The 57,505-nt window shown below is 71.4% G+C and carries 50 protein-coding genes and 1 riboswitch (2 of these 51 running past the window's edge); of the genes, 18 read left to right on the top strand and 32 right to left on the bottom strand.

All coding sequences use genetic code 11. The features are described 5' to 3' along the window. Positions 1-473, top strand: partial view of a Stk1 family PASTA domain-containing Ser/Thr kinase gene (gene pknB / locus ABZZ04_RS12865; RefSeq protein ID WP_356932231.1) — the final stretch only. Its footprint begins 1,444 nt before the window's first position; only the last 473 of its 1,917 coding nucleotides appear in the window; its start codon lies off the left edge, out of view; it ends in the stop codon at positions 471-473. A 7-nt stretch (positions 474-480) separates the two neighbouring features. Further along, positions 481-1,338 (top strand): deoxyribonuclease IV, encoded by an 858-nt coding sequence (locus ABZZ04_RS12860; RefSeq protein ID WP_356932230.1) that lies wholly within the window; start codon positions 481-483, stop codon positions 1,336-1,338. A 99-nt stretch (positions 1,339-1,437) separates the two neighbouring features. Here ABZZ04_RS12860 and ABZZ04_RS12855 read toward each other — a convergent pair whose 3' ends face one another. After that, a complete protein-coding gene (locus ABZZ04_RS12855; RefSeq protein WP_356932229.1) occupies positions 1,438-2,070 on the bottom strand; it encodes a sulfite oxidase-like oxidoreductase in 633 nt (210 codons plus the stop codon). A gap of 155 nt (positions 2,071-2,225) precedes the next feature. Between ABZZ04_RS12855 and bfr the strand changes: the two genes are divergently transcribed. Further along, entirely contained in the window at positions 2,226-2,705 is a 480-nt protein-coding gene (bfr, locus tag ABZZ04_RS12850; RefSeq protein WP_356932228.1) for a bacterioferritin, read from the top strand. A 14-nt stretch (positions 2,706-2,719) separates the two neighbouring features. On the opposite strand, the gene ABZZ04_RS12845 is transcribed toward bfr, so the two are convergent. Together ABZZ04_RS12845 and ABZZ04_RS12840 are read right to left on the bottom strand one after the other, a co-directional pair. Next, on the bottom strand, positions 2,720-3,043 hold the full coding sequence (locus ABZZ04_RS12845; RefSeq protein WP_356932227.1) for a (2Fe-2S)-binding protein: 324 nt from the start codon (positions 3,041-3,043) through the stop codon (positions 2,720-2,722). A gap of 170 nt (positions 3,044-3,213) precedes the next feature. Then, the gene (locus tag ABZZ04_RS12840) at positions 3,214-4,560 is read right to left on the bottom strand and encodes a class II 3-deoxy-7-phosphoheptulonate synthase (RefSeq protein WP_356932226.1); all 1,347 of its coding nucleotides are present in this window, start codon (positions 4,558-4,560) and stop codon (positions 3,214-3,216) included. A gap of 105 nt (positions 4,561-4,665) precedes the next feature. Between ABZZ04_RS12840 and ABZZ04_RS12835 the strand changes: the two genes are divergently transcribed. Together ABZZ04_RS12835 and ABZZ04_RS12830 are read left to right on the top strand one after the other, a co-directional pair. Next, positions 4,666-4,722, top strand: coding sequence for a trp operon leader peptide (locus ABZZ04_RS12835; protein ID WP_148835614.1), 57 nt, complete (start codon positions 4,666-4,668; stop codon positions 4,720-4,722). 91 nt (positions 4,723-4,813) lie between these two features. Further along, on the top strand, positions 4,814-6,742 hold the full coding sequence (locus ABZZ04_RS12830) for an anthranilate synthase family protein (RefSeq protein ID WP_356932225.1): 1,929 nt from the start codon (positions 4,814-4,816) through the stop codon (positions 6,740-6,742). 87 nt (positions 6,743-6,829) lie between these two features. Here ABZZ04_RS12830 and ABZZ04_RS12825 read toward each other — a convergent pair whose 3' ends face one another. The 4 genes from ABZZ04_RS12825 to ABZZ04_RS12810 all read right to left on the bottom strand — a co-directional run bounded on the left by ABZZ04_RS12825 (position 6,830) and on the right by ABZZ04_RS12810 (position 10,677). Continuing rightward, entirely contained in the window at positions 6,830-7,834 is a 1,005-nt protein-coding gene (locus tag ABZZ04_RS12825) for a 2-hydroxyacid dehydrogenase (RefSeq protein WP_356932224.1), read from the bottom strand. A gap of 117 nt (positions 7,835-7,951) precedes the next feature. Beyond that, the gene (locus tag ABZZ04_RS12820) at positions 7,952-8,644 is read right to left on the bottom strand and encodes a response regulator transcription factor (protein ID WP_356932223.1); all 693 of its coding nucleotides are present in this window, start codon (positions 8,642-8,644) and stop codon (positions 7,952-7,954) included. Beyond that, positions 8,641-9,864 carry a DUF5931 domain-containing protein gene (locus tag ABZZ04_RS12815; RefSeq protein ID WP_356932222.1) on the bottom strand — a complete coding sequence of 408 codons (1,224 nt, stop codon included), beginning with the start codon at positions 9,862-9,864 and terminating at the stop codon, positions 8,641-8,643. Before ABZZ04_RS12815 ends, ABZZ04_RS12820 begins: the two co-directional genes overlap by 4 nt. Before the next feature lie 51 nt (positions 9,865-9,915). Further along, entirely contained in the window at positions 9,916-10,677 is a 762-nt protein-coding gene (locus ABZZ04_RS12810; protein WP_356932221.1) for a lysophospholipid acyltransferase family protein, read from the bottom strand. A 211-nt stretch (positions 10,678-10,888) separates the two neighbouring features. Between ABZZ04_RS12810 and ABZZ04_RS12805 the strand changes: the two genes are divergently transcribed. Both ABZZ04_RS12805 and ABZZ04_RS12800 read left to right on the top strand, forming a co-directional pair. After that, positions 10,889-11,668, top strand: coding sequence for an alpha/beta fold hydrolase (locus tag ABZZ04_RS12805; RefSeq protein ID WP_356932220.1), 780 nt, complete (start codon positions 10,889-10,891; stop codon positions 11,666-11,668). Next, positions 11,661-12,398 carry a hypothetical protein gene (locus ABZZ04_RS12800; protein WP_356932219.1) on the top strand — a complete coding sequence of 246 codons (738 nt, stop codon included), beginning with the start codon at positions 11,661-11,663 and terminating at the stop codon, positions 12,396-12,398. The genes ABZZ04_RS12805 and ABZZ04_RS12800 overlap by 8 nt, the downstream gene beginning before the upstream one ends. A 50-nt stretch (positions 12,399-12,448) precedes the next feature. Here the strand turns inward: ABZZ04_RS12800 and ABZZ04_RS12795 are convergent, their stop codons facing one another. The 6 genes from ABZZ04_RS12795 to ABZZ04_RS12770 form a co-directional block, all read right to left on the bottom strand. After that, the gene (locus ABZZ04_RS12795; protein ID WP_356932218.1) at positions 12,449-13,231 is read right to left on the bottom strand and encodes an endonuclease/exonuclease/phosphatase family protein; all 783 of its coding nucleotides are present in this window, start codon (positions 13,229-13,231) and stop codon (positions 12,449-12,451) included. A 79-nt stretch (positions 13,232-13,310) separates the two neighbouring features. Beyond that, positions 13,311-14,252 (bottom strand): ROK family glucokinase, encoded by a 942-nt coding sequence (locus tag ABZZ04_RS12790; RefSeq protein WP_356932217.1) that lies wholly within the window; start codon positions 14,250-14,252, stop codon positions 13,311-13,313. A gap of 75 nt (positions 14,253-14,327) precedes the next feature. Next, positions 14,328-14,786 carry a DUF5304 domain-containing protein gene (locus ABZZ04_RS12785; protein ID WP_356932216.1) on the bottom strand — a complete coding sequence of 153 codons (459 nt, stop codon included), beginning with the start codon at positions 14,784-14,786 and terminating at the stop codon, positions 14,328-14,330. Between the two features lie 146 nt (positions 14,787-14,932). Next, positions 14,933-16,207, bottom strand: a complete 1,275-nt coding sequence (locus ABZZ04_RS12780) for an ArsA-related P-loop ATPase (protein WP_356932215.1) — start codon at positions 16,205-16,207, stop codon at positions 14,933-14,935. 5 nt (positions 16,208-16,212) lie between these two features. Next, positions 16,213-16,659, bottom strand: coding sequence for an SRPBCC family protein (locus ABZZ04_RS12775; protein ID WP_356932214.1), 447 nt, complete (start codon positions 16,657-16,659; stop codon positions 16,213-16,215). A gap of 106 nt (positions 16,660-16,765) precedes the next feature. Then, the gene (locus tag ABZZ04_RS12770; protein ID WP_356932213.1) at positions 16,766-17,572 is read right to left on the bottom strand and encodes a metallophosphoesterase; all 807 of its coding nucleotides are present in this window, start codon (positions 17,570-17,572) and stop codon (positions 16,766-16,768) included. A gap of 279 nt (positions 17,573-17,851) precedes the next feature. Here ABZZ04_RS12770 and ABZZ04_RS12765 point away from each other — a divergent pair, with 279 nt between their 5' ends. Next, positions 17,852-19,651, top strand: a complete 1,800-nt coding sequence (locus tag ABZZ04_RS12765) for an AMP-dependent synthetase/ligase (protein ID WP_356932212.1) — start codon at positions 17,852-17,854, stop codon at positions 19,649-19,651. Positions 19,652-19,751: 100 nt separating this feature from the next. On the opposite strand, the gene ABZZ04_RS12760 is transcribed toward ABZZ04_RS12765, so the two are convergent. Next, positions 19,752-20,894 (bottom strand): glycosyltransferase family 4 protein, encoded by a 1,143-nt coding sequence (locus ABZZ04_RS12760; protein ID WP_356932211.1) that lies wholly within the window; start codon positions 20,892-20,894, stop codon positions 19,752-19,754. A gap of 127 nt (positions 20,895-21,021) precedes the next feature. Here ABZZ04_RS12760 and ABZZ04_RS12755 point away from each other — a divergent pair, with 127 nt between their 5' ends. After that, positions 21,022-22,272 carry a glycosyltransferase family 87 protein gene (locus ABZZ04_RS12755; RefSeq protein ID WP_356932210.1) on the top strand — a complete coding sequence of 417 codons (1,251 nt, stop codon included), beginning with the start codon at positions 21,022-21,024 and terminating at the stop codon, positions 22,270-22,272. 42 nt (positions 22,273-22,314) lie between these two features. Here ABZZ04_RS12755 and ABZZ04_RS12750 read toward each other — a convergent pair whose 3' ends face one another. The 5 genes from ABZZ04_RS12750 to ABZZ04_RS12730 all read right to left on the bottom strand — a co-directional run bounded on the left by ABZZ04_RS12750 (position 22,315) and on the right by ABZZ04_RS12730 (position 27,821). Then, complete coding sequence (locus ABZZ04_RS12750) at positions 22,315-23,574, bottom strand: hypothetical protein (RefSeq protein WP_356932209.1); 1,260 nt, start codon at positions 23,572-23,574, stop codon at positions 22,315-22,317. A 16-nt stretch (positions 23,575-23,590) separates the two neighbouring features. Further along, positions 23,591-24,631 carry an NlpC/P60 family protein gene (locus tag ABZZ04_RS12745; protein WP_356932208.1) on the bottom strand — a complete coding sequence of 347 codons (1,041 nt, stop codon included), beginning with the start codon at positions 24,629-24,631 and terminating at the stop codon, positions 23,591-23,593. A 235-nt stretch (positions 24,632-24,866) separates the two neighbouring features. Beyond that, positions 24,867-25,895, bottom strand: coding sequence for an NlpC/P60 family protein (locus ABZZ04_RS12740; RefSeq protein WP_356932207.1), 1,029 nt, complete (start codon positions 25,893-25,895; stop codon positions 24,867-24,869). 284 nt (positions 25,896-26,179) lie between these two features. Further along, positions 26,180-27,541, bottom strand: a complete 1,362-nt coding sequence (locus tag ABZZ04_RS12735) for an NYN domain-containing protein (protein ID WP_356932206.1) — start codon at positions 27,539-27,541, stop codon at positions 26,180-26,182. A 37-nt stretch (positions 27,542-27,578) separates the two neighbouring features. Then, complete coding sequence (locus ABZZ04_RS12730) at positions 27,579-27,821, bottom strand: hypothetical protein (RefSeq protein WP_136328374.1); 243 nt, start codon at positions 27,819-27,821, stop codon at positions 27,579-27,581. 161 nt (positions 27,822-27,982) lie between these two features. On the opposite strand from ABZZ04_RS12730, the gene ABZZ04_RS12725 reads away from it, so the two are divergent. Together ABZZ04_RS12725 and ABZZ04_RS12720 are read left to right on the top strand one after the other, a co-directional pair. Next, the gene (locus tag ABZZ04_RS12725) at positions 27,983-28,735 is read left to right on the top strand and encodes a rhomboid family intramembrane serine protease (RefSeq protein WP_356932205.1); all 753 of its coding nucleotides are present in this window, start codon (positions 27,983-27,985) and stop codon (positions 28,733-28,735) included. Beyond that, entirely contained in the window at positions 28,732-29,013 is a 282-nt protein-coding gene (locus ABZZ04_RS12720) for an Lrp/AsnC ligand binding domain-containing protein (RefSeq protein ID WP_356932204.1), read from the top strand. The genes ABZZ04_RS12725 and ABZZ04_RS12720 overlap by 4 nt, the downstream gene beginning before the upstream one ends. 79 nt (positions 29,014-29,092) lie before the next feature. Here the strand turns inward: ABZZ04_RS12720 and ABZZ04_RS12715 are convergent, their stop codons facing one another. The 6 genes from ABZZ04_RS12715 to ABZZ04_RS12690 form a co-directional block, all read right to left on the bottom strand. Beyond that, entirely contained in the window at positions 29,093-30,469 is a 1,377-nt protein-coding gene (locus tag ABZZ04_RS12715) for an aminotransferase class V-fold PLP-dependent enzyme (protein WP_356932203.1), read from the bottom strand. Positions 30,470-30,644: 175 nt separating this feature from the next. Beyond that, positions 30,645-30,762: riboswitch (SAM riboswitch) on the bottom strand. Positions 30,763-30,889: 127 nt separating this feature from the next. After that, positions 30,890-31,954, bottom strand: a complete 1,065-nt coding sequence (gene trpD / locus ABZZ04_RS12710) for an anthranilate phosphoribosyltransferase (RefSeq protein ID WP_356932202.1) — start codon at positions 31,952-31,954, stop codon at positions 30,890-30,892. 124 nt (positions 31,955-32,078) lie between these two features. Beyond that, the gene (locus ABZZ04_RS12705; protein ID WP_356932201.1) at positions 32,079-33,704 is read right to left on the bottom strand and encodes a cytochrome bc complex cytochrome b subunit; all 1,626 of its coding nucleotides are present in this window, start codon (positions 33,702-33,704) and stop codon (positions 32,079-32,081) included. Positions 33,705-33,709: 5 nt separating this feature from the next. Further along, positions 33,710-34,762 (bottom strand): Rieske 2Fe-2S domain-containing protein, encoded by a 1,053-nt coding sequence (locus ABZZ04_RS12700; protein ID WP_356932200.1) that lies wholly within the window; start codon positions 34,760-34,762, stop codon positions 33,710-33,712. Further along, a complete protein-coding gene (locus tag ABZZ04_RS12695; RefSeq protein WP_356932199.1) occupies positions 34,759-35,568 on the bottom strand; it encodes a c-type cytochrome in 810 nt (269 codons plus the stop codon). The genes ABZZ04_RS12700 and ABZZ04_RS12695 overlap by 4 nt, the downstream gene beginning before the upstream one ends. 94 nt (positions 35,569-35,662) lie before the next feature. Next, positions 35,663-36,283, bottom strand: coding sequence for a heme-copper oxidase subunit III (locus ABZZ04_RS12690; RefSeq protein ID WP_148834517.1), 621 nt, complete (start codon positions 36,281-36,283; stop codon positions 35,663-35,665). Between the two features lie 187 nt (positions 36,284-36,470). Between ABZZ04_RS12690 and ABZZ04_RS12685 the strand changes: the two genes are divergently transcribed. Then, positions 36,471-36,872, top strand: a complete 402-nt coding sequence (locus ABZZ04_RS12685; protein WP_356932198.1) for a hypothetical protein — start codon at positions 36,471-36,473, stop codon at positions 36,870-36,872. A gap of 80 nt (positions 36,873-36,952) precedes the next feature. Here the strand turns inward: ABZZ04_RS12685 and ABZZ04_RS12680 are convergent, their stop codons facing one another. From ABZZ04_RS12680 to coxB, 4 genes are all read right to left on the bottom strand, one after another. Beyond that, complete coding sequence (locus tag ABZZ04_RS12680) at positions 36,953-38,206, bottom strand: Ig-like domain-containing protein (RefSeq protein WP_356932197.1); 1,254 nt, start codon at positions 38,204-38,206, stop codon at positions 36,953-36,955. Positions 38,207-38,324: 118 nt separating this feature from the next. Beyond that, positions 38,325-38,723 (bottom strand): cytochrome c oxidase subunit 4, encoded by a 399-nt coding sequence (locus tag ABZZ04_RS12675; protein WP_356932196.1) that lies wholly within the window; start codon positions 38,721-38,723, stop codon positions 38,325-38,327. Beyond that, entirely contained in the window at positions 38,720-40,456 is a 1,737-nt protein-coding gene (ctaD, locus tag ABZZ04_RS12670) for a cytochrome c oxidase subunit I (protein ID WP_356932195.1), read from the bottom strand. The genes ABZZ04_RS12675 and ctaD overlap by 4 nt, the downstream gene beginning before the upstream one ends. Beyond that, positions 40,453-41,415 carry a cytochrome c oxidase subunit II gene (gene coxB, locus ABZZ04_RS12665; RefSeq protein WP_356932194.1) on the bottom strand — a complete coding sequence of 321 codons (963 nt, stop codon included), beginning with the start codon at positions 41,413-41,415 and terminating at the stop codon, positions 40,453-40,455. Before coxB ends, ctaD begins: the two co-directional genes overlap by 4 nt. A gap of 268 nt (positions 41,416-41,683) precedes the next feature. Here coxB and ABZZ04_RS12660 point away from each other — a divergent pair, with 268 nt between their 5' ends. Continuing rightward, on the top strand, positions 41,684-43,066 hold the full coding sequence (locus tag ABZZ04_RS12660) for an aminotransferase class V-fold PLP-dependent enzyme (RefSeq protein WP_356932193.1): 1,383 nt from the start codon (positions 41,684-41,686) through the stop codon (positions 43,064-43,066). Between the two features lie 65 nt (positions 43,067-43,131). Here ABZZ04_RS12660 and ABZZ04_RS12655 read toward each other — a convergent pair whose 3' ends face one another. Next, positions 43,132-44,106, bottom strand: coding sequence for a carbohydrate kinase family protein (locus tag ABZZ04_RS12655; RefSeq protein WP_356932192.1), 975 nt, complete (start codon positions 44,104-44,106; stop codon positions 43,132-43,134). Positions 44,107-44,265: 159 nt separating this feature from the next. Here ABZZ04_RS12655 and ABZZ04_RS12650 point away from each other — a divergent pair, with 159 nt between their 5' ends. Then, positions 44,266-44,463: a hypothetical protein gene (locus ABZZ04_RS12650; RefSeq protein WP_356932191.1), complete on the top strand. Its 198-nt coding sequence runs from the start codon at positions 44,266-44,268 to the stop codon at positions 44,461-44,463. 165 nt (positions 44,464-44,628) lie between these two features. Further along, entirely contained in the window at positions 44,629-46,119 is a 1,491-nt protein-coding gene (locus ABZZ04_RS12645; RefSeq protein WP_356932190.1) for a hypothetical protein, read from the top strand. 120 nt (positions 46,120-46,239) lie between these two features. On the opposite strand, the gene erpA is transcribed toward ABZZ04_RS12645, so the two are convergent. After that, complete coding sequence (erpA, locus tag ABZZ04_RS12640; protein ID WP_189540679.1) at positions 46,240-46,596, bottom strand: iron-sulfur cluster insertion protein ErpA; 357 nt, start codon at positions 46,594-46,596, stop codon at positions 46,240-46,242. 243 nt (positions 46,597-46,839) lie between these two features. Here erpA and nadA point away from each other — a divergent pair, with 243 nt between their 5' ends. The 3 genes from nadA (at position 46,840) to ABZZ04_RS12625 (ending at position 54,697) form a co-directional block, all read left to right on the top strand. Then, on the top strand, positions 46,840-48,039 hold the full coding sequence (nadA, locus tag ABZZ04_RS12635) for a quinolinate synthase NadA (RefSeq protein WP_356932189.1): 1,200 nt from the start codon (positions 46,840-46,842) through the stop codon (positions 48,037-48,039). 162 nt (positions 48,040-48,201) lie between these two features. Continuing rightward, positions 48,202-49,608 carry a hypothetical protein gene (locus tag ABZZ04_RS12630; protein ID WP_356932188.1) on the top strand — a complete coding sequence of 469 codons (1,407 nt, stop codon included), beginning with the start codon at positions 48,202-48,204 and terminating at the stop codon, positions 49,606-49,608. Positions 49,609-49,666: 58 nt separating this feature from the next. Then, positions 49,667-54,697, top strand: coding sequence for a tetratricopeptide repeat protein (locus ABZZ04_RS12625; RefSeq protein ID WP_356932187.1), 5,031 nt, complete (start codon positions 49,667-49,669; stop codon positions 54,695-54,697). Between the two features lie 105 nt (positions 54,698-54,802). Here ABZZ04_RS12625 and ABZZ04_RS12620 read toward each other — a convergent pair whose 3' ends face one another. Then, on the bottom strand, positions 54,803-57,505 hold the 3' portion of the coding sequence (locus ABZZ04_RS12620; RefSeq protein ID WP_356932186.1) for an efflux RND transporter permease subunit. It continues 456 nt past the right edge of the window; only the last 2,703 of its 3,159 coding nucleotides appear in the window; its start codon lies beyond the right edge, outside the window; its stop codon occupies positions 54,803-54,805.

The raw sequence follows: 57,505 nt of genomic DNA, 5'->3' as shown, positions 1-57,505 counted from the left end.
TGATCCGCACGGACCCCGGCGCGAACACCGGGCGCCACCCGGACTCGGCGGTCGCCCTCGTCGTCAGCAAGGGCGCCCCGGTCGACGTCCCCGACGTCACCGGGCTGTCCGTCGAGGACGCCACCGCGGCCCTGGAGGAGGAGGGCCTGAAGGCCGAGGTGCTCCCCGACCGGGTGAACTCCCCCGAGGTCGCGGGCGACATCGCCCGCCAGTCGCCGGGCCAGGGCTCGGAGGCGGCCGAGGGCGACACCATCAAGCTCACGGTCTCGAAGGGCCCCCGGATGATCGACGTCCCGGACGTCACCGGGAAGGACGTCGACGAGGCCACGGCCGAACTGGAGGACGCGGGCTTCGAGGTCAAGGTCGACCGCCCGTTCCTCTCGTTCAGCGACACCATCGCGAGCCAGTCCGTCGACGGGGGCGACCAGGCCCCCGAGGGCAGCACCATCACCATCAAGACCAAGGGACTCTGAGATTCACATGCGCAACCCGGTCGGCGGCCATGTTCCGGTGGCCGGCGGCCTCGCCAAGGTCGGCCTCCCCTACGCCCGGGAGATGGAGGCGGAGGCCGTCCAGGTCTTCGTCGCCAACCCGCGCGGCTGGGCGACCCCCGTCGGCGACCCGGTCCAGGACGAACGGTTCCGGGAGGAGTGCGCCGCGCGGTCCGTACCGGCGTACGTCCATGCCCCGTACCTGATCAACTTCGGGTCGCACACGGAGGCGACGGTCGAGAAGTCCGTCCTGTCGCTGCGCCACTCGCTGCGCCGGGCGCGGGAGATCGGCGCCCTGGGCGTCGTGGTGCACACCGGGTCGGCGACCGGCGGCCGGCCGCGCGAGCAGGCCCTGGCCCAGGTCCGTACCCACATGCGACCGCTGCTGGACGAGCTGACGCACGACGACGACCCGTACCTGCTGCTGGAGTCGACCGCCGGGCAGGGGTTCTCGCTCTGCTCCCGGACCTGGGACTTCGGGCCGTACTTCGAGGCGCTCGACGCCCACCCCCGGCTCGGCGTCTGCCTCGACACCTGTCACATCTACGCGGCGGGCCACGACCTGGCGGGTCCCGCGGGCATGCGGCAGACCCTGGACCTGCTGGTGGAGACGGTCGGCGAAGGACGGCTGAAACTGATCCACGCCAACGACTCCAAGGACGTGGTCGGGGCCCACAAGGACCGGCACGAGAACATCGGCTCCGGCCACATCGGCGAGGAGCCCTTCCGCGAGCTGTTCCGCCACCCGGCGACCGCCGGTGTGCCCCTGATCATCGAGACACCCGGCGGCAAGGAGGGCCACGCGGCGGACGTGGCCCGGCTGAAGGGACTGCGCGACACCGACTGAGCAGGTCCTCCCGGGTCACGGACCCGACCCGCGACCGCCGGGCCGGAGCGCGACCGCCGGGTCAGAGCTCGGGGCCGTCGGTCCGCTCGGGCCGCCGGGTCAGAGCTCGGGGCCGTCCCCGGGCTCCTCCTGGTAGGAGTACCGCTGCTCGCGCCAGGGGTCACCGATGTTGTGGTAGCCGCGCTCCTCCCAGAAGCCGCGGCGGTCGGCCGTCATGTACTCGACGCCCCGGACCCACTTGGGCCCCTTCCAGGCGTAGAGGTGCGGCACGACGAGGCGGAGCGGGAAACCGTGCTCCGCGGTGAGCAGTTCTCCGCCTTTGTGGGTGGCGAAAAGTGTTCGGTCCGAGGCGAAGTCGGCGAGCCTCAGGTTCGAGCTGAAGCCGTACTCGGCCCACACCATCACATGGGTGACGTTCGGTGCCGGCGGCGCGAGTTCCAGGATCGTACGGGCCGGGACCCCGCCCCATTCGGCGCCCAGCATGCTGAATTTGGTGACGCAGTGCAGGTCGGCGACGACCGAGGCGAACGGCAGCTCCGAGAACTCCTGATGGTTCCAGCAGTGCTTCTCGCCGTCCGCCGTGGCCCCGAAGACCCGGAACTCCCAGCGCTCGGGCCGGAACTTGGGAACGGGCCCGTAATGGGTGACCGGCCAGCCTCGCTGGAGTCGTTGTCCCGGCGGAAGCTCGGACTGCTCTGACGCGCGGTGTTCCCGGCTTTCCGGCTGACCCATGCCTCCATGGTGACAGACAGGCAGGGGTGGTCCCGACCAAGGAGGGGGCGATTCAGACAACTCATAGTAAGTCTGCACTTACTGGACGGTTACGGGACGCAATGCGAAGATGCGGCCAACTTGCCCGTTTTCACCGGTTGGAAGGAGCCTCTGCGATGCAGGGCGACCCCGAGGTCCTCGAGTTCCTGAACGAGCAGCTGACCGCAGAGCTGACCGCCATCAATCAGTACTTCCTGCACGCGAAGATGCAGGACAACTTCGGCTGGACGAAGCTCGCGAAGTACACCCGCTCGGAGTCGTTCGACGAGATGAAGCATGCGGAGATCCTCACGGACCGCATCCTCTTCCTCGACGGGCTGCCCAACTACCAGCGACTGTTCCACGTGCGGGTGGGTCAGACCGTCACCGAGATGTTCCAGGCCGACCGCCAGGTCGAGGTGGAGGCGATCGACCGCCTCAAGCGCGGCATCGAGCTGATGCGCACCAAGGGCGACATCACGTCGGCGAACATCTTCGAGTCGATCCTGGAGGACGAGGAGCACCACATCGACTATCTCGACACCCAGCTGGAGCTGGTCGAGAAGCTCGGTGAGCCGCTGTACATCGCCCAGCTGATCGAGCAGCCGGACAGCTGATCCGGACCGGCGGGTCAGGCCGCTTCGGGGAGCCGGATGCCGGGCTCGACGCCGGGCGCCGCGCCCGGTACGGCGCCGGGGGCGACGGTCCGGTCGTCGGCCCCCGGGTTGGTGGCCGGGGCGTCCTCACCGGCGGTGCCGGACACCCGGTTCCGGGCCGGTGCCTCGCGCCGCGGGCAGCTGCCCCGGCCCAGCATCGCCTGGATGGCGCGGACGCAGCCGCCGCAGTCGGTGCCCGCCTTGCAGGCGGAGGCTATCTGCCGGGGCGTGCAGGCTCCGGCCTCCGCGTGCTCCTTGACCTGCTTCTCCGTGATGCCGAAGCACGAGCAGACGTACACGCGGTTCACCTCCCGGCGGGATCGGTCGTTCGCCGCCTCCCCGTTGAATGGTGAGGCGAACCTAACCTTACCTGGCGCGAGAAGGCGTTGAAAGCCTCCGAACGGCCCGTGGGGCACGGATCACATCGATCCGTGCCCCACAGTCATACGCGTGCCACCTGCGGTGATGCCTACTGGTCCCGGTACATCTCGGCGACCAGGAACGCCAGGTCGAGGGACTGGCTGCGGTTGAGCCGCGGGTCGCAGGCCGTCTCGTAGCGCTGGTGCAGGTCGTCCACGAGGATCTCGTGTCCGCCGCCGACGCACTCGGTGACGTCGTCGCCGGTGAGCTCGACGTGGATGCCGCCCGGGTGGGTGCCGAGGGCCTTGTGGACCTCGAAGAAGCCCTTGACCTCGTCCAGGACGTCGTCGAAGCGACGGGTCTTGTGGCCGGAGGCGGCCTCGAAGGTGTTGCCGTGCATCGGGTCGGTCACCCAGGCCACGGTGGCGCCGGACGCGGTGACCTTCTCGACCAGGGCCGGGAGCTTGTCGCGGACCTTGTCGGCGCCCATGCGGACGATGAAGGTCAGCCGGCCGGGCTCGCGCTCGGGGTCGAGGCGTTCGACGTAGCCGAGCGCCTCGTCGACGGTGGTCGTCGGGCCGAGCTTGATGCCGATGGGGTTGCGGATCCTCGAGGCGAACTCGATGTGCGCGCCGTCCATCTGGCGGGTGCGCTCACCGATCCAGATCATGTGGCCGGAGGTGTCGTACAGCTCGCCGGTGCGCGAGTCGGTGCGCGTCAGCGCCGACTCGTAGTCCAGCAGCAGGCCCTCGTGCGAGGCGAAGAACTCGACCGCCTTGAACTCGGCCGGGTCCGTGCCGCACGCCTTCATGAAGTTCAGCGCGTTGTCGATCTCGCGGGCGAGCGCCTCGTAGCGCTGGCCGGACGGGGACGACTTCACGAAGTCCTGGTTCCAGGCGTGCACCTGGCGCAGGTCGGCGTAACCACCGGTGGTGAAGGCGCGGACCAGGTTCAGCGTGGACGCGGAGGCGTGGTACATCCGCTTCAGGCGCTCCGGGTCCGGGACCCGGGCCTCCTCGGTGAAGGCGAAGCCGTTGACGGAGTCGCCGCGGTAGGTCGGCAGGGTGACGCCGTCGCGGGTCTCGGTCGACTTGGAGCGCGGCTTGGAGTACTGCCCGGCGATCCGGCCCACCTTCACCACGGGCACGGAGGCCGCGTAGGTCAGGACGGCACTCATCTGGAGCAGCGTCTTCAATTTGGCCCGGATGTGGTCGGCCGACACGGCGTCGAAGGCCTCGGCGCAGTCGCCGCCCTGCAACAGGAACGCCTCGCCCTTGGCGACGGCTCCCATGCGGGCGCGCAGCTGATCGCATTCGCCCGCGAAGACGAGCGGCGGATACGACGCGAGGTCCGCGATCACATCGCGCAGAGCCTCGGCATCGGGGTACTCGGGCTGCTGCGCCGCGGGAAGGTCTCGCCAGGTGTTGCCACCGGCGACGGAGGTATTGGCGTTCACGGTCACGTCCCCAACACTACGGGGTCCGGCCGGGCGTCCATCCGAAAGCTCAATGGGTGAGACACGCGCGTCCCGACGGCGCCGGCGTCCGCTAGGGTTCGGGACATGTTCGCGCAGAAGAACCAGAACTGGTGGTGGACCGCTCATCCGGCGGCCCACTGATCGATCGCGCGACAGACCACGCGAAGGCCGCCCGAGGGGCGGCCTTTCCCCGTTCATGGGGAGCCGTTCCTCCGACCGGAAGGAACGACCCGTGAACAATCCGCTGCACCCTCGCACCGCCACCGTCGTCGAACGGCTCCTGGGCGACGACTGCCCGCCGTTCGCGCTGCTGCGCAGGCGCACCCCCGGCCACGACCACGACGTCGTCGACGTACTGATCGGCCGGGTGCACGAGGCCGCCCGGCTCGCCGACATCCCGGTCGGCGCACTGCCCTCGCTGGCCCTGGTGCCGTTCCGGCAGATCGCCGAGCGCGGCTTCGACGTGCGCGACGACGGGACACCGCTGTCCGTGCTGGTCGCGGACGAGGCGTACGAGCTGCCGCTCGCGGAGGTGCTGGACCACCTGCCGGTGAAGGACGTGCGCGTCGAGGGCGGCGCCTTCGACATCGGGGACGAGGAGTACGCCGGGATCGTCCGGCGGGTCGTCGAGGACGAGATCGGCCGGGGCGAGGGGGCGAACTTCGTCATCCGGCGGACCTTCCGGGGCGAGATCCCCGGCTTCGGCCGGACCGACGCGCTGGCCCTGTTCCGGCGGTTGCTGGCCGGTGAGCGGGGCGCGTACTGGACCTTCGTCGTGCACACGGGCGGCAGTGGGACCGAAGGGGCCTCCGCGTCGGGGCGGGTGCTGGTCGGGGCCAGTCCCGAGGTCCATGTGCGGATGTCCGGCGGGACCGTCGTGATGAACCCGATCAGCGGAACGTACCGCTATCCCGCCGAGGGGCCGACGACCGGGAGCCTGCTGTCCTTCCTCGCCGACCGCAAGGAGACCGAGGAACTCTCCATGGTGGTCGACGAGGAACTGAAGATGATGTGCACCGTCGGCGACATGGGCGGGGTGGTGGTCGGGCCGCGGCTCAAGGAGATGGCCCATCTGGCGCACACCGAGTACGAGCTGCGCGGACGCTCCTCGCTGGACGTGCGGGAGGTGCTGCGGGAGACGATGTTCGCGGCGACGGTCACCGGCTCCCCGGTGCAGAACGCCTGCCGGGTCATCGAGCGGTACGAGGCCGGCGGGCGCGGCTACTACGCGGGGGCCCTGGCCCTGCTGCGGCAGGAGCCGGACGGGACGCAGACCCTGGACTCGCCGATCCTGATCCGCACCGCCGACATCTCGGCCGACGGGCGGCTGCGGGTGCCGGTCGGGGCGACGCTCGTACGGCATTCCGACCCGGACGGCGAGGTCGCCGAGACCCACGCGAAGGCGGCCGGGGTGCTCACCGCGCTCGGGGTGCGGCCCGGCCGGCCGCGGGACGAGGAGGCCCGGCCCCGGCTGGCGGGCGACCCGCGGGTGAGGGCCGCCCTGGACGCCCGGCGGGACGGCCTCGCGCCGTTCTGGCTGCGGATGCAGGAGCGCGCCCACGAGCTGTCGGGCCGGGCGCTGGTGATCGACGGGGAGGACACCTTCACCGCGATGCTGGCGCACCTGCTGCGTTCCTCGGGGCTGGACGTGTCGGTGCGCCGCTACGACGAGCCGGGGCTGCGCGAGCTGGTGCGGGCCCACGAGGGGCCCGTCGTGCTGGGCCCGGGGCCGGGTGACCCGGGCGACGCCGCCGATCCGAAGATGCGGCTGCTGCGCGGCCTCGCCGCGGAGCTGCTCCGGGAGCACCGGCACGGTCTGCTGGGGGTCTGCCTCGGCCATGAGCTGATCGCGGCGGAGCTGGGGCTGGACATCGTCCGCAAGACCGTGCCGTACCAGGGCGCGCAGACCCGGATCGACCTGTTCGGGCGGCCGGAGACGGTCGGCTTCTACAACAGCTTCACCGCGCGCTGCGACGGGGACGCGGAGTCCGAGCTGGCAGCGCACTCCATCGAGGCGAGCGTGGACGGGGCCACCGGTGAGCTGCACGCGCTGCGCGGGCCGGGCTTCGCCTCGGTGCAGTTCCACCCGGAGTCGGTGCTGACGCTGCGCGGCTCGGCGATCGTGACGGAGCTGCTGGCGGGGCTGCCGGTGGCCGGTTGAAGGACCGAGGGGCCAAAGGAAGCGGGCGGGCCCCGGCACGGTACGGGGCCCGTTCCCGAGGACCGGCCCGGACGTCCGGGCCGGGGCTCAGTCCTTCGGGAGCGCCGGGACGAGGACGTTCTCGCTGCGGCGGCCGGCCAGGTAGTCGGCGACGTTGCGCACCGTGGCGTCGATGATCTGCTCCACGGCGTCCCGGGTGTAGTACGCCTGGTGCGAGGTCACGATGACGTTCGGGAAGGTGACGAGCCGGGCGAGGGCGTCGTCGTCGATGCCCTCCAGGGACTTGTCGAGGAAGAAGAGCCCGGCCTCCGCCTCGTACACGTCCAGTCCGACGCCCAGGAAGCGGCCCGCGCGCAGTTCGGCGATCAGGGCCGTGGTGTCGATGAGTCCGCCGCGGCTGGAGTTGATCAGGATCGCGTCGTCCTTCATCCGTGCCAGGGCCCGCGCGCCGATGATGTGGTGGGTCGCGGGCAGCAGCGGGACATGCAGGCTGACCAGGTCGGACTCGGCGAGCAGCCGTTCCTTGTCCACGTACCTCATGCCGAGCTCGACGCAGGCGGGGTTCTCGGCGACGTCCCAGCCGAGCAGTTCCATGCCGAAGCCGTGGGCGATACGGGTGAACGCCTCGCCGATCCTGCCGGTGCCGATCACCCCCGCGGTGCGGCCGTGCAGATCGCGGCCGAGGAGGCCGTCGAGCCGGAAGTCGAAGTCGCGGGTGCGGCCCGCGGCCCGTACGACGCGGCGGTTGACGGCCATCGCGAGGGTCCAGGCGAACTCGGCGACCGAGTACGGCGAGTAGGAGGAGACCCGGGCGACCCGCAGGGCGAGCCGCTCGGCCACGTCGAGATCGATGTTGTTGAAGCCGGTGGAGCGCTGGGCGATCATCTGCGTGCCCCCGGCCGCGAGGGTCTGCAGCACACCACTGCCCAGGTCGGCGTTGACGCTGGTGGAGATGATCTCGTGGCCCGCCGCGATGGGGGCGGTGTCCCTGTTCAGGAAGACATCCAGGCAGCGGACCTCGTGCCGACCCGCGAACGCCTTCTCGATCAGCGGCTTCTCGTCGGACTGCACGCCGAAGGCCAGGATTTCCACGACTTCTCCCGTTCACCGCGCGGAGCTGGGGCATGGTCCGGCCCCCCGGCACCGGCCCTCGCGAATATACGGCCCGGGCCCCCGGTGCGCCGCCCGGCCGACGGCCCCGGCCGGCGCTCAGGCGTCGTCGAGGCCGCGCTCGATCGCGTACCGCACCAGCTCCACCCGGTTGTGCAGCTGGAGCTTGCCCAGGGTGTTCTGGACGTGGTTCTGCACGGTGCGGTGCGAGATGACCAGGCGCTCGGCGATCTGCTTGTACGAGAGTCCCTTGGCGACCAGCCGCAGCACCTCGGTCTCGCGCTCGGTGAGCTGCGGGGCCTTGGGTTCGTCGGACGCGGCGGGCGCGGGGTCGGAGGCGAGCCTGCGGTACTCGCCGAGGACCAGCCCGGCCAGGCCGGGGGTGAAGACGGGGTCGCCGACGGCAGTGGACCGCACGGCCTCGGTCAGCTCCTGCGTACTGGCCGACTTGAGCAGGTAGCCGGTGGCGCCGGACTTGACCGCCTCCAGGACGTCGGCGTGCTCGCCGCTGGCGGAGAGCACCAGCACCCGCAGCCCGGGGTTGGAGCCGACCAGCTCCTTGCAGACCTGGACGCCGGGCATGCCGGGCAGGTTGAGGTCGAGCACGAGGACGTCGGGCGCCGCGGCCCTCGCCCTGCGGACGGCCTGCGGTCCGTCACCGGCGGTGGCCACCACGTCGAAGCCCGACTCCGAGAGGTCGCGGGCGACCGCGTCGCGCCACATCGGGTGGTCGTCGACCACCATGACCTTGATGGGCCGTTCCTCCGTGCCCCGGGTGTTCTCCGTGCTCATCCTGCTGATCCCGCCTTCCCCCGTGAAACCTTCGGTACCTTCAACTCGACCTCGGTGCCCTGGCCGGGCACCGAAATCAACTCCGCCGTGCCGCCCAGGTCACGCAGTCTCCCCCGGATCGACAGGGCGACCCCCATCCGCCCCTCCCCCTCGGCCTGGGCGAGCCGCCCCTCCGGGATTCCGGGGCCGTCGTCCCGGACCGTGACGATCACCTCGTCCGGCCAGTCCTCGACGAGGATCCACGCCTGGGCATTCTCCCCCGCGTGGACCCTGACGTTGTCCAGCGCGGCACCGACGGCGGCCGCCAGCTCCTTCGCGGCGGCGGGTGCGAGCAGCACCGGGGCGCCGGGCTCCGCGAAGCTGACCCGGGAGCCCGCGTGCGGGGCGAGCAGGGAGCGCAGATCGCAGTCGGCCCGGTCGGACGACTCGTCGTCGACCTCGATGCTGCGGACGACCGCGCCCTCGGCGGCGTCCTCGGAGACCCGGGTGGTGGGGACGAGTCCGCTGGAGACCAGGGTGCGCAGGGCCACCTCCTGTTCCCCGGCCATCCGGCCCAGTTCGGCGGCCTCCCCGCCGAGCGCGGTGCCGCGGCGCTGGACCATCGCGAGGACCTGGAGCACGCTGTCGTGGATGTCCCGGGCCAGGCGTTCCCGCTCGCGGGTGGCCGCCTCGATCTCCAGGGCGCGGGCGAGGGTGCGCTCACTGGCCCTGGCGACCTCGACGACGTAGCCGATGGCGACGGAGGCGACCCAGACCAGCAGGACGTTGTGGAAGGTGTCCCGGCTCGGATTGCCGCGCTCGACGATGTTGACGACGGCCACGAAGGTGGAGGCGAAGGCCGCCCACCGCCAGCCGCCCTTGATCGCGAAGGCCAGTACGGAGCCCGCGGTCCAGATGGACGGCAGCGTCGGGCCGTCCATGGACCGGGCCTCGACGTTGGCGAGGGGGGTGAGGAGTATGCCGGTGAGCGCGATCGCCAGGTCGGTGCCGAGGAAGCGCTTGGTGCAGGCGACGGCGCCCGAGACCTTCGGGAGGGTGGCGAGCGTCCAGACCACCATCACCGCCAGAAAGGCGAAGGCCACCCACGGCCGTTCGTACTTGTCCCGGCCGTAGACGGAGAGCAGCACCGCGTACAGCATCGTCAGGACGCGGTACCCGGTCAGCGCGCGCCACAGCGGCTGCTCGACCGACATCCGTACGACCCGCTCGCGCCTGGCCATGATCCCCACCCCCCGGACGGAAACGACGCGCGGACGCGCCGTACCGTTCCGTCACCCTCGCGTGCCGGGCTCTCCGCCCGCGTTCTTCTCCGCCTCGGCCTTCTTCTCCACCTCGGCCCGGTGCTTGGCCTCGTCCGCGATCTGCCGCTTGGCCGCCGTCGCGTAGATGTCGACGTACTCCTGGCCGGAGAGCTTCATGATCTCGTACATCACCTCGTCGGTGACCGAGCGCAGGATGAAGCGGTCCCCGTCCATGCCGTGGTAGCGGCTGAAGTCGAGCGGCTTGCCGATCCTGATGCCCGGGCGCATCAGCTTGGGCATCACCTGGCCGGGCGGCTGGATCTTCTCCGTGTCGATCATCGCGACGGGGATGACGGGCGCCCCGGTGGCCAGTGCCACCCGGGCCAGTCCGCCGGGTTTGCCGCGGTAGAGGCGGCCGTCGGGCGAGCGGGTGCCCTCGGGGTAGATGCCGAAGAGGCCGCCGCTCTCGACGACCGCGATGCCCGCCTTGATGGCCGCCTCGCCCGCGCCGCGGGCTCCCGAGCGGTCCACCGGGAGCTGGCCGACGCCCTTGAAGAAGGCGGCGGTGAGCTTGCCCTTCACGCCGGAACCGGTGAAGTACTCGGACTTGGCGATGAAGGTGACCTTGCGGTCCAGGACGGCCGGCAGGAAGAACGAGTCGGAGAACGACAGGTGGTTGCTCGCGAGGATCGCCGGTCCCTGCGCGGGGATGTTCTCCAGGCCCTCCACCCATGGCCGGAAGGCGAGCTTCAGGCCCCCGCCGATGGAGAACTTCATTGCGCCGTAGATCAACTCGGGTGCCTCCTGTGTGCTGTCCGACAGACCTTAACCCGTGCGGGCGCTTGCGCTCCCGCCCGGCACGGGGCCGACGCCGCGGCCGGGGCCGCGACGGCCCTGGTCGGTGTCGGCCCGGTCGCGTACGGTGAAGTGGCGGCCGAGGCCGTAATCCTTCCGCACACCCCTTCTTCGCTCCTTCCGCGAGCCTCACGAACAGGAGACCTTGGTGCCGGTCCTTCCCGGAGCCGAGCCGTTCCGCCACGACGGCGGAGAGGTCGGCGTCCTCCTCTGCCACGGATTCACCGGCTCCCCGCAGTCGCTGCGCCCCTGGGCGGAATACCTGGCGGAGCGCGGGCTGACCGTCTCGTTGCCGCTGCTGCCCGGACACGGCACCCGCTGGCAGGACATGCAGCTCACCGGCTGGCAGGACTGGTACGCGGAGGTGGACCGGGAGCTGCGGGGCCTGCTGGAGCGGTGCGAGCGGGTCTTCGTCTTCGGGCTGTCCATGGGCGGCGCGCTGGCGCTGCGGCTGGCCGCGAAGCACGGGGACGCGATCAGTGGTCTGGTGCTGGTGAATCCGGCGAACAAGGTGCACGGCCTGGCCGCGTACGCGCTGCCGGTCGCCCGTCATCTGGTGCGGACCACGAAGGGGCTGGCCAGCGACATCGCCCTGGAGGGCTCCGACGAGGTGGGGTACGACCGGGTGCCGCTGCACGCGGCGCACTCGGTGCGGAGGTTCTTCCGCCTGGTCGACGCCGAACTGCCCCAGGTCACCCAGCCGATCGTGCTGCTGCACAGTCCGCAGGACCATGTGGTCCCGCCCGCCGACTCGGCCCGCATCCTCGGCCGGGTGTCGTCGACGGACGTCGAGGAGATCCTGCTGGAACAGAGCTACCACGTGGCGACGTTGGACCACGACGCGGAGCGGATCTTCGAGGAGAGCCATCGGTTCATCGGCCGCCTCGCCCCGAGCGTCGGACAGAAGGGGAGCACGTCAGGTGGCTGAGCACGACGCGGAGCGCGCGGGCGGCGAGGAGGAGCGCGAGCCCCTCCCCGCGGAGGGACGCAAGCACCTTCCCGCGGAGGGGCGCGATTCCCTGCCCGCGGAGGGGGCCGCCGTGCCCGACGACGGTACGGGCCCGCAGGACGCCCCGGTCCAGAAGGCACCCCCGGTGTCCGGGGGCGACCGGCCCGGCCCGGGGCTCGACGAGGACGCCGCGTGGCAGGCGATCGTCGCGGGGTACGGCGAGGAGCCGCCGGACCCGCCGGGTGCCAAGCCGTTCAGGTCGATCGAGGACCTCGCGCTGCTGGAGGACGAGGGCCGGTCGGAGGTGCTCGACCCGGACAAGGGGCTGGGGAAGAAGTCCCCGAAGCCGCCGGAGCGGCCGCTCGGCAGTTCGGTGGTGTTCGCCCCCGGGGTCGGTGTCGGCGGTCCCCGCGACTACGAGGTGGCGGAGCCGAAGGACGACGACCTCGACGAGGGCGACGAGGGGCATTTCGTCCCGCCGGAGCCGCCGCCGCTGCCGGAGGCCGACGTCACGGCGAAGTTCGCCTGGCTCGCGGTGGTCGGCGGCCCGGTGCTGATGCTGGTCGCGATCCTGCTGCAGTGGGAGATGACCTGGTGGCTCACGACGATCTGCGTCGGCGGCTTCCTGGGCGGTTTCGTCACGCTGGTGGCTCGCATGGAGGACGACGACGAGGAGGACGACGACCCCGGGCGCGGGGCGGTCGTCTGATCCGGAGCGGGCCCCGGGGGAACCCGGTGGCCCGCGGCGCCGCCGGGCTCTCAGCGGCCCGGCGCGCGGGGCGGTACGAGGACGGTCGCCGGGACCCGTAGCGCCGCCAGTACCGGCAGGTGGTCCGTGGCCGCCCGCAGGTCCGCCCCGGTGACCCCGGGCAGCCCGGCCGGGACGCCGCAGCCGAGCACCTCGATCCCCCCGGTCGCGAAGATCGCGTCGATGCGCTTGCGCGGCCCGTCCGCCGGGGAGGTGTTCTCCTCCCCCCACGGCCGGACCGCCCGGCAGTCCTGGAGCCGCCCGGCCAGCCGCCGGAACGCCGGGCCGGTCGGTACGTCGTTGAGGTCGCCGGCCGCGACGGCGTGTTCGACGCCCATCGTCTCCAGCCGTTCCAGCAGCAGCTCCGCCTGGGTCAGGCGTTCGTCGCGCTGGAGGCTCAGATGGAAGCTCAGCAGGCCGATCCGGGTGCCCGCGATCCGTACCACCGACGTGGCGAAGCCCCTGCGGTGCAGTCCGGGGGTGAGCGGCAGCAGGACGTCCTCCGTCCGCTCCACCGAGGCGCGCAGCGAGCACAGCAGCAGCGGTCCGGCCGCCGTGGCACCGCCGCCGAGCACGACCAGACCGGTGCGGGCCGCGAGCCAGGCGGCGCGCTTGCGCCAGCGGAAGAAGCGCGGCGCCTCCTGGACGAGGACGAGGTCGGGGGCGCAGGCGGTGATGACTCGGGCCAGTGCCTCGCAGTCGTCGCGCATCGACCGGATGTTGTAGGAGAGCACCCTGATGACGGCCGAACCATCCGGCTCGGTACGGGAGTCGGGCAGTGGCGTCAGGACCATGTGTCCCACGATACGACGGACGCCCGCCGCTCCCCCAGGGGCGCGACGGGCGTCCGGCCGAAGGCCACCCGACGGGCTCTCAGCCCTGACGGGCGAGGTCCGCCGCACCCACCAGGCCTGCCTCGCCGCCCAGTTGGGCCGCGAGCACCTGGGCGTGCGGACGCCACTGGCCGCCGATCAGCCAGCGCCGGAACGACTTACGGATCGGGTCGAGGACGAGTTCGCCCTCGTCCGACACGCCGCCGCCGACGATGAAGGCGGACGGGTCGAAGAGCGAGGCGAGGTCGGCGAGTCCGGCACCGGCCCAGCGGGCCAGCTCCCGGAACGAGTCGATCGCGACCGGGTCGCCCTGCCGGGCGGCCTGGCTGATGTGCTTGCCCTCGATGCCGTCCACCGTGCCGTCACCGAGCGACAGCAGGACGGTGGCGTTCTCCGGGGTGGCGTTGGCGCGCTGCCTGGCGTACCGGACCAGGGCGCGCCCGGAGGCGTACTGCTCCCAGCAGCCCTGGCTGCCGCAGCCGCAGAGCAGACCGTCCGGGACGACCCGGATGTGGCCGAACTCCGCCGCCACGCCGAAGCGTCCGCGGCGCAGTTTGTTGCCGATGATGATGCCGCCGCCGAGGCCGGTGCCGAGCGTGATGCAGATGACGTCGTCGTGGCCCTGTCCGGCACCGAAGCGGTATTCGCCCCAGGCGGCGGCGTTGGCGTCGTTCTCGACGACGACGGGGAGGCCGACGCGCTGTTCGACCTTGTCCTTCAGCGGTTCGTGGCGCCAGTTGATGTTCGGGGCGAACAGCACGGTGGCACGCTTGTCGTCGACGTATCCGGCGGCCCCGATGCCGACGGCCTCGATGCTGCGTCCCTCGCTCGCGCCGGACACGGCCGTCGCGATCGCGTCCACGATGCCTTCGGCGGTCGGCGGGGTCGGCACCTTGTGCGTGGAGAGGATGCGGCCCTCTTCGTCGACCACGCCGGCCGCGATCTTCGTGCCGCCGATGTCGACGCCGATGGTGAGTCCCATGAATCCCTCAGTTCCGGTCGAGCCCCGCTGTGGCCAACCGTACCCGAGCCGGACCCCCGGTCCTTTCGCCGCCGGTCAGTCCAGGTCGATGTGTTCGCCCGCGGCGGGGGGCTCGTCACGGGGGTCGGTGGGGTCGCCGGCCTGCTTCCGCGTGCCCTCGGGGTCCCCGGCCTCCCGGGTCCAGCGGCGTTCCTGGCCCTCGACGGCGGAGCGGTAGGCGGCGAGGAGTTCCCCGCCGGCCGCCGCGATGTGGTCGAAGACCTCGGGGTTGCGTTCGATGACGGGTCCGACGGCGGACTTCGCCTGCTTGATGATCTGCTGCACGGTGCCCTGGGCCGCCGCGCCGAGCAGCGGCGTCTGGAGGGACGAGACCTTGTCGGCCACGGCGTCGACCAGCTTGCGCAGCTCCTCGGCGGCGGAGCCGGGCGGCGGTCCCTGCCGCTCGCGGCGGCGGGCCTTCTCCGCCTCCAGGTCCTCGGCGCAGGCCCTGGCCCACGCGTCGTCGTCGACGGGACGATCGGTGGCTTCGCTCATGGCGGACTCCTGCGACGGGGTGTGCCCGCGACACGGTGTGCCGGCGGCCCGGCGTACGGGGCACGTACTACCGACGTTACCCGAACCGCGACCCGCCGTTCAGGGGGTCCGGCGACGGCTGCCGCGCCACCTGCTGCCGGGCACTCTCAGTCCGTGCGGGGCCACAGGCCGGGGTCCGGCGTGAACCGGACCCGGAGCACCCCGTCGGTGAGGGCGGCGCCGGAGACGGTGCAGCGGCGCAGCCCGGACTCCAGGGGGACGATCCGGTGGAACGGGCCCACGGTGAGCAGCAGTTCGCCGCCCCGGCGGACCAGCTGGAGGTCCTCCTTGACGGCGCCCGGCAGCGGCAGGCACCAGACGAGGACCGGGTCGCCGTCGGCGGAGCGCGGGGCGGGCACGATCCGGCCGCCGGACCGTGCTCCGTCGAAGCCCTCGGGGGCGTCCGGGTCCTCGGTCCACCAGGGGTCGTCGGCCCGTCCGGGGTCCTGTCCGTCCAGCCGTCCGGCGAGTCCGCCGTCCGCGTCGGGGGCGGTGTCCAGGAGGGCCAGGTCGTCGGGGCCGCGCGGGTCGCGGCCGAGGTGGGGCACCTCGCACAGGGCGGTGTCGGGTGCCCACTGCTCGTACCAGTGGTCGACGGTCTTCTCCTGCTGCGCGGCCAGCGCCGCGAACCAGGGGTCGGCGGAGTGCCGGGGCAGCGTCCGGTTCACGGCGAGGGTGTCGACGCGCAGTCCGTGCAGGGCGAGGCCGGTGCGGGCGGTGCGCAGGGCCTCCTCGGCCGCGGGTCCGGGCTCCGCGACCAGCCGGACGGTGGTGGTGCGGTCCTCGATCAGGGCCTGGACGGCGGCCAGCTCGGCGTCCTTGCGGGCGGCGGCCTCGTACAGCCACTGGGCGGGCATGGGGACGCCGGCGAGCTGGGCGAGCATCGGGCGCAGGGCGCGGGCGGCCTGGCGTTCGGGGGGCAGCAGCCGGCGCAGGTAGCGGCGCAGCTGTTCGGGGAGGGCGAGCACGGCGAGCGCCTCGCGCAGCGGCGGCAGGTCGACGACGAGGAGTTCGTGTCCCGCGCGGGACCAGTCGCCCTCGGCGGCCCGGCGCAGGGTGTGCAGCAGGGCGAGCTGGGTGCTGCCGGGCAGTTCGGTGAGCTCCTCGCCGTCCAGCCGGTTCCCGCCGAGCAGGTCGAGCACGCCGGAGGCCCGGTCCTGGAGGGCGAGGAGTTCGTCGCGGAAGTGCTCGCCGGAGTCGATCCGGGCCGACCACAGCTTGTCGGCGACCTCGACCGGCTCGGTGTCCGCGGGCAGGCCGGGCACGGCGTCGGCGGAGAGCAGCAGGGTGCGGCGGCCGCGGCGGGCCGCCGCGAGGGCGGTCGCCGCGGCGACGGTGGTACGGCCTGCGCCGCCGGGGCCGGTGACGAGGACCGTACGCATTCGGGTCAGGCCTTCGGGCCGGACTCGACGCGCTTCTTCAGTCCGGCCAGGGCCCGGTCGATGATGACCTTCTCGGCCTTGCGCTTGATCATGCCGAGCATCGGGATCTTGACGTCGACGGTCAGCCGGTAGGTGACCTGGGTGCGGTCGCCACCGAGCGGGGCCAGTACGTACGAGCCGTCGATGGCGCGCAGCATCTGGGACTTCACGAGGGTCCAGCTGACCTCGTGGTCGCCGGTCCAGGTGTAGGCGAGGGTGTGGTCGTCCTTGATCGCTCCGGCGTCGAGGACGAGACGGACCTTCTCGGCGCGGCCCTGGTCGTCGGTGGAGAGGACCTCGGCCTCCTTGACCTCGCCGGTCCACTCGGGATAGCGGGCGAAGTCGGAGATCACTCCCATGACGTCGGCCGGCGCCGCCTCGATCGTGATGCTCGAGCTGGTGTGTTCAGCCATCGCCGTGGCTCCTCCAGTGCGGTGTACCGGTGCGTCGGCAGCGGACTGCCGCCTGAAGGCTATCGCGTGCGCGCGGCGCCTCGTCCCGGGGTGCGCTCCGGCGCCGTCACCACTCCAGGGCCCAGGGCCTGCCGGAGGAGGCGAAGTGGCCGACGTTGACGCATTCGGTGGCGCCGATCCGCATCCGGCGGACCAGCGGCTGGTGGACGTGGCCGAACAGCGCGTACCGGGGGCGGGTCCTGCGGATGGCGTCGAGCAGGGCCCGGCTGCCGCGCTCGAAGCGGCGCGCCACCGTGTCGTACGTCAGCTCCGGCACGTCGGGCGGGATGTGGGTGCAGAGCACGTCGACCGGGCCGATCGCCTCGATCTTGGCCGCGTACTCCTCGTCGTCGATCTCGTACGGGGTCTTCATCGGGGTCCGCAGGCCGCCGCCGACGAAGCCGAGGACCCGGCCGCCGATCTCGACGCGTTCGCCGTCCAGGACGGTGGTGCCGGGGCGCGCGTACTCGGGCCACAGGCCGGGGATGTCGACGTTGCCGTAGGTGGCGTACGTGGGGGTGGGGAAGGCCGCGAAGAGCTCGGCGTACTGCTTGCGCACCGCCGAGACGATCGCCGCGTCGCGGTCCATGCCCGCCCACAGGGAGCGGCCGAACGCGCGGGCCTCCTCGAAGCGGCGGGCGGTGCGCAGCTCGACGATCCGGTCGGCGTTCTCCACGCCGAACAGATCGGGGAAGATGCCGCGCGAGTGGTCGGCGTAGTCGAGGAAGAGCACCAGGTCACCGAGGCAGACCAGGGCGTCGGCGCCGTCCCCGGCACGGGCCAGCGCCTCGGTGTTCCCGTGCACGTCGCTGACCACGTGGATGCGGGTGCGCTGTCGGGTCGATGTACCCCGGCTGTCCGGTCCGGCTCGCATGACGGTCACCCTAGAACGCCGCCGTCCACCTGGGTAGAGGCCGCCGGACCTGCGCTTACCCTCGCGCGGGCGGGTCGGTGGACTACTGTGCGCGCAAGGACCACCGTTGTGTGTGACACGTAAGACATCTGGTCCGGACCCCCTATCGGGAACCGAGTACCGGTGGGTAACGTCCGGGCAGTCCAGTCGTGCTCACTTCACGGAGCACCGCCAGTCTTGGACCGCAGCCGGTGCGTCACACAGAGCCGTGGCACCGGAGCCCGATGAGGAGCAGCAGTCTTGCGCGAGTTCAGCCTTCCGGCCCTGTACGAGGTCCCCTCGGACGGCAACCTGACGGATCTCATCCGCCGCAATGCCGCTCAGCATCCCGATGTCGCGGTGATGAGCCGCAAGGTCGGGGGCGTGTGGACGGACGTCGACGCCGCTCAGTTCCTGGCCGAGGTCAGGGGCGTGGCCAAGGGTCTGATCGCCGCGGGCGTGGAGGCCGGCGACCGGGTGGCCCTGCTCTCGCGCACCCGTTACGAGTGGGTGCTGCTCGACTTCGCGATCTGGAGCGCGGGCGCGGTCACCGTCCCGGTGTACGAGACCAGTTCGCCGGAGCAGATCCAGTGGATCCTCGGCGACTCCGGCGCCACCCTGTGCGTCGTGGAGTCCGAGGCGCACCAGGAGTCCGTGGTCTCGGTGCAGGACGGTCTGCCCGCCCTGAAGGGCATCTGGCGGATCGACGACGACACGATCGCCCGGATGTCGGCGCTCGGCGAGGAGGAGGTCTCCGACGAGACCCTCGACCTGCGGATGGCCGGTGCCAAGGCGGACGACCCGGCCACCATCGTCTACACCTCGGGCACCACCGGCCGCCCCAAGGGCTGTGTGCTCACGCACCGCAGCTTCTTCGCCGAGTGCGGCAACGTGGTGGAGCGGCTGAAGCCGCTGTTCCGCACCGGTGAGTGTTCCGTGCTGCTCTTCCTGCCCGCGGCGCACGTCTTCGGCCGGCTGGTCGAGGTGGCCTCGGTGATGGCCCCGATCAAGCTCGGCTGCGTACCGGACATCAAGAACCTCACCGACGAACTGGCCTCGTTCCGGCCGACGCTGATCCTCGGTGTGCCCCGGGTCTTCGAGAAGGTGTACAACGCGGCGCGCGCCAAGGCGCAGGCGGACGGCAGGGGCAAGATCTTCGACCGGGCCGCGAGCACGGCGATCGCCTACAGCCGCGCGCTGGGCACCGCGCAGGGCCCGTCGTTCGGGCTGCGGCTGAAGCACAAGGTCTTCGACCGGCTGGTCTACGGGAAGCTGCGGGCGGTGCTCGGCGGGCGCGGCGAGCACGCGATCTCCGGCGGCGCGCCGCTGGGCGAGCGGCTCGGCCACTTCTACCGCGGGATCGGCTTCACCGTCCTGGAGGGCTACGGCCTCACCGAGACCTGTGCGGCCACCGCCTTCAACCCGTGGGACCGGCAGAAGATCGGCACGGTCGGCCAGCCGCTGCCCGGTTCGGTGGTGCGGATCGCCGACGACGGCGAGGTGCTGCTGCACGGCGAGCACCTGTTCACCGGTTACTGGAACAACGAGGCGGCGACGGCCGACGCGCTGGCCGACGGCTGGTTCCACACGGGCGACATCGGCACGCTCGACGAGGACGGCTATCTCGCGATCACCGGCCGCAAGAAGGAGATCATCGTGACCGCGGGCGGCAAGAACGTCGCTCCCGCGGTGATCGAGGACCGCATCCGCGGGCACGCCCTGGTCGCCGAGTGCATGGTGGTCGGCGACGGCCGGCCGTTCGTGGGCGCGCTGGTCACCCTGGACGAGGAGTTCCTGGGCCGCTGGGCCGCGGAGCACGGCAAGCCGGCCGGGTCGACGGCCGCGTCGCTGCGCGATGACCCGGAACTGCTGGCCGAGGTGCAGCGGGCGGTGGACGACGGGAACGCGGCGGTCTCCAAGGCGGAGTCGGTCCGCAAGTTCCGCGTCCTGCCCTCCCAGTTCACCGAGGAGGCGGGCCACATCACCCCGTCGCTGAAGCTGAAGCGGAACGTGGTGACGAAGGACTTCGCGGACGAGATCGAGTCGATCTACCAGCGCTGATCCCTGCGTACGCAGACGGGAGGGCGGCCCGCACGGAATGTGCGGGCCGCCCTTGTGCACGCCGTGCCCGGTCCTCTCGCGAGGGCGGCCCGCGGCGGGGTCAGAGCAGGGCCCGCAGCCGCTCGGCCAGCAGGTCCCAGCGCCATTTCTCCTCGACCCAGGCCCGTCCCCGCTCCCCCATCCGCCGGCGCAGTTCCGGGTCGTGGAGCAGCGTGACGATCCGGTCGGCCGCCTCCTCGGAGGAACCGCCGCGCACCACCCACCCGGTCTCGCCGTCGAGCACCGCGTCGGGCGCGCCGCCCGAGTCGCCCGCCACCACCGGGAGCCCGGTCGCGGACGCCTCCAGGAAGACGATGCCCAGGCCCTCCACGTCGAGGCCGCCGCGGCGGGTGCGGCACGGCATGGCGAAGACGTCGCCCGCGCCGTAGTGGGCGGGCAGCTCCTCCCACGGCACCGGTCCGGTGAACCGTACGGAGGCGTCGACCCCCGTCCGCACCGCCAGGCGCTTCAGGTCGTCGGCGTACGGTCCGCCGCCGACGATCAGCAGGACCGCGTCGGGCACCTGCGCCAGGATCTTCGGCATCGCGAGGATCAGGGTGTCCTGGCCCTTGCGCGGCACGAGCCGGGACACGCAGACCACGACGGGCCGGTCGGCGAGGCCGAGCCGGGCCCGGACCAGGTCGCCGCCCGATCCCGGGTGGAAGGTCTTCTCGTCGACGCCGGGCGGCAGCTGGACCATGCGGCCCGCCGCCCCGGGGGTGAGCGCGGGGGCGATCCGGGAGCGGGTGTACTCCCCCAGATAGGTGATCGTGTCCGTGCCCTCGCCGATCCGGCGCAGCAGCTGCCGGGAGGCGGGCAGCTGGGCCCAGCCCGCCTCGTGGCCGTGGGTGGTGGCGACCAGGCGGCGGGCCCCGGCCCGGCGCAGTGCGGGTGCCATCAGACCGAGCGGGGCGGCGGCCCCGAACCAGACGGAGGTGCAGCCGTGTTCGCGCAGCAGCCGCACGGCCTGCCGGGTGGCCCCCGGGGTCGGCAGCAGCATGGTCGTGCTGTCGCGCACGACGGGGAACGGCTGCTCGGCGTCGAAGGCGGCGGTGGCCGCGCGGCCCTCGGGGCTCCGCTTCCAGGTCGAGGCGTACACGACGATCCGTCCGGGATCCAGGCGCAGGGCCATGTTGTGCAGGAACGCCTGGATGCCACCGGGGCGGGGCGGGAAGTCGTTGGTCACGATCAGGGTCTTGTCCATCCCGGCCGACAGTACCGGCAGGCCCCGCCCCGATGGCTCCCGCACCGGCGGTACGGGCATCATGGCTCCTCGTACCCACCCGGCCGAACCCCCGGGTACCGGCCGACGAACAACGGATGAGGCGTTCATGACGGGATCGACCGGCGCACGGCTCGCCGTCGCGGTGTGGGCCCTGACCAGGGTCGCGCTGCTGCTCTGCGTCACCAAGGTGATCACACTGCCCGGCCCGGACGTGACCAGTGACGTCTCGGTGATCTACCACGGCTGGTCCGAGGTCCTGAAGAGCGGTACGTACCCGCAGGACGACGTCACCTGGCAGTACCCGCCGCTGGCCGCACTGGCCGTCCTGTCCCCCGCGCTGCTGCCGTTCCTCGACTACGCCTCGGCGTTCTTCGTCCTCGCGTTCCTCTGCGACGGGCTGGTGCTGGCGCTGCTGCTGTACGCGGGCCGGGGCGGCGGCCGGTCGGCCGCGGGCGCCTGGGTGTGGGTGGCGGGGGTGCCGCTGCTCGGCACGACCGCGTACGCCCGTTACGACGTGATGGTCACGGCGGTCGCGGTGGCGGCGCTGCTGGCGGGGCTGCGGCATCCGCGGGTGCTGGGGGTGCTGGCCGCCGTCGGCGCGCTGCTGAAGGTGTGGCCCGCGCTGGTCCTGGCCGGGACGGCGCGCGGCCGGCACACGCGCCTGGCGTGGTCGGCGGCGGCGGTGACGGCGGGCGGGCTGCTGGTGGTGTGCGCCCTGGCGATGCCCGGTGCGCTGGACTTCCTCGGCTCCCAGCGCGACCGGGGCACGGAGGTCGAGTCGCTGGGGGCGCTGGTCTTCCACGTGGCGCGGCAGTTCGGCTGGGAGGGCCGGGTGGAGTACCACTACGGCTCGATGGAGTTCCTGGGGCCGCACGTGCCGCTGGTGAGCACGCTCGCCCTCGGCCTGTCCGTCCTGGCGTTCGGCTGGCTGCTGGTGTGGCGGCTGCGGGCCCGGGAGTTCGGTGCGAGCACCCCGGCGGACGCGGCGTTCACGGCGGTGCTGCTGTTCACGACGACGAGCCGGGTGATCAGCCCCCAGTACATGCTGTGGCTGGTGGGGCTGGCGGCGGTCTGCCTGGTGTTCCGCGGCAGCCGGATGGTGCTGCCCGCCGTGCTGGTGCTGGTCGCCACCGGCGTCACGCAGTGGGAGTTCCCGCTCGGCTTCGTGCACGTGGTGTCCAGCGACGCGACGGGCGTGACGCTGATGTTCCTGCGCAACGGCCTGCTGGTCGCGGCGACGCTGACGGCCTGTCGGCGGCTGTGGCGGCAGACGGCCGTCGCGGTGCCTCGCGACGGCGGCCGGGTGCCCGCCTCCCGGTCCGGCGCCGGCCTGGAGACCGAGCCGGCCGCGTCCTGAACGGCGCGCCGTGCACCGTGTCCGGGCGGGCCGGGGCGCGGGTCACGGCGCGGACGTCCGGCCCAGCCGGGTGCGCAGGTACTCCCGCCAGCGGGCGGTGAACTCCCGCGGCGTCGTGTCCAGCACCTCCCCCATGGCCCGCTCCACCGCCCCGTCCCGTCCCGGATGCCCTCCGACGGCCCGGTAGAAGGCGATCAGCTCCGCCTCGCCCCAGTGGTCGGCGATCAGCGCGCAGGCCGCCCAGCCGCCCTCGTACGCCCTCGCCAGGCGCGCGGGGTCGCCCGCGAAGCCGAAGTCCTCGTCCGCGGGGAGTTCGGCGGGCAGGTCGCCGCGCCGGACGGCGTCCGCCAGTTCCGGGGCGATCCGCGCGGCGGAGCGGTCCTCGGCGCGGTAGGCCGCCCAGTCGGCGAAGCCCTCGGAGAGCCAGGTCGGGGTGGCCGCGGAAGTGCGGGCGCGGGTGGCGACGTGGGTGGTCTCGTGGGTGAGGACGACCCGTTGCCCGAAGGTGCCGAGCGTGCCGTACGCCTGCGGGTTGACGATCACCCGGCCCGCGGGGTTGCGGCCGGTGCCGCCGGTCCGCCCGGTGGTGACGGCCGCGATGCCCCGGTAGTCGTCCGTCGACGAGCCCAGCAGCCGCGCCATGTCCTCGACGGTCCGCGGCACGAGCACCACCACGCGGCCCGCCCAGCGCTCCGGCCAGGCCCCGGACACGGCGGGCACCGCGCGGTCCGCGGTCCGGGCGATGCCGCGCAGCTCCTGCTCCGTGCGGCCCACCCCGAGGACGAGGCTGCGGCTGCCGGACACCACCCGGACGTCGCCCTGCTGCCAGAGCTGCGCGCCGCCGTCCCCGTTCGCCGGCCGGTCCCCGGAGATGTACCAGCGGCCGTCCGCCCGGTCCCGTCTCAGGTCGAGCACCCGGTCGTCGAGGACCGGGGCCGCGTCGTACCCCTCGATCCGGTAGCGCAGCTGGACGTCCGCGACGGCCCGGTCTGCGCCCCGCCCGGTCACGCCGCGGAGCCGGTACGTCCACGAGGCCAGCGGCACGTCCGCGAGGTTGGCCAGCTCCCGGCGCTGGGCCGCGCGCAGGGCGGTGGCGCGCGGGTCGGTCACGGCCAGGTAGCCGTCCGGGTCGTGGTCGAGCACGGCCTGCGCCCTGCGCTCCAGGGCGGCGCGGACGGCGCGGGCGGTGGCTTCCGGGGCGGCCGTGTCGTCGGGGTCCGCGCAGCCGGAGAGCAGGAGCAGCCCGGCGAGCAGTGCCCCCGCCGTGCGCCGTCCCCGGTCGCGTACCCGCCTGTCGGTCACCCGACCGAGGGTACGGTCAGACGCGGGTGACCGACGAGACCGGCATCATGCCGACCGGGTCGTAGCGGACCGGGGCGCCGGGGTACGGGGCGTGGATCACCTGGCCGTTGCCGACGTACATCGCGACGTGGCTCGCGTCCGCGCGGTAGACGACCAGGTCGCCGGGGCGGGCCTCGGAGAGCGGCACCATGCGCCCGGCGTACCGCTGGGCCTGCGAGGTGCGCGGCAGGGCGACCCCGGCGCGGGCGTATGCCCACTGCATCAGCCCGGAGCAGTCGAACCCGTCGGGTCCGTTGGCCCCCCAGACGTACGGGCGGCCCAGCGCCTGCTGCACCGCCAGGACGGCGACGGCCGCCCGCGCGGAACCGGCCGGCAGGTCGGCGAGTCCGGGGAGGCCGGGGAGCGCCCCGTCCCGCCCGGAGCGCGAGGCCCGCTCGAAGCCGGCCCGGTCGGCGGCGGGCATCGCGCCCAGGATCCGCCGGGCCTCGGCGAGTTTGCGCTCGACGGTGCGCTTGTGGCGGGCGGCGGCCGCCCGGTTGTGCTCCAGCTCGGCCAGCGCGTGCCCGGCCTCCGCCCGGATCTGGTCCAGGTCCCGCCGGGCCCGCAGCAGCTCCTGCAGTTCCTCGGCCTGACGGCCGGTCACCCGCTCCAGCACGGCCGCCCGGTCGAGGTAGCCGTCCGGGTCCGAGGAGAGCAGCAGCGCGACCGAGGGGTCGATGCCGCCGGAGCGGTACTGCGCGCTCGCCGCCGAACCGACCACGGTGCGCATCCGGTTGACCCGCTCCTGACCGCGGGCCGCCCGGTCCCGGGCCCGGTCGAACTCGCCGCGCAGCCGCTCGGCGTTCTCACCGGCCGCGTTGTACTGCTCGGTGGCGCGCTCCGCCTCGCCGTACAGCCGGTCCACGCGGGCCTCGGCGGTCCGGGGCGTGTCCTGCGGTTCGGCGTGCGCGCCGCTCGCGCCGAGCGTGGCGGCCGCGGTCGCCGCGGCGGCCGACAGGACCGTGGCCCGGACCCCCGGGCCGATACCGGACTGTGTGGAACGGCGATGGGACACCACAGGACCCCGCACTCCCCTCCGCGCTGCGCAGACGCGTGCGGCCCCTGCCGCCCGGACGGGCGGACCGACGAGCGGGAGCCGCACAGCAGACAGACAGTAGTCGGACGGTCACGGAGCGGACAAAGACCGTGCCGGGCGACCGGACGGCGGAAACGACGGCGCCCCGCCGGTGACCTGTGGTCTCCGGCGGGGCGGGCCGTTCACGGGGGCGCGGGAATTCGCCCGTTCGGGCGCGTCAGCCGACGCGCACACCGAACTGGAAGCTGCCGATGGTGCTCATCGACTCGTAACGGACGAACGTGCCCGGGTACGGGGCGTGCAGGACGGTGCCGTTGCCCGCGTAGAGCGCCACGTGCGAGGTGTTGTTGAAGAAGACCAGGTCGCCCGGCTTCAGCGCGCTGCGCCCGATGTGGACCCCGTCGTTGATCTGGGTGTACGTGACCCGGGAGATCTGGACGTTGGCCTGGGCGTAGGCCCACTGGGTCAGCCCGGAGCAGTCGAAGGCGTCGGGGCCGGTGCCGCCGCGGACGTACGGCTTGCCCACCTTGGAGGAGGCGGCGCTCAGGGCGGCGGCGCCCCAGGAGGAGGCGGGGACCTCCTTGCCCAGATCGACCCGGTCGCCGGCGTCGCGGCTGGCGCGCTGCTCCTGCTCGCGGAACTTCGCCTTCTCGGCGGCGGTCAGCGTGTTGTACAGGCGCTGCGCCTCGGAGAGCTTGTCCTGAAGCTTCTTCTTCTTCGCCCCGAGCGTCTCGCGGATGTCCGCGAGGTCGCCCAGCTTGTCCTGGGCCTCCTTGCGCTTCTGCGCGAGGGAGCGCTGCTTCTCCTGGATCTTCTGGAGCGTCTCGGTCTGCTTGGCCGTCAGCTGGTCGAGCGCCGAGGCCTCGTCGAGGTAGGTGTCCGGGTTGGACGAGAGGAAGAGCTGGACCGACGGGTCTATGCCACCGGAGCGGTACTGCGCGGCGGCGAGCGAACCGAGGCCGTTGCGCAGGTTGTTGATCTCCTGCTGGCCGCGGGCCACCTTGTCCTGGAGCGCGCCGACTTCCTTCTCGAGCTTCTTCTGCTTCTCCTTGGCGCCGTTGTACTGCTCGTTGGCCGTTCCGGCCTCGTGGTTGAGCTTGTCGACCTTCGCCTTGACCTCGCTCTTGGAGGGCTTGGGGTCTGCCTGGGCGGCCTGGGAGGACAGGGCCACGGCCGCGGCGGCGGTCGCGGTGAGCACGGTCACACGGGCGCGGCTCGGCTGCTTGGGACGACGGTGGGACGCCACGGAGGCGAGCTCCTTCTTCCTCGAGCCGCCTACCGGGCTGTGGGGGAGGTGAATCCCCGGCTCCGTGCACGTCACGGACTCGGCGGTTCCTTCGCCGTCACCCCGGATGGGTGATCAACCGTGCGAAGGTTCGAAGGCCGACCCTAGTGACCATCTTGTGATCAGTTCAAATCCTCGCCGGAAAATTCTCACCCCGGGAGGCACTTCTTTACCCACATCACACGGGGTGTAGCGGCGACTTGACGGACCGTTCCCTGATATCCGCCGAGTACCGACAAGCGCGACTAGACGCGCGAAAGGCGCTTCAGGAGCAAGACGGACGCAACGGGCCTGGCGCCCGCCTTCGCCACCCCGTCGGCGACCTCGCGGTCGGTGGAGACCACCACGACGGGCCTGCCCGGGGGTTCGGCGCGCGCCAGTTGACGGATGAGCTCGTCGGCGGTCACCCCGGGCTTGCTGAACAGCACCCGGACCCCGCGCGGCGGTGCGAGCAGTACCGGGGCGGCCAGTTCGGCCCCGTCGAAGACGCAGGTCACCTCGGCGCCGGTCTGCGCGGCGAGCATCGAGAGCCCGCCCAGCAGCCGCAACCGCTGCTTCTCCAGCGGGAGCTGCGGATAGCCGGTCTTGGTGACGTTGTAGCCGTCGATGATCAGATGCGCCTGCGGCAGCGCGAGCAGCTGGTCCAGCAGGGCCGGGTCGGTCTCCGAAAGGGCCCTGGCCGCGATGTCCTTGGGCGACATCCGGCCCGGCTCGACCGCGTCGACACCGTCCGCGGGACGGATCGAGGAGGGCGGCAGGGCCAGTTCGCGACGGAGTCCGCTCGCCGCGTCGAGCACCGTGTCCAGCAGCAGCCGCAGCCGCATGTCCTCGACCGAGCGGCCCTCCCTGGCGGCCCGGCGGCCCGCCTCGACGGCCGCCTCGGCCTCCCCGAGCCGGGCCTTGAGCCGACGGCTCTCGCTCTCGGCCGCGGAGACCTGGGCCGCCGTCTCGGACCGCACGGCTTCGGTCTCGGCCCGGCTGCGGCGCAGCGCGGCCTCGCCCCGCTTGACCTCGTTGACGGCGCTGCGCAGCTTGCGCTGGAGGGACTCGGCCTCCTTGCGGGCCGCGTCCAGCTCGCCGCGCAGCCGTTCCGTCTCGCTCTTCGTCTGGGCGCGGGCCCGGGAGAGCTCCTCGCGCAGCCGCTCCAGCTCGCGGCGGCTCTCCTCGTCGGCCCGCTCGGCGTCCGCCCGCTGGGCCTCCTCGCCGGCGGCGGCGACCAGCTTCACCCAGCCCGCCGGACGCAGCACATAGGCCGCGGCGGCCACGTCGACCGGGTCGGCGGCGGCCGGCGGCGCACCGGACTCCAGGGCGGCGGCCAGTTCGGGCTGCCCCTCCTTGAGCCGTTCGCCGATGCGCTGCCGGAACAGGGCGTCGCCCTCCAGGGCGGCGGCCATCGCGTTCCCGGCGAACTTGGCGCGCCGGGTCGGGGTGAACCGGGCGTACTGCCTCAGCTGGGCCGGCAGTTCGCCGACCGTCAGCCCGCCGAAGGCGTCCGAGACCAGCGCCACGACCCTTCGTCGTACGCCTTCGGGCAGCGGTCGGTCGAGCGCCTCGACGGCGTCGTCGGCCGCCTCGGCCGCCTCGGCGCCATCAGCGGGCTGCTCCACGATCCGTCACCCCAAATTGTCTGTGGGCGCGGCTCCGTCAGGAGTCGGCACCCGGCCTGTCCACCAGTTCGATCTGATCCACCGCGTTGCACCAACGGCAGCGGACCGACTCGATGGTCTCACTGACCACCTCCCGTTCCTCGACGCTGGCCTCACCGGCCAGGTCGAGATGGACGTATTCGACGACCTTCGAGGAGCGCGTCACGTCGAAGCGGGTGAGATTTCCGCAGAGCGTGCAGCGCCAGCGGGTCCCGTCGGTCGGCTGGGGAACCGTCGTCATCGTTGCGTCCTCTTTCGTCGAGCCTCGTGCTGCTGCTTCAAGGATCTCGCGGTGCGCCGTCGAACTGCGGATGTCCTGCCGCAACCCTACGGCCTCGCCGCGTCCGCCCGACACGGCGAGGCGGTCTGTCCCGTTCCCTCCGCTTGCGTCATGCTCTGTTCATGATCGATCGGCGCACTGTGACCGACAGGTCGGCCGGCGGATTCCTGCGGACGGTCGCCCTGGGCGGATCGCCGATGACCCACGCCCTGATCGCGGCGTGCTCGCTGGTCTTCGTGATCAGTCCGCTGTCCGGCCTCAACCCGGTGCCCGGCGGCGCCGACGCCCGGCTGGCCGCCCAGGCCGGCTACTTCGAGCACTGGGGCGTGATCCCGAACGAGCTGTGGGACGGCCCGGCGCGGGTCCTGCTCACCCCGCTCACCGCCCTCTTCGTGCACGGCAGCTGGGTGCACCTGCTCGGCAACATGCTCTTCCTGTACGTGTTCGGGGCAATGACCGAGGAGCGCATGGGCCGTATCGGGTTCACCTTCTTCTACGTCATCTGCGGCTACCTCGCCCTGGTCGCCTACGCGGCCGCGCACGCCACGTCCGACCAGACGCTCGTCGGCGCCTCGGGGGCGATCTCGGCGGTGCTCGGGGCGTTCCTGTACCTGTTCCCCAGGGCCCGGGTGACCAGTCTGTTCCCGTTCCTCTTCTTCCTGCCGCTGCGCTTCCCGGCCTGGATCGTGCTGGTGTTCTGGTTCGTCCTGCAGTGGCTCGCGGTCCAGGGCGCGGGCAGCGGAGGGCCCGGGGTCGCCTATCTGGCCCATGTGGTGGGCTTCGCCCTCGGCTTCCTCTACGCCTGGGGGCGTTACCGGCGTACGGATAGAGTGAAGGCACCAGCCGCGGCCACCGAGGGAGAACGTCAGCCGTGATCACCGCGATCGTGCTCATCAAAACCAGCGTGGACCGGATTCCCGAGATCGCCGAGTCCATCGCCGCGCTGGACAGCGTCAGCGAGGTCTTCTCGGTCACCGGTACGTACGACCTGATCGCCATGGTCCGGGTGGCCAAGCACGACGATCTGGCGGACATCATCCCGGGCCGGATCAGCCGGATCCCCGGCGTCGAGGCCACCGACACCCACGTGGCGTTCCGCACCTACTCGCAGCACGACCTGGAGGCGGCCTTCGCCATCGGGCTCGACGCGTAGGCGGGGATCACCGCCACGTGACACTTCGGCGGGGTACGGGCGGAAGCCGCCCGTACCCCGCCGAAGTGCTGTGTGCCGGTCAGTGCTGCGCGGTGCCCCGGTCCGGGACGCAACGGCCGTCCTCGGTGCGGTACTTCCACTGGGCGCCCTCGCGCACCAGCTCCTCGACCGCGCGGACGAAGCGCTCGATGTGCTCGTCCGGCGTACCGGCCCCGAAGCTCACCCGGATCGCGTTCAAGGAGCGCTCGCCCGGCTCGGCCTCGGGCGCGCCGCACTCGCCGACCTCCTGCGGGTCGCTGCCCAGCAGGGTGCGGACCAGGGGGTGGGCGCAGAACAGTCCGTCGCGGACCCCGATGCCGTACTCGGCGGAGAGCGCGGCGGCGAAGTGCGAGCTGTTCCAGCCCTCCACCACGAAGGAGATCACGCCGACCCGCGGGGCGTCGTCGCCGAACAGCGAGAGCACCTTGACCTGGGGAATCCCCGCGAGACCGGCCCGGACCGCGGCGACGAGGCGCTGCTCTCGGGCGACCAGCGTGTCGAAGCCCGCCTCCTTCAGCGCCTTGCAGGCGGAGGCGATGGAGTACGCGCCGATGACGTTGGGGGAACCGGCCTCGTGCCGGGCGGCCGTGGTGTGCCACTCGACGTCCACCCCGCCGTCGGTGCGGCGGGCGACCTTGCGCGAGGCGCCGCCGCCGGCCAGGTAGGGCTCGGCCTCCCGCAGCCAGTCGGCCCGGCCGGCGAGCACGCCGGAACCGAAGGGCGCGTACAGCTTGTGCCCGGAGAAGGCGACCCAGTCGACGTCCAGCTCGGCGATGTCGACGGGGTGGTGCGGGGCGAGCTGCGCGGCGTCCAGCACGATCCGGGCGCCGTGCGCGTGCGCGGCTGCCGCCAGCTCCCCGACCGGCCACAGCTCGCCGGTGACGTTGGAGGCGCCGGTGACGCAGACCAGCGCGGGACCGTAGGGGTCACGCGCGGCCAGGGCCCGCTCCAACGTCTCGACGGCCTGGGCCGGGGTGCGCGGGGCGTTCAGGTAGGTCACCCGCGCGTCGCGCCACGGCAGCAGCGAGGCGTGGTGCTCGGTCTCGAAGACGAAGACCTGGCAGTCGGCGGGGAGCGCCGCGGCCAGCAGGTTCAGCGAGTCGGTGGTCGAGCGGGTGAAGACCACCTGGTCGTCCGCGCGGCAGCCGAGGAACTCCGCGACGGTGGCGCGGCTGTTCTCGAAGAGGTCCGTGGAGAGCTGGGAGAGGTAGCCGGCGCCGCGGTGGACGCTGCCGTAGTACGGGGCGTACGCGGCGACGTCGTCCCAGACGCGCCGCAGGGCGGGCGCGCTGGCGGCGTAGTCGAGGGCGGCGTAGGCGACTTCACCGCCGGTGACCAGCGGAACCGTCACATCCTCCCCCAGAACGGGCAGGGGGGCACAAACCGACTCGTCGATGGCGGCGGTGGGGACAGACATGGCGAACTCCCGTAAGAGGCAGGCGAAGAGCGCGCACCGGCGGACACGCGGCAGTGCGGCGGAAAGAGAAAAAGGGTGTGCGGAAGAGGGCCGGCCGGCCCTATCGCATTCGCGTGCTCACAAGAGGCTCCCTAGGGACCAGGACCCCGGGGGTTGGCATTCACAGATGCCGAGGGGCCCGCGCTTGCCGCGGACCTCGCTGCCCACGGCCTGGTCTTCACCCGGGGCACCCCGCCACGGACGGAGGGTTGCCGGACAGCGGGCCGGGGCCGTAGTCGCTGTCACTCATGACCTGTCCAGCATCTTGCCATACGCGCGGACGTGCGCAAGGCGCAGTCCAGGATCCGGACTGCGCCCTGCGTCACTTCTCCGCCCGTTCGAAAGCCTGCCGGGACCTGCCGATGCCCGCCCGGCGGGCTGTCAGGCGTTGCTGGCAGCCACCCAGCGCTCCAGCGTCCGCGCCGCCGCGCCCGAGTCGATGGACTCGGCCGCCTTCGCCATCCCGGCGGCGAGCTGCTCGTTCAGCGTGCCGTCCGTCGGGTCCAGCGCCGTCAGGGCCGCCGCCGAGTTGAGCAGCACGGCATCGCGCACCGGCCCCCGCTCGCCCGCCAGCAGCCGGCGGGCCACATCGGCGTTGTACGAGGCGTCCGCGCCGCGCAGCGCCTCCACGGGCACCAGCTCCAGACCGACGTCGCGCGGGTCGAACGCCTCCTCGCGGACGGCTCCGTCCCGCACCACCCAGACCCGCGAGGTCGCGGTCGTCGTCAGCTCGTCCAGGCCGTCGTCGCCGCGGAAGACCAGCGAGGAGTTCCCGCGCTCGGCGAGCACCCCGGCGACGATGGGCGCCATCTTCGGGTCGGCCACGCCGATGGCCTGGGAACGCACCCGGGCCGGGTTGGTGAGCGGACCGAGGATGTTGAACGTGGTCGGCGCGCCGAGCTCCTTGCGGGCCCTGGCCGCGTGGCGCAGGGCGGGGTGGAAGCGCACCGCGAAGCAGAAGGTGATGCCCGCCTCCTCGGCGACCTCGACGACCCGCTGGGCGGAGAGGTCCAGGTTGACGCCGAGCTTCTCCAGTACGTCGGAGGCGCCGCTCGCCGAGGACGAGGCGCGGTTGCCGTGCTTGACGACCTTGGCCCCGGTGCCGGCGATGACGATCGCCGACATGGTGGAGATGTTGACCGTCTTGGCGAGGTCGCCGCCGGTGCCGACGATGTCGACCGTGCGGCCGGGCACCTCGATGGTGTGGGCGTGCTCGTACATCGCCCGCACCAGGCCGGTCACCTCGTCGATGGTCTCGCCCTTGGCCCGCAGCGCCACCGCGAACCCGGCGGTCTGCACATCGGTCGCCTCGCCGCTCATGATGCGGTTCATCGCCCAGGCGGTGTCGTCCGCGGTGAGGTTCTCGCCGCGCAGCAGGGGGTTCAGCACGCCGGGCCAGGAACGGTCCGCCACGCTGTCGCCGCCGATCGGGGTCACAACGTTCATGGTCCGCTCCCGGGGTCCACAGTCGGTAAAAGGATCGTCTCCACCCTATCGATCGGAAGAGGACGGCGAAGAGCCCCGTCCAACGCATGGACGGGGCTCCTGCCGTGGCGATCAGTTCAGGCGATCAGTGGTGACCGTGGCCGCTGGTGATCTCCTTGTACTCCTCGACGGTGGGCTTGGCGATCTGGTTGTCCTCGCCGTAGTAGCCCTTGCTGAGCCGGGCGCGCAGCTTCTCCAGCGCCGACACCTTGCGCTCGACACCGTTCTCGTCGACCGTCGGGCCGATCTCGACCGGCTTGTACTGCTCGTGCGCGGTGAGCGTGTGCAGCTGCTCGGGGCCGAGCGGCTCGTGGATCTCGACGAACTCACCGTGCGGCAGGCGCTTGATGATGCCGGACTCGCGTCCGTGCAGCACCTTCTCCTTGTCGCGGCGCTGGAGGCCGAGGCAGATCCGCCTGGTGACGATGAACGCGATGATCGGGCCCGCGAAGATGAAGATCCGGACGAACCACGAGATGGCGTTGATCGACAGGTGGAAGTGCGTGGCCCACAGGTCGTTGCCACCGCCGATGAAGACGACGACGTACTCGGTGATCCAGGCGACGCCGAAGGCCGTCCGGGTCGGGGCGTTGCGCGGGCGGTCCAGGATGTGGTGCTCGCGCTTGTCCCCGGTGATCCAGGACTCGATGAACGGGTAGACCGCGAGAACCGCGAGCACCAGTCCGAAGGCCATCAGCGGGATGAACACGCCCAGGACGAGCGTGTGGCCCCAGAGGTTGACCTCCCAGCCCGGCATCACTCGGATCAGACCCTCGGCGAAGCCCATGTACCAGTCGGGCTGGGCGCCGGTGGACACCTGGTCCGGACGGTACGGACCGATGTTCCAGATCGGGTTGATCGTGGCGATGCCCGCGATGATGGCGATGATGCCGAAGACCAGGAAGAAGAAGCCACCGGCCTTCGCCATGTACACCGGCAGCAGCGGCATGCCGACGACGTTCTTGTTGGTGCGGCCGGGACCCGCGAACTGCGTGTGCTTGTGGTAGAAGACCAGGATCAGGTGCGCCACCAGCAGGCCGAGCATGATGCCCGGCAGCAGCAGGATGTGGATCGAGTAGAACCGGGCCACCATGTCGTGGCCGGGGAACTCCCCGCCGAACAGGAACATCGAGATGTACGTGCCGACGATCGGCATCGACAGGATCGCGCCCTGGGTGAAGCGGACACCCGTACCGGACAGCAGGTCGTCCGGGAGCGAGTAGCCGGTGAAGCCGGTGAACATGCCCAGCACGAACAGCAGGAAGCCGAACAGCCAGTTGATCTCACGCGGCTTGCGGAACGCACCCGTGAAGAAGACGCGCATCATGTGCACGAACATGCCGGCCAGGAAGATCAGCGCGGCCCAGTGGTGGATCTGGCGGACCAGCAGACCACCGCGGACGTCGAAGCTGATGTCCAGCGTCGAGGCGTAGGCCTCGGACATCCGGATGCCCTGCATCGGCTCGTACGAGCCGTGGTACACGATCTCGTTCATGCTGGGGTGGAAGAACAGCGTCAGGTACACACCCGTGAGGATGATGATGATGAAGCTGTAGAGGGCGATCTCCCCGAGCATGAAGGACCAGTGGTCCGGGAAGATCTTGCGCATGTTGGCCTTGGCCAGGGAGTAGATCCCCAGGCGGCCGTCCGCCCAGTCGGCCACCCGCTCGCCGGCGGGCGCCTTGCGCTTCGTATCGGTCACAGTAGTCATCCGTGTCATCCCCGCTCGAAGAAGGCAGGACCGACGGGCTCTTCGAAGTCACCGAGCGCTTCGAGGTTGCCCTCGCTGTTCACGCCGATCCGCAGCTGCGGGAGGGCGTGACCGGCCGGACCGAAGATGACGCGGGCGCCGTCGGAGAGGTCGAAGGTGGACTGGTGGCACGGGCAGAGCACGTGATGGGTCTGCTGCTCGTACAGGCTGATCGGGCAGCCGACGTGGGTGCAGATCTTGGAGAAGGCCACGATTCCCTCGTGGGACCACTCCAGCTCGCGCTTGTCCTTGATGTTCTCCGGCTGGATCCGGACGATCATCAGCGCGGCCTTGGCGATCTGGTTGTTGAAGTCCTCCGCGTCCTCCTCCAGGCCCTCGGGCATGGCGAAGGTCAGCGAACCCACGATCACGTCCTCGGGACGCAGCGGCTCCATCGTGTTCATGTTGATGAGCTGCTTGCCCTTGCTCCACAGGGTCTCGCGGAGCTTCTTCTCGGGCAGCGGGCCGAGGTCGCGCAGCAGCACCACACCGGAGAGCGGCACCAGGGCCAGCGCGCCGAACATGGTGTTGCGGATCAGCTTGCGACGGCCGATCGCGGACTCCCGGGCACCGTCCGCGAAGTCGGCGAGGACCTTCGCCTTGACCTCGGGCTCGGCCTCGATCGGGTGCCGGTCGTCGGCGACCTCCACGTCGGACATCAGCGTGCGCGCCCAGTGGACGGCACCGGCGCCGATCGTGAAGAGGGCCACGCCCAGGGTCAGGCCCAGGGAGAAGTTGAGCGCGCTCACATGACCGAAGGGCCAGATGTACACGATCTTGTCGACCGGGAAGATGACGTACGAGGCGATGAAGCCGACCGTCGCCAGCATGGACAGCGTGAACAGCAGCGCGACGGCGCGCTCGGAGCGCTTCGCGGCCCGTTCGTCGATGTCCTGGATGCGCGGCTTGTGGGCCGGCAGCCCCGGGTCCGCGAACGGGTCGTCCGCGACCTTCACCGCGCCGTGCGCGGGGTCCTGCTCAGCGGGCAGGTTCTCGTCTGGAATCTCTTGGCTACTCATGACTTCTTGGCCTTAGCGGTGTGGGCCGCGACCCAAACGGCAAGTGCGATCAGTGCGCCGAGCCCGAAGATCCAGGCGAACAGGCCTTCGCTGACCGGCCCCAGGCCGCCCAGCTTGAGGCCGCCCGGGTTCTCCGACTGGTCGCTGTTCACGGTCTGGACGTACGCGATGATGTCCCGCTTCTGCTGCTCGGGCATCGTGCTGTCCGGGAAGGACGGCATGTTCTGCGGGCCGGTCTGCATGGCCTCGTAGATGTGCTTCGGGTCCACGCCTTCCAGGCTGGGCGCGTACTTGCCGTCCGTCAGCGCGCCGCCCTCACCGGTGAAGTTGTGGCACTGCGCGCAGTTGGTGCGGAACAGCTCGCCACCCTTGGCGATGTCCGCGCCCGCAGGGTTGACCTGCTTCTTGGTCGGAGTGATCGGACCGGCGCCGAGCGACGCGACGTAGGCCGCGAGCTGGTCGATCTGCGCCTGGCTGTAAATGACCTTCTTCTTCGGTACCTGGGCGCCGGGCTGCTGCGCCGGCATGCGGCCCGTACCGACCTGGAAGTCCACGGCGGCGGAGCCCACGCCGACCAGGCTCGGCCCGTCGGTGGTGCCCTGACCGCCGGTTCCGTGGCAGCTGGCGCAACCGACGGAGTACAGCTTCTTGCCCTCTTCGATGGCGAGGGACTGGGCGGTTTCGTCGGCCTGCGCCTTGCTCGCGGGCGCAAACGCGGCGTACAGCCCCCCAGTGGCCGCCAGCGCGAGGAGTAGTACGACGACCGCCGCCAACGGATGGCGTCGTCGTGCGGAGAGCTTTTTCACGGATTACCCCGGTGTCAGGATCTTCTGCGTCGATGCTGGATGTGGTTCGGGTGCGAGCCCGATTACTTGATCATGCGGTTCGGGCCGGGCCCGATTACTTGATCATGTAGATCGTGGCGAAGAGGCCGATCCACACGACGTCGACGAAGTGCCAGTAGTAGGACACGACGATGGCCGAGGTGGCCTGTTCGTGGGTGAACCTCTTGGCCGCGTACGTCCGGCCCAGGACGAGCAGGAAGGCGATGAGCCCGCCTGTCACGTGCAGGCCGTGGAAACCGGTGGTCAGGTAGAACACCGAACCGTACGGGTCGGAGGAGAGGGAGAGACCCGCCTCCTTGACCAGCTCGGTGTACTCGAGGACCTGGCCTCCGATGAAGATCGCACCCATCACGAAGGTGATGATGAACCAGGTGCGGAGTTTCTTCACATCGCCCCGCTCCGCGGCGAAGACGCCGAGCTGGCAGGTGAGTGAGGAGAGCACCAGGATCGTGGTGTTTGTCGCCGAGAACGGGAAGTTCAGGTGCTCGGCCATCTCCTTCCAGTGATCCGGTCCCATCACCGATCGCAGGGTGAAGTACATCGCGAAGAGGGCCGCGAAGAACATCAGCTCGGAACTCAGCCAAATGATGGTTCCGACGCTGGTGAGGTTCGGTCGATTGACCGACGGGTGCGCGTGCCCGGTTTCTACTGTCGTTGCTGTCGCCACGACCGACATTATGTCGGTCGCTTATCCAGCCCTCACCCCGGGGGGTGCCGTTCGGTGTGTCAGCGGGGTGTGTCCGCCCCGAACGGCCCATGGAACAGCTGTCCTGACCGGTGCTGACAGGCCGTCGGGCGGAGTACGATCCGCGCATCGGTTCATGCCCGTAAAGCCCCGAAGACACAGATGTCACGGAGGAACTATGCAGCCGACCGCCACGGTCCTGGTCTACAGCGACGACGCCAACACCCGTGAGCAGGTGAGGCTGGCAGCCGGGCGCAGGCCCGCGGCCGACGTGCCACCGGTGGAGTTCCTGGAGTGCGCCACGCTGCCCGCGGTCCTGGAGGCGCTGGAGCACGGGGGCGTCGACGTCTGCGTGCTGGACGGCGAGACGGCGCCCGCGGGCGGCATGGGGGTCTGCCGGCAGATCAAGGACGAGATCTTCCGCTGCCCGCCCGTGCTGCTGCTGATGGGGCGCCCGCAGGACGCCTGGCTGGCCACCTGGAGCCGCGCGGACGCCGCGGTGACCCTGCCGGTCGAACCGGTGGAGTTCGCGGACGCCCTGGCCGCCCTGCTGCGCAGCAGGCTCTCCGTGGGGGCCTGAGCCCCGCCGCGGGTCCCGCCACGAGCCCCCTCGCGGGTTCCTTCGCGGTTCTGCCGAGGGGCAGCGCACTCCCCGGGCCGTCAGACCTCGGGGCGCAGTCGCGCCGCCTGGATCGTGTCCGAACGGTCCGGGGCGGTGTTCTTCTGCAGTGCGCTGCCCTTCAGCCATTTGGCCCAGGTGAGGTTCCAGTCTCCGTAGCCGTTGCCGAACGGCGCCATCGTCTCGCCCTGGCTGCCGACGACCTCGACGATGTCGCCCTCGCGCACGGTGTTGAAGAACCACTCGGCCTGGCCGGTGCTCATGCCGGTACAGCCGTGGCTGACGTTCTCGTACCCCTGCGAACCGGTGGACCAGGGGGCCGCGTGCACGTACTCGCCGCTCCAGGTGACCCGGGTCGCGTAGTAGACCTGCAGGTCGTACGAGTCGGACGAGCCCTCCGCGATGCCGATCGTCTCCCCGCGCATACGTACGCGGTATTCCTTGCCCAGCACGACCTTGACGCCGTTTCGGGTGGCGAAGCCGGGCTTCCCCGTGGTCACCGGAATGGTGTTGATCACTTTCCCGTTGCGCTTGACCGTCATCGAGTGCGCCGAGGCGTCGGTGACGGCCTCGATGCGGTCGCCCGTGGTGAGCTTCAGCGCCTTGGAGGGGGCGCCGTGGAGGGTGTCGGTGACCCTGATGCCGGCCAGGCCGCTGGTGACCTCGATGGTGGCCCTGGCGGGCCAGTACTCCTTGGGGCGGTAGTGCAGGGTCTTGTCGTCGACCCAGTACCAGGAACCGGTCACCGCGGGCGTCGAGCGGACCCGCAGGGCGCGCTCCACGGTGGCCCTGGAGGCCCGGTCCCGGACCGGAGCACTGAGTTCCGCCGTGATGGGCTGTCCGACGCCGTAGGTGCCCGCCCGGGGGCCGAAGGCGACCTTCAGGAACTTCTTGGCGGCGGTCGTCCCGAAGGAGAGCGTGCGGCTGCCCGGGGCGCCGTCGTCGTCCTCCACGCCGACCCGGACCGTGTAGCGGGTGCCGGCGGCCAGCGGGGCCGTGGAGTGCCAGCGCTTCCCGTCCGCGTCGAGTTCGCCCGCCAGGTGGCGTCCGGCCGCGTCCACCGCCGTCACGTCCGTGATCCGGCCGTCGTCGTCGTTGACGGTGACTTCCAGCGGCTTGTCGGGGTCGACCTTCCGGTCGCCCTCGGAGACGTTGGAGGAGATCTCGTCCGCGGCGTCGTACGGCTTCTCCGCCAGCGGGTGGTCGGATCCGCCGCAGGCGGTCGCGCCTGCGGCCAGGGTCACGGCCAGCAGAGTGCAGCTCACTACGGGGCGGATGCGCGGCGTGCGGTTCATGGATCCACGTTATGGAGGCACGTCCGCGTCAGCGCGCGGGGTGACTGCAAACGGGGGGCCCGTACTCCTCTCGGTGGAGAAGTACGGGCCCCCCGTCAGGTGGAGCGGTGGAGCGGTGTCACTGGGTGCGGTTCTCACCGCGGTAGTACTCGAAGACCCAGCCGAACAGACCGATCATGATCACCGGGGCCGAGAAGTACAGCAGCCACCAGCCGAAGATGACGCCCATGAAGGCGAGCGCACCACCGATCGCCAGCGAGAGCGGCTGCCAGCTGTGCGGGGAGAAGAACCCCACCTCGCCGGCCTCGTCCGCGACGTCGGCCTCCTTGTTGTCCTGCGCCATGGCGTCGACCCGCCGGGCCGTGAAGGCCAGGTAGAAGCCGATCATCACGCTCAGACCGAAGGACAGGAACAGCGCGGTGGTACCGACGGGCTCCTTCGCCCACACGCCGTAGGTGATGGCCATGGCGAGCATGAAAATGCTCAGCCAGAGGAACATCTTGCCCTGGATCTTCACTTGCCGGCCTCCTTGCCGCCAGCGAGGGCCTTGTCATCCTCGGAGTGGTGCCCCAGCTGCTCCAGCGCGGCGATCTCCGGGTGGTGCAGGTCGAAGGCCGGGGATTCGGAACGGATCCGGGGCAGGGTGAGGAAGTTGTGCCGCGGCGGCGGGCAGGAGGTCGCCCACTCCAGCGAACGGCCGTAGCCCCACGGGTCGTCGACCTCGATCTTCTTGCCGTACTTGGCGGTCTTCCACACGTTGTAGAAGAACGGCAGCATCGACAGGCCGAGCAGGAACGAGGCGATCGTCGAGATCGTGTTCAGCGCGGTGAAGCCGTCCGCCGCGAGGTAGTCCGCGTAACGACGCGGCATGCCCTCGGCACCGAGCCAGTGCTGCACCAGGAACGTGCCGTGGAAGCCCACGAACAGCGTCCAGAACGTGATCTTGCCGAGCCGCTCGTCCAGCATCTTGCCGGTGAACTTCGGCCACCAGAAGTGGAATCCGGAGAACATCGCGAACACCACGGTGCCGAAGATGACGTAGTGGAAGTGCGCGACGACGAAGTACGAGTCCGAGACGTGGAAGTCCATCGGGGGCGACGCCAGGATCACGCCGGTCAGACCACCGAAGGTGAAGGTGATCAGGAAGCCGACGGCCCAGAGCATCGGTGTCTCGAAGGACAACGACCCCTTCCACATCGTGCCGATCCAGTTGAAGAACTTCACCCCGGTCGGTACCGCGATGAGGAACGTCATGAACGAGAAGAACGGCAACAGCACACCGCCCGTGACGTACATGTGGTGCGCCCACACGGTCACGGAAAGACCGGCGATGGCGATCGTCGCGCTGATCAGACCGATGTAACCGAACATCGGCTTCCGGCTGAAGACCGGAATTACCTCGGAAATGATTCCGAAGAATGGTAGGGCGATGATGTACACCTCTGGATGGCCGAAGAACCAGAAGAGGTGTTGCCAGAGCAATGCGCCGCCATTGGCCGCGTCGAAGATATGTGCGCCGAATTTACGGTCGGCCTCCAGCGCGAAGAGCGCGGCGGCGAGGACCGGGAAGGCCAGCAGGACCAGCACACCGGTCAGCAGGACGTTCCAGGTGAAGATCGGCATGCGGAACATCGTCATGCCGGGGGCACGCATGCAGATGATCGTGGTGATGAAGTTGACCGAACCGAGGATCGTGCCGAAGCCGGAGAAGGCCAGACCCATGATCCACATGTCGGCGCCGACACCCGGCGACCGGACCGCGTCCGAGAGCGGGGAGTAGGCGAACCAGCCGAAGTCCGCCGCACCCTGCGGGGTGAGGAAGCCGGCCACCGCGATGATCGAGCCGAACAGGTACAGCCAGTAGGCGAACATGTTCAGCCGCGGGAACGCCACGTCGGGCGCGCCGATCTGCAGCGGCATGATCCAGTTCGCGAATCCGGCGAACAGCGGCGTCGCGAACATCAGCAGCATGATCGTGCCGTGCATCGTGAACGCCTGGTTGAACTGCTCGTTCGACATGATCTGCGTGCCGGGACGGGCCAGTTCGGCGCGCATGAAGAGCGCCATCAGACCGCCGATGCAGAAGAACGCGAACGACGTGACCAGGTACATCGTGCCGATCGTCTTGTGGTCAGTGGTGGTCAGCCACTTGACGACGACGTTTCCCGGCTGCTTGCGCCGGACCGGCAGCTCGTCCTCGTACGAGTCGTCTGCTGCCGCGGCACCCTGAGATTCGTTGAGGATGCTCACAGTTTGTTCGTCTCCGCATTCCTGGCCGGGTCAGTCTGCTCGATGCCGGCCGGCACGTAGCCCGTCTGGCCCTTCTTCGCCAGCTCCTTCAGATGCGCCTGGTAGCGCTCCGGGGAGACGACCTTGACGTTGAAGAGCATTCGGGAGTGGTCGACGCCGCAGAGCTCGGCGCACTTGCCCATGAAGGTGCCCTCCTGGTTGGGAGTCACCTCGAAGGCGTTGGTGTGGCCCGGAATGACGTCCTGCTTCATGAGGAACGGCACCACCCAGAAGGAGTGGATGACGTCACGCGAAGTCAGGACGAAGCGGACCTTCTCGCCCTTCGGCAGCCACAGGGTCGGACCCGGGTTGCCGTTCTGCGGGTTCCGGGTTCCCGGGATGCCGAAGTCGTAGACGCCTTCGGCGTTCTTCGGGAAGTCCTTCTGGAGCCGGTCGGGGATGGCGTCGAGTTCCTTGGGGATCTCGCTGCCCGTGGCGGACGAGCCGTCCACGTCCTCGATGTAGTTGAATCCCCAGCTCCACTGGTAGCCGACCACGTTGATGGTGTGGGCGGGCTTGTCGGAGAGCGAGAGGAGCTTCGATTCATCGCGTGCGGTGAAGTAGAACAGCACCGAGACGATGATCAGGGGTACCACGGTGTACAACGCCTCGATGGGCATGTTGTACCTGGTCTGCGTAGGAACCTCGACCTTGGTTCGGCTGCGCCGGTGGAAGATGACGCTCCACAGGATCAGACCCCAGACCAGCACGCCCGTGGCGAGCGCTGCCGCCCACGAGCCCTGCCAGAGAGAAAGGATCCGTGGTGCCTCTTCCGTTACCGGCGTGGGCATACCGAGGCGGGGGAAGTCCTTGTATGTGCAACCGGTTGCGGTCGCCAGGATCAGGCCCGCAGTCAGCACCTGCGGCAGCTTCCGCCGCATCGGGCGCCGCGACGAGCGGTCGGAGCCGTTGGGACTCACGTAGCGCCTTCCCGAGAGTCTCGCCCGCGCGGTCGGCGCGGCCGTCTTTCTGGTCGGTCGCCGCCCTGACGCGGGCAGGGGTTTGGATGTTTATGCGGACCAAACCCTACTGGACGCTATTTGGGGTCGCGCGGGGAGGGTGCCCAACGCGCCGTCCGACTCCCCGAAGGGGTGGAATGCGCGCCTCCGGCCGCCATCTGACGCCCCCTCTCCCGGCTGCCCGGAAGGCCCGTCCCCGCCCCGGCCCGGCGGGGGCTAGCGTGGCCGGGTGCCCTACTTCGACACCGCTTCCTCCGCTCCCCTGCACCCCGTCGCACGCCAGGCGCTGCTTGCCGCGCTGGACGAGGGCTGGGCCGATCCGGCCAGGCTCCACCGCGAGGGGCGGCGGGCCGGGCTGCTGCTGGACGCCGCCCGGGAGGCCGCCGCCGAGGCCGTCGGCTGCCGGCCGGACGAGCTCACGTTCACCCCTTCGGGTACCCGGGCGGTGCACACCGGAATTTCCGGGGCGCTCGCGGGCCGTCGGCGTGTCGGCCGTCATCTGGTCGTCTCCTCGGTCGAACACTCGTCGGTACTCCATTCGGCCGCCGCCCACGAGGCCGAGGGCGGCTCGGTCTCCGAGGTGGCGGTGGACCGCTCGGGGGCGGTGAGCGCGGCGGAGTGGGCGGAGGCGCTGCGGGCGGACACCGCGCTGGCCTGTCTGCAGTCCGCCAACCACGAGGTCGGCACCGAGCAGCCGGTGGCGGAGGTCGCGGAGGTCTGCCGGGAGGCGGGGGTGCCGCTGCTGGTGGACGCGGCTCAGTCGCTGGGCCGGACGCCGGTGCCGGGCGGCTGGTCGCTGCTGGTGGGCAGCGCCCACAAGTGGGGCGGGCCCTCGGGGGTGGGTCTGCTGGCGGTGCGCAAGGGGGTGCGGTTCGCGCCGCGGGGGCCGGTCGACGAGCGGGAGTCCGGGCGGGCGGCGGGGTTCGAGAACATTCCGGCGATCGTCGCCGCGGCGGCCTCGCTGCGGGCGGTGCGGGCCGGGGCGGAGGCCGAGGCCGCGCGGCTGCGGGTCCTGGTGGACCGGATCAGGAGCCGGGTGCCGGAGCTGGTGCCCGATGTGGAGGTGGTCGGCGATCCGGTGCGGCGGCTGCCGCACCTGGTGACCTTCTCCTGTCTCTATGTCGACGGGGAGGCCCTGCTGCACGAGCTGGACCGGGCGGGTTTCTCCGTGTCGTCCGGCTCGTCCTGCACCAGCAGCACGCTGACGCCGAGCCATGTGCTCAGGGCGATGGGGGTGCTGTCGGAGGGGAACGTACGGGTCTCGCTGCCGGACGGCACCCGCGACGAGGAGGTCGACGACTTCCTGGAGGCGCTGCCCCGGGCGGTGGCGGAGGTACGGGCGAGGCTCGGCGCGCCCGCGTCGGCGGCCCCCTCCCCCTCCCCGGCCGCGTCCCTGGTGGTCGACGCGCTCGGGAAGCGCTGCCCGATCCCGGTGATCGAGCTCGCAAAGGTGATCGGGGAGGTACCGGTGGGCGGGACGGTGACGGTGCTCTCCGACGACGAGGCGGCGCGTCTGGACATTCCCGCCTGGTGCGCGATGCGCGAGCAGGAGTACGTGGGCGAGGAGCCGGCGGAACGCGGCTCGGCTCATGTGGTCCGCCGGCTCGTCTGAGGAGCCCGTCGGGCGGCCTCCGGCCGGGTCCGCGCCCGGCCGGAGGTCACCCGGCATCCGTCGGGTCAGGCCAGGTGGACACGGACCTCGGCGGCGGCGTCGTGGCCGTACGCCTTGGTGAAGCGGTCCATGAAGTGGGCGCGGCGCAGGGTGTACTCCTGGGTGCCGACCGTCTCGATGACCAGGGTGGCCAGCATGCAGCCGACCTGGGCGGCGCGCTCCAGGCCGACGCCCCAGGCGAGACCGGAGAGGAATCCGGCGCGGAAGGCGTCGCCGACACCGGTCGGGTCGGCCTTGCTCTCCTCCTCCGGGCAGCCGACCTCGATCGGGTCCTCGCCCACGCGCTCGATCCGGACGCCGCGGGAGCCGAGCGTGGTGACCCGGTGGCCGACCTTGCTCAGGATCTCCTCGTCGGTCCAGCCGGTCTTGGACTCGATGAGCCCCTTCTCGTACTCGTTGGAGAAGAGGTACGTGGCGCCGTCGAGGAGGATCCGGATCTCCTCGCCGTCCATCCGGGCGATCTGCTGCGAGAAGTCGGCGGCGAACGGGATGCCCCGGGAGCGGCACTCCTCGGTGTGGCGGAGCATGCCCTCGGGGTCGTCGGCGCCGATCGAGACGAGGTCGAGGCCGCCCACCCGGTCGGCGACGGCCTGCAGCTCGATGAGCCGGGCCTCGCTCATCGCGCCCGTGTAGAAGGAGCCGATCTGGTTGTGGTCGGCGTCCGTGGTGCAGACGAAGCGGGCGGTGTGCAGGACCTCGGAGATCCGGACCGAACCGGTGTCGACGCCGTGCCGGTCGAGCCAGGCGCGGTACTCGTCGAAGTCGGAGCCCGCGGCGCCGACCAGGATCGGGTTCGTACCGAGCAGACCCATGCCGAAGCAGATGTTGGCGGCGACACCGCCCCGGCGCACGTCGAGGTTGTCGACCAGGAAGGAGAGCGAGACCGTGTGCAGCTGATCCGCGACCAGCTGGTCGGTGAAACGGCCGGGGAAGGTCATGAGGTGATCGGTGGCGATGGAGCCGGTGACTGCGATTCGCACGGGGAGACTGCTCCTGCGGAGATCGGGGGGAACGGCTGGCGGTGTTCCCGGGGCGGCGTGACAGTTCACGCTACCCGTTCCCCGGACCCGGCTGAAGCGGGGAAAACTACCCGATAGTAGGGCTTTCTTCCTGAGCTGTGTGATGCCTACGGTGCGGTTATGTCGAACCACAACGCCACGCGCGAGTCCGAGATGAGCCTGGCCGAGCTGCGCGGGGACTGCGCACGGATGGCTCCGCACTGGGTGGCCCACCCGAAGTCTGCCCCTGTTCCGGTGGCTCCGTCCCGGATTCACGGGGTCACCGTGCCCGCGGCCTCCGCCCGGCTGGTCGATGCCATGCCCGAGTACGGCGACTGATTCCGGCCGGTATCGGCACGTTGCCGGTACCGGCAGCGATCGCGCCCCGCCCCGGAGGGAACCGCTCGCGCCCCTGCCCCGTCCCACCGTTGTCCCCGGACCCCGGGGACGGACGACGGGCCGGATCACGGCATGTGACGGCCACGCAGGCGAAGGAGCGATCCGGTGAGCACCGAGCGACCCGACAACGACGTGACCGGCCCCCGGCGGCGTTCGCCGCTCGCCGTGGCCTCGGTGGCGGCAGCCGTACTGCTGGCCGGGGGTGGCGGCGCCTACTGGGCCGCGACCGCCGCCGACGGTGACCGCGCGACGACCGGCAGTGCGGACGACAGCGGCGGCGCCCCTCCCCCGCTGGCCCTGGACGCCGGATCGGACGGGCCCGCGCGGTCCGACGGGCCCGTGCGGGGCATCGCACCGGGCGAGCCCGACCCGAACGGCGGCCGGGTGGTCTACCGGGTGTCCGGCGAGCTGCCCCAGGGACCCGACAGGGCCGCGGTGCGGCGCGCGACGGGCACCGTCTCGGCCGCCGAGGTGACCCGGCTGGCGAAGGCGCTGGGGCTGCCGGGGACGCCGCGGGCGGAGGGCACGACCTGGACGGTGGGGTCCGCCGGGGACGGCTCGGGCCCGGTCCTGCGGGTGGAGAAGCAGGCCCCGGGCACCTGGACCTTCAGCCGCTACGGCTCCGGCGGCACCGACAACTGCCGTGACACCAAGGTCTGTTCGAGCCAGAAGGTGTCCCCGGGCGGCTCCGGCGACCCGGCGGGCGAGAGCGTCGCCAAGGCCGCCGCGACCCCGATCCTGAAGGCGGTGGGGCAGGACGACGCCGCGCTCGACACCCGCCAGCTCATGGGCTCGGTACGGGTGGTGAACGCCGACCCGAAGGTGGGCGGGCTTCCCACGTACGGCTGGTCGACCGGCATCCAGGTGGGCCCCGGCGGCGAAGTGGTGGGTGGTACGGGGAACCTGAAGGCCCCGGAGAAGAGCGACAGCTATCCGGTGATCAGTGCGGGCGAGGCGCTGAAGCAGCTGAACGGGCGCTCGATGCGCGGGGGCCTGCAGAAGGACATCGGCGGCTGCGCCACCCCCGTACCGCTGCAGGACGGGAAGGGCGACCCGAGGAAGCAGCCGAAGGTGGACTGCGCACGGAGCGCGGCGGAGCAGCCGCCGACGACGACCGTGACGGTCGAGAAGGCGGTCTTCGGCCTGTCGATGCAGTACGTGGCGGGCGAGCGGACGCTCGTGCCGTCCTGGCTCTTCTCGGTGCGGCAGGCCGCCGGGACTCCGGGCACCACGCTGCCGCGGGTCGCCGTGGACCCCTCGTACCTGACGAAGGACGCACCGGCGACGAACGCGCCCGTGCCGACGCCGACCCCGTCCCCCGGGGACGGCGAGAAGTCCGGCCGGCTGCTGTCGTACAGCGCCGACGGGCGGACCCTGTCGGTGAAGTTCTGGGGCGGCGTGTGCAGCACGTACACCGCGAGCGCGGCCGAGGACGGGAACCGGGTCACGGTGACGGTGACGGAGACGAAGCAGCCCGGGAAGAAGGTCTGCATCGCGATCGCCAAGGAGCTGACCCGCACGGTGACGCTGGACGCGCCGCTCGGTGACCGGAAGGTGGTCGACGCGACCTCGGGCGGCGCCGTGCCCCGCGGCTGAGCCGCACGCGCCCACGACGACGGCGGCGGTGGTCCCTGGTCGGGGACCACCGCCGCCGTCGTGCCGTTCCGCCGTTCCCGGGGTCCGCGCGCCCTGTCCGGGCGCGCGGCCCGCGAGGGGTCAGCTGAAGGAGTCCCCGCAGGCGCAGGAGCCCGTGGCGTTGGGGTTGTCGATCGTGAAGCCCTGCTTCTCGATGGTGTCGACGAAGTCGATGGAGGCGCCGCCCAGGTACGGGGCGCTCATCCGGTCGGTGACGACCTTGACGCCGTCGAAGTCCTTCACGACGTCCCCGTCGAGCGAACGCTCGTCGAAGAAGAGCTGGTAGCGCAGGCCCGAGCAGCCGCCGGGCTGGACGGCGACGCGCAGCGCCAGGTCGTCACGGCCTTCCTGCTCCAGAAGGCTCTTGACCTTGGCTGCGGCGGCGTCGGACAGGAGGATGCCGTCGCTCACGGTGGTGGTCTCGTCCGATACGGACATCTGCTTCTCTCCCGGGTTGTACGGAGACTGCTTGCCGACGTTGCAACCGTCGGAGCCGCGGATTCATTCCGGGCCGAGCGCTTGCCTGTTCCATTCATGCTCGCACACCGCTCCCGCGGGGGGATGCGTCACATCGACACTATGGCCGTCGTCAAAGTGACGTGAACCGGATATGATAGATAGCGTCAATTAGACGAAAAGGCTTTCGCAGAAGCTTTCAGCAGAGAAGAAAGGGTGCGTGACGTGACCACGGCCCACCCCGCCCAGGAACTCGACGTCCAGCCGACGCCCCTCGCCCTGCTCCTGCTCGGCCGCGAGGCCGACCCCCGCAGCGAGCGCGGCGTCGAGTGCCCCGGCGACCTGCCATCACCGTCCGACCCGGACCTGGTGGAGCGCGCCCGCGCCGCCAAGGAGAAGCTCGGGGACAAGGTGTTCGTCCTCGGCCACCACTACCAGCGCGACGAGGTCATCCAGTTCGCGGACGTCACCGGTGACTCCTTCAAGCTCGCCCGGGACGCGGCGGCGCGGCCGGAGGCCGAGTACATCGTCTTCTGCGGCGTGCACTTCATGGCCGAGTCCGCGGACATCCTGACCACGGACGACCAGAAGGTCGTGCTGCCGGACCTGGCGGCGGGCTGTTCCATGGCGGACATGGCCACCGCCGAGCAGGTCGCCGAGTGCTGGGACGTGCTGACCGAGGCCGGGATCGCCGAGCAGGTCGTGCCCGTCTCGTACATGAACTCCTCCGCCGACATCAAGGCGTTCACCGGGCGGCACGGCGGCACCATCTGCACCTCGTCCAACGCCCAGCGGGCCCTGGAGTGGGCCTTCGAGCAGGGGGAACCCTCGGCGACCAAGGTGCTCTTCCTGCCCGACCAGCACCTCGGCCGGAACACCGCGGTCCGGGACCTGGGGATGTCGCTGGAGGACTGCGTCCTCTACAACCCGCACAAGCCGAACGGCGGCCTGACCGCCGAGGAGCTGCGGAACGCGAAGATGATCCTGTGGCGCGGACACTGCTCGGTGCACGGCCGCTTCTCGGTCGAGTCCGTGAACGACGTGCGCGAGCGGATACCGGGCGTCAACGTCCTGGTGCACCCGGAGTGCAAGCACGAGGTCGTGGCCGCGGCCGATCACGTGGGCTCGACGGAGTACATCATCAAGGCCCTGGAGGCGGCCCCGGCCGGCTCGAAGTGGGCGATCGGCACCGAGCTGAACCTGGTGCGCCGCCTGGCGAACCGGTTCGCGGCCGAGGACAAGGAGATCGTCTTCCTCGACCGGACGGTGTGCTTCTGCTCGACGATGAACCGCATCGACCTGCCGCACCTGGTGTGGGCCCTGGAGTCGCTGGTCGAGGGCAACCTCGTCAACCGGATCGAGGTCGACCCGGAGACGGAGAAGTACGCGAAGCTGGCGCTGGAGCGGATGCTGGCGCTGCCGTAGCCGCGGCCCCGCAGGGCCCCGGGGCGCCTTCGGGCGTTTCCCGGGGCCTTTCGCGTGGGCGGTGGAGGCGGGGCCGGTTTTCCCCGTACGCCCCTCGGGACGTCCGTACCGTAACTACGCTGCTACTCACCGCAGCGAACGTTTCAGGGGGTACGGCACCGCATGACTTCTCGCAGCCCGGTGGACGACCTGGTGGTCGTCGTCCCGGGCATTCTCGGCAGCCGGCTGGCCGACGCGGACGGGCACGAGGTCTGGGGCCTCTCGGGCCGGGCCCTTCTCCGGGGCATCCGCACCCTCGGCCGGTCCGTCAAGGACCTGACGCTCCCCGCGGACCTGGGCGACGGGCACCCGGGCGACGGCGTGCGCCCGCTCGGTTTGATGCACGACCTGCACGGGCTGCCGGGCGTCTGGACGCTCGTGGACGGCTACGACGGCTTCCTGGACTGGCTGGAGCGCCACTTCACGCTGCACCGCCGGGGCGACGGGGAGGAGGCCGACGCCCCCGCCAACCTGGTCGGCTTCGCGTACGACTGGCGGCTGTCCTGCCGCTACAACGCGGACCGGCTGGCCGAGCGGGTGGACGAGGAGCTCGGCCGCTGGCGGGCCTCGGCGCCGGAGCGGGCGGAGGCCCGGGTCGTCCTCGTCTGCCACTCCATGGGCGGCCTGGTCGCCCGCCAGTACGTCGAGCGGTGCGGAGGCGCGGAGGTCACCCGGCGCGTGATCACGCTCGGCACGCCGTACCGGGGCTCCCTGGACGCCCTGCTCTCCCTGGTCGACGGGGTGGGACCGGCCCGTATCGGCCTCGCCCCGTTCGCCCGCAGCCTTCCGTCCCTGCACCAGCTGACCCCCGACTACGCCTGCCTGACCACGACCGCCGGCACGCCGCTGCGGTACGCGCGCGAGGTCACCGGGCTGCCCGGCGTCGACGCGGCGCTGTTGCGGGACGCGGAGCTGTTCCACGCCGGCCTGCGGGAGTCGGGGGCGGGAGCGGCGTACGGGGTGGAGTACGTGCCGATCAGCGGGGTGCTCCAGCCGACCCCGACCACCGCCGAGGTCCGGGGCGAGGGACTGACCGGACTGCTCACGATCGACGGAACCGACGAGGGCGGCGACGGCCGCGTGCCCAGGCTGTCCAGCGCCCATGTGGGAGCGGGACGGCCCGCGTACACGCCCTGGGAGAAGCACGGCTCGCTCCAGAACAACACGGCGCTGCGCCAGGCCCTCCACAACTGGCTCACCCCGGACCCACCGGTGCACCGGGGCCCGGGGGCCGCGGACGTCCCGCTGGTGGTGGACGCCCCGGACTCGATCACCGAGGGCGAGGTGTACGAGCTGCGGGCCTCGGTCCCGCCGGACGTACGGGGTCACGACCGGGTGGCCGTCTTCGCGGCGGCCGAGGGGGGACCGGTGCGGACGCTGAACAACCTGGGCGGGGGCCGTTACGCGGCGCGCCTGGCCGGACTTCCGGCGGGAGCGCACCGGGTGCGGGTGAGTACGGGGCACGCGGGCCATGTCGTGATGACCGCGCTGGTACTGGTGCTGGAGGGCGGGGCGGACGATGGTGCGTGAGACGGGCGTGGTGGGGAACGACGGACGGGCGACGGGGCATGAGGCGGACGGGGCAGGCGTGGCGGATGACGGCGGACGCGAGCCGGTGGCGTCGGCGCTGTGCGTGGTGTGCGAGGAGTACGCCGACGAGCGGAGCTTTCCCCGGCTGACCGGGGCGGTGGCCCAGATGGAGGGGATCGCCGGGCTGCTGGCAGGGCTGGGGATCGCGGCGCATGTGGTGGGCGGCGGGAACCCGTCCTGGGCGGCCTTCGACGAGGCCCTCACCGCCTGGAGCGAGGGCTGGCGGGAGACGGGGGCAGCAAAGCCCGCGATCATCGTCTGGTCGGGGCACGGCGTGCTGATCGACGACGAACTGCGCCTCGCGCTCTGCGACCTGGATCTCGACGTCGAGCAGGTGATTCGTGACGCACGCGCCCTCAAGCGGGGCGTCCCGGTCGAGACGCTGGTCAATGACGCGGTGGCGTCGGGTGCCGACCAGATCCTGGTGATCATCGACACCTGCCACGCGGGGGACGCGGTGGGCCGGGGCCTGGAGAAGGCCCTGCGGCGCTGGGAGACCACGTCCACGCCGCCCGGCCAGGTGAAGTGGCTGGGAATCGTGGCGAGTTGTCGGCGCAACGAGATGTCGGACGGCAGTGGCCCCCTGCTCACCGCGTTGGCGGAGGTGCTGAAGGCCGGGCCCGCCGCCACCGAGTACCGCTCGGCATGGAGCGCCCACAACGAGCTGGTCAGCGGCCCGGACCTGCTGGCCGCGCTGAATGAGCGGTGGCGTGGCGAGGGGCAGACACCGGTGACCGCCGCCCTCGGCATCGGCCGGCCGGCCTTCCCGAACCCGCGCCATGTGCCCGGGGCACCCGCCCGGCTGGTGGAGCACCTGGTGCTCGCGGCGCGCGGGGTCGGGTACCGCGAGGAGGGCTGGTTCTTCACGGGCCGGAAGGAGGTGCTGGGCCGGATCGCCGCGTGGCTGGAGGCGGACGACGCCGGGCTCTTCCTGGTGACCGGCCCGGCGGGCTGCGGCAAGTCGGCCGTGCTGGGCCGGATCGCGACGCTCACCGATCCCGTACAGCGTAAGGAGACCGAGGCGCACGGGGGCCTGCGCGAGGACGACCCGGACCCAGGCCTGCGCCCCGACCGCTCCCTCGCCTCCGTATATCTGCGTGGCCTGAGCTCGCTCCAGGCGTCCTCGGACCTGGCCCGGCAACTCGGGCTTCCGGAACCCCGCAACGCGGACGACTTCCGGGCCGAGCTGCGCGAGTTGTCGCCGCGGCCGGTGCTGGTGCTCGACGGCCTGGACGAAGTGCCCGCCGAGCATCTCCGTTCCATGATCGAGGAGTTGGTCTTTCCGCTCAGCCGGACGGTCCCGGTCCTGCTCGGCTCCCGCGACCGTGCGTTCCGCAGCCGCCTGGCGGAGGAGGGGTACGGGGACGAATCGCTGCCGGACGCCCTGGCCCGGCTGATCGGCGCGGGGGTCACCACCGCGGACCTGGAGCGGGAGCCGCACACGCAGGAGGACATCGGTGAGTACGTGTACCGCCGGTGTACGGCCGCCGGTGTCCCGGAGGACCGGGCGCGGCAGACGGGCGACGCGGTCGCGGCGCGGGCCACGGCGGTGGGCGGCGGGTTCCTGTTCGCGCGGTTGGTGACGGGGTCGCTGCTGGCGGGGGCGGCTGTGCGTGATGCCGACGAGGACCAGTGGCTGTCCCGTCTGCCCGACTCCATCGAGGCCGCGTTCGAGGACGACTTGGTGGCGGGGCCGGTGCGGGTCCGGGCGGACGGCACCGAACTGCCGTCCGCCGCACGGGATCTGCTGACCGCGCTGGCGTGGACGGTCCGGCGCGGCATGCCCGCCGGGGGCGTGTGGGAGGAGGTCGCGAGCGCGCTGGGCGGCGGTGACGTGTCGTACGACGAGAGCGACGTGGACTGGGTGCTGTCCGCCTACGGCCGCTACATCGTCGAGGACGTGGAGGGCGGGCAGGCGGTGTTCCGGCTGTACCACCGCGAGTTCGTGTCGCATCTCGCGGGGCGGGAGGAGTCTGCTGAAGAGGTGGTGTTGAGCGCGCTCGTCACGCACGTCGAACGGCGAGCGGTGGGCGGCGACTTGGGGGCGGTCGATCCGTACGTGGTGCGGGGGCTTGCGCGGCACGCGGCTCTGGCGGGTGCACCGGGGATGGAGATGCTGCTGGGGCTGGTGGAGCGGGTCGGGGCGAGCGTGGCGCCGTATCTGGCCGAGGCGTTGCACCAATTCTCCCGGCGGCTCGGAGCGGAAGGGGATCTGGACACTGCGCTGTCCGCCGCCCGGGAGGCACTGTCGCTGTGGGAGGAACTGGAGCGGGAATCTCCCGGAAGCCATCGGGCCGCAGTGGCCCATGCCCTGATGAATGTCGCCGTCCGCTGCGCCGACACCGGCGACCGCGCGGGGGCTCTGGCACCCGCGCGGGAGGCAGTCCGCATCCAGCGGGCACTGGCCGATTCCGGAGCCGACGGCACGCTCCCGGCCCTGGTGAACTCCCTCAGCACCCTCGGCGGCAGCCTCGCAGAAGTCGGCGACCACGAAGGCGCACTCGATCCGGCACGGGAGGCCGTACGCATCTGCCGCGAACTCGCCGTACACAGCCCGGCGGCCTTCCGCCCAGGGCTCGCCCGTACGCTCACCAACCTCTCGGCGCATCTGGGTTCCAGCGGACAGCACCGGGCCGCGCTGTCACACGCGAAGGAAGCGGTCGGCATCTACCGCGAACTCGACGCGCTTCACCCTGGCGTGTTCCTGGACGATCTCGCCACCGTCCTCACCAATCTGGCAGTCCATCTCAGCCAGACCGGCGCCCACACGGACGCGCTGCCGCCCGCAGAGGACGCGGTCCGCATCCAGCGGGCCCTGGCCCGAGGCCACTTCGGCGCGCTACTCCCGTTGGCCCGCTCCCTGAACAATTTGTCCGCGCGCCGCGCCGCCGCCGGGGACCGTGCAGGGGCCCTCGCGTCCATCCAGGAGGCGGTGGACATCTACCGGGACCTCGGTTCGCGTCATCCGACCGCGTTCCGGCCCGGTCTGGCCGACGCTCTCACCAATCTGTCCCAGCGGATCTCCGCCACCGGAGACCCCGCAGGGGCGCGTGCCCCGGCTCAAGAGGCCGCGCGTCTGTACTCCAAGCTGGCTGCGGAGCACCCCGTCGCGTTCCAGGCGAAACGCGCGGTGTCCCTGAACAACCTGGCCGGAACATTCACCGACGGAGAGTCGGAATCCGCCGTGGTATTGATGCGAGAGGCCGTACGCATCCAGCGCGAACTGGCCGCAGAGCAGCCGGCCGCACACCTCCCAGCCCTCGCCGACTTCCTCCACAACCTCGCCAGGAAGCTCGTCGCTGCCGGGGACCCCGGGGCAGCCCTGCCCGAGGCCGAAGAAGCGGTGAGCGTCTCTCGCCGCCTCGTCTCGCGGGGCCCTGGCGCGTCCTCTCCCCGGCTCGCCACGACGCTCTGCCACCTGGGCACCAACCGCGTCCTCCTCGGCAACGTCTCAGGGGCACTCGCATCGACCTGGGAAGCTCTCGTCATCCAGCGCGAACTCGCCGCACAGCAGCCTGCCTTCCGGCCGGACCTCGCATCGACGCTCATCAACCTGGCCACCCACCTCAACGAAGCCGGGGACCCTGCCGCCGCGGTGCGGACAGCGGAGGAATCCGTTGTCCTCCACCGCGAACTCACCGCAGAGAACCCGGCCGCCTTCCGAGCTGACCTCGCCACCGCCCTCGCCTCTCTCGCGGCGAGTCTCGCCGCCGCAGGCAGTCCGGAGAAAGCACTCGCGCCAGCGCATGAATCCGTACGGCTATGGCGTGAAGTCGTCGCCGACCAGGCCGACGCCTTCCTTCCCAAGCTCGCCACCACCCTCAACAACCTCAGCGTGTACCTGGAGCAGAACCGCGACTTCGACGGGGCGGTGGCCACGGCGCGGGAAGCCGTCGCCATCCGTCGGAACCTGGCCATGGCGCATCCCGGAGCGTTCGAGACCATGTTCGTCACCGCTCTCAACAACCTGGCCAAATCTCTCGCCTGCACGGACGACCACACCTCGGCGGTCCACGCATTCGACGACGCTGTGGAGAGCTTCGCGACAACCCACCCCGCGACCGCCCGCCGTCTCCGCGTCGAGCGCGGCGTTTTCCTCCTGTCCTGCCCCGCCCCCCAGGCCGAGGCCGGCGTACGTGAGCTGGTGGCGTTCCTGGCCAAGGATTCCGGCGGAACAAGAGAGCCGGGAGGGCCGGACCCCGTGACCGTACGGGCCCGGCAGGCGCTGCGCGCGTACGGCGATCCCGGCGCGGTCCGCACGGCGTGGGAGGAGGAGACCTTCGCCCCCGCACCGGCGTGGCTCACCCTCTCGCCGGAGACCCGGACCCTCATCAGTTCCTGGATGTTCGCGCCCAACTGGCCCGAGTCACGCGACATCTGGTCCCAGAATGCCGAGGTGCTCAGTGGTGAGGAGGCGGCGACCGCCCTCGACGAGCTGGCGCTCCTGGACCCCCGTACCGCGCAGCGGCACATCGCGCTCCGCGAGGCCGTCCTCGCCCACGGCGTGACCGCCGCCTACGATCCGCTGATCCTCGGGGAGCAGTTGGCGGAGTGGGTGGGCTGCGCGGACTGGGCGGAGTCACGGGCCTTCCTCCGGGACCACCCCCGCCTCCTGCACACCACGCCCTCCGAGGACACCCCCCTCGCGCACGTCGCCGTTCTCGATGTCGCCCGTGCCGAAGGAGTGGACGCCGCGTACCGCCTCGTCGAGGACCGTGACGCCCTCCAGGCGTATGTGGAGAGGGCGTTGGCGGCCGGGGACGGCAACGCGCTGATGCACGCGGCCGCCGTCGAGGGGCAGGTCTTCGACGACAAGCTGTCCTCCCTCACCCACGCCCAGGCGGGCATGGTGCTGTCCGGAGTGGTCGAGAGCATCGAGCCGGGCGATCTGGCCACGCTCCTCCCCCGCGCGCCCGAGGAGACCCGTGCCCGGCTGCTGAGGGAGATCCTCGCCCTCAGCGTCCGGCACGCCCATCCGCACGGTGAGACATGGCTCCGGATCGTCCAGGCCCTCAACGGGGCCGGCTGACGCCCGCCCGCCGGTTGCGGACCGCATCGGGAGCCCGGGAGGAACAGGGAGGGCCCTGTCCCACGCAGATGCGTGGGACAGGGCCCTCCCGTCGTGCGCCGTGCATCAGGCCCGCGCGGGCTCGGCCTCCCGGGCCTCGTCCGACTCGGGTCCGGCAGGCTCCGCGATGCCCGCCTTCCTCGCCCGCTTGGCGTCCTTCTTCTTCGCGCGGCGCTCCTTGCGGAGTTCGACCATCGCGTAGAGCGTCGGGACCAGGAGCAGGGTCAGCAGGGTCGAGGTGACCAGGCCGCCGATCACCACGACGGCGAGCGGCTGCGAGATGAAGCCGCCCTCGCCGGTGACGCCGAGCGCCATCGGGAGCAGGGCGAAGATCGTCGCCAGGGCGGTCATCAGGATCGGGCGGAGCCGGTGGCGGCCGCCCTCGACGACCGCTTCGACGACGCCCATGCCCTGGGCCCGGTACTGGTTGATCAGGTCGATCAGCACGATCGCGTTGGTCACCACGATGCCGATCAGCATCAGCATGCCGATCATCGCCGGGATGCCCATCGGGGTGTCGGTGGCGACGAGCAGGCCGATCGCCCCGGTCGCCGCGAACGGGATGGAGACCAGCAGGATCAGCGGCTGGACCAGGGACCGGAAGGTCGCCACCAGCAGCATGAAGACGATCGCGATCGCCGCCAGCATGGCCAGGCCGAGCTTGGCGAACGAGTCGTTCTGGTCCTCGGTGACCCCGCCGATGGTGGCGGTGGCGCCCTCGGGGAGCTCCAGCGCGTCGATCTTCTTCTGCAGCGCGGTGCTGACCGCACCGGTGTTGTCGCTGGTGGGCTTGGCGGTGATGGTGGCGGCGCGCTGGCCGTCGATCCGGGTCATCGAGACCGGGCCGGGGACCAGCTCCACGTCGGCGACCCGGCCGAGCTCGACCGGGCCGAGGGGCAGGGCCTTCAGCTCGGCCATGGTGGTGGCCGGGTGGGCGGACTTGATGACGACGTCCCGCTCGGTGTCGTCCATGACCGCCTTGCCGGCCGGGGTGCCGCGCACCGCTCCGGCGACGGCCGCGCCGAGCGCGCTCTGGTCGAAGCCGGCGTCCGCCGCCCGGGCGTTGGGCTTCACCGAGATCCGCGGGACGCTCTGCGACAGGTCGCTCTGGACGTCGGTGACGTCATCGATCCCGGCGACCGCGCCGCGCACCTTCTCGGACGCCTTGCGCAGCACGTCCGCGTCGGCGGCCTTGACCACGACGCTGAGGTCCTGGCTGCCGAAGCCGTCGCCCGCGGAGATGGTGGTGTCACCGATGCCGTCGAGCTCGCCGAGCGCCTTGTCGATGCGCTTCTGGGTGGCGTCGAAGTCGCCCGAGTCCTTCAGGGTGACCTGGTAGGTGGCCTGGTTGGAGCCGGTACCGCCGCCGAAGGCCGCCATGAAGCCGGAGGAGCCGACGGTGACCTGGTAGTCCTTGACGCCCTTGTCGTCGGCGAGGAGCTTCTCGACCTTCCTGGCCGCCTCGTCGGCGGCCGCCAGGCTGGTGCCGGGGGTCAGCTCCTGCTTGATGGAGAGGACCTCCTGCTCGCCCTGGTCGAAGAAGTTGGTCTTCAGCAGCGGGGCCATGCCGAAGGTGCCGAGCAGCACCACGACGGCGATGACGAGGCTGGTGACACGGCGCCGGGTCGCGAAGCGGAGCACCGGGACGTACAGCCGCTGGAGCCGGCTGCGGGCCTCCTTCTCCTCCGCCTTGCGACGGGCCTCGTCCGGGTCGTCCAGGGCGGTGCCCTTGGGGGCGCGCAGGAACCAGTACGACAGGACGGGCACCACGGTCAGCGAGACCAGCAGGGAGGCCAGCAGGGCCGCGGTGACGGTCAGCGAGAAGGAGCCGAAGAGCTCGCCGACCATGCCGCCGACGAGGCCGATCGGCAGGAAGACGGCGACCGTGGTGAGGGTCGAGGAGGTGACCGCGCCGGCCACTTCCTTCACCGCGGTGATGATCGCCGACTGGCGCTCCTCGCCGTAGCCGAGGTGGCGCTTGATGTTCTCCAGGACCACGATCGAGTCGTCGACGACCCGGCCGATGGCGATGGTCAGCGCGCCGAGCGTGAGCATGTTGAGCGACAGGTCCCGGGTCCAGAGCACGATCAGCGCGAGGACCACGGAGAGCGGGATGGAGACCGCGGTGACCAGCGTCGAGCGCAGCGACGCGAGGAAGACCAGGATCACGACGACGGCGAAGAGCAGACCGAGCGCGCCTTCGGTGGTCAGGCCGGAGATCGCCTTGGAGACGGCGGGGCCCTGGTCGGAGACGACGGTCAGTTCGGCGCCGGCGCCGAGGTCCTTGCGGAGGTCGGGGAGCTTGTCCTTGACCGCGTCCGAGATCGCGACGGCGCTGCCGTCCTTGTCCATGGTGGCCATCACTGCGAGGCTCGGGCGGCCGTTCGTCCGGGTGATGGAGACCGCGGCGGCCTGCTCCTGCTCGACCTTCGCGACGTCACCGACGCGGACCGGCTTGCCGCGCTCGCCCGGTGCCGCGCCCTGGGGGGCGATCCGCAGGTCCTCGATCTGCTTCAGGGAGGTGAAGGCGCCGCCGACCTGGACGGTGCGGCTCTTGCCGGACTCGGAGAACGAACCGGCCGGGACGGTCGCGCCGCCCGCCTGGAGCGCCTGGGCGAGCGTCATGGCGTTCAGCCCGGCGGCGGCGAGCTTCTTGTCGTCGGGGGTGACGGAGACCTGGAGGTCGCGCACCCCGTCGACGGTGACCTGGCCGACGCCGCTGATGTCCTCCAGGGCGGGGACGACCGTGCGGTCCAGCTGCTCGGCGAG

It is taken from the genome of Streptomyces sp. NPDC006435, assembly GCF_040612315.1.
GTDB lineage: Bacteria > Actinomycetota > Actinomycetes > Streptomycetales > Streptomycetaceae > Streptomyces.
This window is presented reverse-complemented; position numbering and strand designations above follow the sequence as displayed.

Coding starts and splice junctions, on each gene's coding strand:
- ABZZ04_RS12860 (WP_356932230.1), top strand. CDS start 481: ATGCGCAACCCGGTCGGCGGCCATGTTCCGGTGGCCGGCGGCCTCGCC.
- ABZZ04_RS12855 (WP_356932229.1), bottom strand. CDS start 2,070: ATGGGTCAGCCGGAAAGCCGGGAACACCGCGCGTCAGAGCAGTCCGAG.
- bfr (WP_356932228.1), top strand. CDS start 2,226: ATGCAGGGCGACCCCGAGGTCCTCGAGTTCCTGAACGAGCAGCTGACC.
- ABZZ04_RS12820 (WP_356932223.1), bottom strand. CDS start 8,644: ATGAGCACGGAGAACACCCGGGGCACGGAGGAACGGCCCATCAAGGTC.
- ABZZ04_RS12815 (WP_356932222.1), bottom strand. CDS start 9,864: ATGGCCAGGCGCGAGCGGGTCGTACGGATGTCGGTCGAGCAGCCGCTG.
- ABZZ04_RS12795 (WP_356932218.1), bottom strand. CDS start 13,231: ATGGTCCTGACGCCACTGCCCGACTCCCGTACCGAGCCGGATGGTTCG.
- ABZZ04_RS12790 (WP_356932217.1), bottom strand. CDS start 14,252: ATGGGACTCACCATCGGCGTCGACATCGGCGGCACGAAGATCGCGGCC.
- ABZZ04_RS12785 (WP_356932216.1), bottom strand. CDS start 14,786: ATGAGCGAAGCCACCGATCGTCCCGTCGACGACGACGCGTGGGCCAGG.
- ABZZ04_RS12780 (WP_356932215.1), bottom strand. CDS start 16,207: ATGCGTACGGTCCTCGTCACCGGCCCCGGCGGCGCAGGCCGTACCACC.
- ABZZ04_RS12775 (WP_356932214.1), bottom strand. CDS start 16,659: ATGGCTGAACACACCAGCTCGAGCATCACGATCGAGGCGGCGCCGGCC.
- ABZZ04_RS12770 (WP_356932213.1), bottom strand. CDS start 17,572: ATGCGAGCCGGACCGGACAGCCGGGGTACATCGACCCGACAGCGCACC.
- ABZZ04_RS12760 (WP_356932211.1), bottom strand. CDS start 20,894: ATGGACAAGACCCTGATCGTGACCAACGACTTCCCGCCCCGCCCCGGT.
- ABZZ04_RS12755 (WP_356932210.1), top strand. CDS start 21,022: ATGACGGGATCGACCGGCGCACGGCTCGCCGTCGCGGTGTGGGCCCTG.
- ABZZ04_RS12730 (WP_136328374.1), bottom strand. CDS start 27,821: ATGACGACGGTTCCCCAGCCGACCGACGGGACCCGCTGGCGCTGCACG.
- ABZZ04_RS12725 (WP_356932205.1), top strand. CDS start 27,983: ATGATCGATCGGCGCACTGTGACCGACAGGTCGGCCGGCGGATTCCTG.
- ABZZ04_RS12715 (WP_356932203.1), bottom strand. CDS start 30,469: ATGTCTGTCCCCACCGCCGCCATCGACGAGTCGGTTTGTGCCCCCCTG.
- trpD (WP_356932202.1), bottom strand. CDS start 31,954: ATGAACGTTGTGACCCCGATCGGCGGCGACAGCGTGGCGGACCGTTCC.
- ABZZ04_RS12705 (WP_356932201.1), bottom strand. CDS start 33,704: ATGACTACTGTGACCGATACGAAGCGCAAGGCGCCCGCCGGCGAGCGG.
- ABZZ04_RS12700 (WP_356932200.1), bottom strand. CDS start 34,762: ATGAGTAGCCAAGAGATTCCAGACGAGAACCTGCCCGCTGAGCAGGAC.
- ABZZ04_RS12690 (WP_148834517.1), bottom strand. CDS start 36,283: ATGTCGGTCGTGGCGACAGCAACGACAGTAGAAACCGGGCACGCGCAC.
- ABZZ04_RS12685 (WP_356932198.1), top strand. CDS start 36,471: ATGCAGCCGACCGCCACGGTCCTGGTCTACAGCGACGACGCCAACACC.
- ABZZ04_RS12680 (WP_356932197.1), bottom strand. CDS start 38,206: ATGAACCGCACGCCGCGCATCCGCCCCGTAGTGAGCTGCACTCTGCTG.
- ABZZ04_RS12650 (WP_356932191.1), top strand. CDS start 44,266: ATGTCGAACCACAACGCCACGCGCGAGTCCGAGATGAGCCTGGCCGAG.
- erpA (WP_189540679.1), bottom strand. CDS start 46,596: ATGTCCGTATCGGACGAGACCACCACCGTGAGCGACGGCATCCTCCTG.
- ABZZ04_RS12630 (WP_356932188.1), top strand. CDS start 48,202: ATGACTTCTCGCAGCCCGGTGGACGACCTGGTGGTCGTCGTCCCGGGC.